The organism is Nocardioides sp. Root240 (genome assembly GCF_001428825.1).
GTDB lineage: Bacteria > Actinomycetota > Actinomycetes > Propionibacteriales > Nocardioidaceae > Nocardioides.
On record NZ_LMIT01000003.1, the window covers coordinates 37718 to 79867 of the forward strand.

The 42150-nt window shown below is 71.8% G+C and carries 37 protein-coding genes, 2 tRNA genes and 1 pseudogene; 24 read left to right on the top strand and 16 right to left on the bottom strand.

Translation table 11 applies throughout. The features are described 5' to 3' along the window. Window positions 1-329: 329 nt before the first annotated feature. From ASE20_RS07415 to ASE20_RS07435, 5 genes are read right to left on the bottom strand one after another with little or no spacing between them, the layout of a single operon-like run. The gene (locus tag ASE20_RS07415) at window positions 330-1334 is read right to left on the bottom strand and encodes a metal ABC transporter permease (protein ID WP_056893940.1); all 1005 of its coding nucleotides are present in this window, start codon (window positions 1332-1334) and stop codon (window positions 330-332) included. Continuing rightward, a complete protein-coding gene (locus ASE20_RS07420; protein ID WP_056893941.1) occupies window positions 1331-2155 on the bottom strand; it encodes a metal ABC transporter ATP-binding protein in 825 nt (274 codons plus the stop codon). Before ASE20_RS07420 ends, ASE20_RS07415 begins: the two co-directional genes overlap by 4 nt. Further along, window positions 2152-3099 (bottom strand): metal ABC transporter substrate-binding protein, encoded by a 948-nt coding sequence (locus tag ASE20_RS07425; protein WP_056893942.1) that lies wholly within the window; start codon window positions 3097-3099, stop codon window positions 2152-2154. Before ASE20_RS07425 ends, ASE20_RS07420 begins: the two co-directional genes overlap by 4 nt. A 44-nt stretch (window positions 3100-3143) precedes the next feature. After that, window positions 3144-3701 carry a TetR/AcrR family transcriptional regulator gene (locus ASE20_RS07430; RefSeq protein WP_056893943.1) on the bottom strand — a complete coding sequence of 186 codons (558 nt, stop codon included), beginning with the start codon at window positions 3699-3701 and terminating at the stop codon, window positions 3144-3146. 8 nt (window positions 3702-3709) lie between these two features. Further along, window positions 3710-5938: a molybdopterin-dependent oxidoreductase gene (locus ASE20_RS07435; protein ID WP_056893944.1), complete on the bottom strand. Its 2229-nt coding sequence runs from the start codon at window positions 5936-5938 to the stop codon at window positions 3710-3712. A gap of 90 nt (window positions 5939-6028) precedes the next feature. Between ASE20_RS07435 and ASE20_RS07440 the strand changes: the two genes are divergently transcribed. From ASE20_RS07440 to ASE20_RS07460, 5 genes are all read left to right on the top strand, one after another. After that, window positions 6029-6343: a hypothetical protein gene (locus ASE20_RS07440; protein WP_056893979.1), complete on the top strand. Its 315-nt coding sequence runs from the start codon at window positions 6029-6031 to the stop codon at window positions 6341-6343. Between the two features lie 74 nt (window positions 6344-6417). Next, window positions 6418-7815 carry a glycine--tRNA ligase gene (locus ASE20_RS07445; protein WP_082612242.1) on the top strand — a complete coding sequence of 466 codons (1398 nt, stop codon included), beginning with the start codon at window positions 6418-6420 and terminating at the stop codon, window positions 7813-7815. Next, window positions 7809-8591 carry a hypothetical protein gene (locus ASE20_RS07450; RefSeq protein ID WP_056893945.1) on the top strand — a complete coding sequence of 261 codons (783 nt, stop codon included), beginning with the start codon at window positions 7809-7811 and terminating at the stop codon, window positions 8589-8591. Before ASE20_RS07445 ends, ASE20_RS07450 begins: the two co-directional genes overlap by 7 nt. Next, window positions 8588-9730, top strand: coding sequence for a tRNA dihydrouridine synthase DusB (gene dusB / locus ASE20_RS07455; RefSeq protein WP_056893946.1), 1143 nt, complete (start codon window positions 8588-8590; stop codon window positions 9728-9730). Before ASE20_RS07450 ends, dusB begins: the two co-directional genes overlap by 4 nt. 128 nt (window positions 9731-9858) lie before the next feature. Next, window positions 9859-10710 carry a hypothetical protein gene (locus tag ASE20_RS07460; protein WP_056893947.1) on the top strand — a complete coding sequence of 284 codons (852 nt, stop codon included), beginning with the start codon at window positions 9859-9861 and terminating at the stop codon, window positions 10708-10710. 19 nt (window positions 10711-10729) lie between these two features. Here ASE20_RS07460 and ASE20_RS07465 read toward each other — a convergent pair whose 3' ends face one another. The 3 genes from ASE20_RS07465 to ASE20_RS07475 form a co-directional block, all read right to left on the bottom strand. After that, window positions 10730-11221 (bottom strand): DUF5994 family protein, encoded by a 492-nt coding sequence (locus ASE20_RS07465; RefSeq protein ID WP_056893948.1) that lies wholly within the window; start codon window positions 11219-11221, stop codon window positions 10730-10732. A gap of 66 nt (window positions 11222-11287) precedes the next feature. Next, window positions 11288-11665 carry a DUF5994 family protein gene (locus ASE20_RS07470; protein ID WP_056893949.1) on the bottom strand — a complete coding sequence of 126 codons (378 nt, stop codon included), beginning with the start codon at window positions 11663-11665 and terminating at the stop codon, window positions 11288-11290. A gap of 91 nt (window positions 11666-11756) precedes the next feature. Next, window positions 11757-11954, bottom strand: coding sequence for a hypothetical protein (locus ASE20_RS07475; RefSeq protein WP_056893950.1), 198 nt, complete (start codon window positions 11952-11954; stop codon window positions 11757-11759). A 126-nt stretch (window positions 11955-12080) separates the two neighbouring features. On the opposite strand from ASE20_RS07475, the gene ASE20_RS07480 reads away from it, so the two are divergent. Further along, window positions 12081-13322, top strand: coding sequence for a deoxyguanosinetriphosphate triphosphohydrolase (locus ASE20_RS07480; RefSeq protein WP_056893951.1), 1242 nt, complete (start codon window positions 12081-12083; stop codon window positions 13320-13322). 270 nt (window positions 13323-13592) lie between these two features. Here the strand turns inward: ASE20_RS07480 and ASE20_RS07485 are convergent, their stop codons facing one another. Both ASE20_RS07485 and ASE20_RS07490 read right to left on the bottom strand, forming a co-directional pair. Beyond that, entirely contained in the window at window positions 13593-14519 is a 927-nt protein-coding gene (locus ASE20_RS07485; RefSeq protein ID WP_056893952.1) for a choice-of-anchor P family protein, read from the bottom strand. 54 nt (window positions 14520-14573) lie between these two features. After that, entirely contained in the window at window positions 14574-15386 is an 813-nt protein-coding gene (locus ASE20_RS07490; protein ID WP_056893953.1) for a L,D-transpeptidase, read from the bottom strand. A gap of 189 nt (window positions 15387-15575) precedes the next feature. On the opposite strand from ASE20_RS07490, the pseudogene ASE20_RS26005 reads away from it, so the two are divergent. The 5 genes and pseudogenes from ASE20_RS26005 to ASE20_RS25505 all read left to right on the top strand — a co-directional run. Further along, a pseudogene (locus ASE20_RS26005) lies at window positions 15576-15761 on the top strand (CHC2 zinc finger domain-containing protein); the annotation flags it as partial. A 417-nt stretch (window positions 15762-16178) separates the two neighbouring features. Further along, the gene (gene dnaG, locus ASE20_RS07495; protein WP_225868979.1) at window positions 16179-18410 is read left to right on the top strand and encodes a DNA primase; all 2232 of its coding nucleotides are present in this window, start codon (window positions 16179-16181) and stop codon (window positions 18408-18410) included. Beyond that, on the top strand, window positions 18407-18892 hold the full coding sequence (locus tag ASE20_RS07500; RefSeq protein ID WP_157538353.1) for a hypothetical protein: 486 nt from the start codon (window positions 18407-18409) through the stop codon (window positions 18890-18892). Before dnaG ends, ASE20_RS07500 begins: the two co-directional genes overlap by 4 nt. 96 nt (window positions 18893-18988) lie before the next feature. Then, a tRNA-Asn gene (locus ASE20_RS07505) sits at window positions 18989-19064 on the top strand. A gap of 281 nt (window positions 19065-19345) precedes the next feature. Continuing rightward, window positions 19346-21739: a cytochrome P450/oxidoreductase gene (locus ASE20_RS25505; RefSeq protein ID WP_056893956.1), complete on the top strand. Its 2394-nt coding sequence runs from the start codon at window positions 19346-19348 to the stop codon at window positions 21737-21739. Window positions 21740-21788: 49 nt separating this feature from the next. Here ASE20_RS25505 and ASE20_RS07515 read toward each other — a convergent pair whose 3' ends face one another. Next, window positions 21789-22349 (bottom strand): TetR/AcrR family transcriptional regulator, encoded by a 561-nt coding sequence (locus ASE20_RS07515; protein ID WP_056893957.1) that lies wholly within the window; start codon window positions 22347-22349, stop codon window positions 21789-21791. 103 nt (window positions 22350-22452) lie between these two features. On the opposite strand from ASE20_RS07515, the gene ASE20_RS07520 reads away from it, so the two are divergent. Both ASE20_RS07520 and ASE20_RS07525 read left to right on the top strand, forming a co-directional pair. Then, window positions 22453-23313 (top strand): helix-turn-helix transcriptional regulator, encoded by an 861-nt coding sequence (locus tag ASE20_RS07520; protein ID WP_056893958.1) that lies wholly within the window; start codon window positions 22453-22455, stop codon window positions 23311-23313. A 117-nt stretch (window positions 23314-23430) separates the two neighbouring features. Continuing rightward, window positions 23431-25170 carry a sulfatase-like hydrolase/transferase gene (locus ASE20_RS07525; RefSeq protein ID WP_056917925.1) on the top strand — a complete coding sequence of 580 codons (1740 nt, stop codon included), beginning with the start codon at window positions 23431-23433 and terminating at the stop codon, window positions 25168-25170. 8 nt (window positions 25171-25178) lie between these two features. Here ASE20_RS07525 and ASE20_RS07530 read toward each other — a convergent pair whose 3' ends face one another. Continuing rightward, entirely contained in the window at window positions 25179-25559 is a 381-nt protein-coding gene (locus ASE20_RS07530) for a hypothetical protein (protein WP_056893960.1), read from the bottom strand. A 115-nt stretch (window positions 25560-25674) separates the two neighbouring features. On the opposite strand from ASE20_RS07530, the gene ASE20_RS07535 reads away from it, so the two are divergent. The 9 genes from ASE20_RS07535 (at window position 25675) to ASE20_RS07575 (ending at window position 36811) form a co-directional block, all read left to right on the top strand. Continuing rightward, window positions 25675-26391 carry a response regulator transcription factor gene (locus tag ASE20_RS07535; RefSeq protein WP_056893961.1) on the top strand — a complete coding sequence of 239 codons (717 nt, stop codon included), beginning with the start codon at window positions 25675-25677 and terminating at the stop codon, window positions 26389-26391. Between the two features lie 8 nt (window positions 26392-26399). Then, entirely contained in the window at window positions 26400-27845 is a 1446-nt protein-coding gene (locus ASE20_RS07540) for a sensor histidine kinase (RefSeq protein ID WP_225868978.1), read from the top strand. 164 nt (window positions 27846-28009) lie between these two features. Next, window positions 28010-29947 carry a hypothetical protein gene (locus tag ASE20_RS07545; RefSeq protein ID WP_157538355.1) on the top strand — a complete coding sequence of 646 codons (1938 nt, stop codon included), beginning with the start codon at window positions 28010-28012 and terminating at the stop codon, window positions 29945-29947. A gap of 138 nt (window positions 29948-30085) precedes the next feature. Further along, window positions 30086-31294 (top strand): efflux RND transporter periplasmic adaptor subunit, encoded by a 1209-nt coding sequence (locus tag ASE20_RS07550; RefSeq protein ID WP_056893964.1) that lies wholly within the window; start codon window positions 30086-30088, stop codon window positions 31292-31294. Further along, window positions 31291-31992 carry an ABC transporter ATP-binding protein gene (locus ASE20_RS07555; RefSeq protein ID WP_056893965.1) on the top strand — a complete coding sequence of 234 codons (702 nt, stop codon included), beginning with the start codon at window positions 31291-31293 and terminating at the stop codon, window positions 31990-31992. The genes ASE20_RS07550 and ASE20_RS07555 overlap by 4 nt, the downstream gene beginning before the upstream one ends. After that, window positions 31989-33215 carry an ABC transporter permease gene (locus ASE20_RS07560; RefSeq protein WP_056893966.1) on the top strand — a complete coding sequence of 409 codons (1227 nt, stop codon included), beginning with the start codon at window positions 31989-31991 and terminating at the stop codon, window positions 33213-33215. The genes ASE20_RS07555 and ASE20_RS07560 overlap by 4 nt, the downstream gene beginning before the upstream one ends. A gap of 28 nt (window positions 33216-33243) precedes the next feature. Beyond that, window positions 33244-34071: a DUF5666 domain-containing protein gene (locus tag ASE20_RS25825; protein WP_056893967.1), complete on the top strand. Its 828-nt coding sequence runs from the start codon at window positions 33244-33246 to the stop codon at window positions 34069-34071. Further along, window positions 34059-35765: an efflux RND transporter periplasmic adaptor subunit gene (locus ASE20_RS07570; protein ID WP_056893968.1), complete on the top strand. Its 1707-nt coding sequence runs from the start codon at window positions 34059-34061 to the stop codon at window positions 35763-35765. Before ASE20_RS25825 ends, ASE20_RS07570 begins: the two co-directional genes overlap by 13 nt. Before the next feature lie 47 nt (window positions 35766-35812). Further along, window positions 35813-36811 (top strand): phosphotransferase, encoded by a 999-nt coding sequence (locus ASE20_RS07575; protein WP_157538356.1) that lies wholly within the window; start codon window positions 35813-35815, stop codon window positions 36809-36811. Here the strand turns inward: ASE20_RS07575 and ASE20_RS07580 are convergent. Then, on the bottom strand, window positions 36786-37121 hold the full coding sequence (locus ASE20_RS07580) for a YnfA family protein (protein WP_056893970.1): 336 nt from the start codon (window positions 37119-37121) through the stop codon (window positions 36786-36788). The genes ASE20_RS07575 and ASE20_RS07580 overlap by 26 nt on opposite strands. A 45-nt stretch (window positions 37122-37166) precedes the next feature. On the opposite strand from ASE20_RS07580, the gene ASE20_RS07585 reads away from it, so the two are divergent. Beyond that, window positions 37167-37240: transfer RNA gene (locus ASE20_RS07585), tRNA-Ile, on the top strand. 17 nt (window positions 37241-37257) lie between these two features. On the opposite strand, the gene ASE20_RS07590 is transcribed toward ASE20_RS07585, so the two are convergent. From ASE20_RS07590 to ASE20_RS07600, 3 genes are read right to left on the bottom strand one after another with little or no spacing between them, the layout of a single operon-like run. Then, on the bottom strand, window positions 37258-38004 hold the full coding sequence (locus ASE20_RS07590; RefSeq protein WP_056893971.1) for a PIG-L deacetylase family protein: 747 nt from the start codon (window positions 38002-38004) through the stop codon (window positions 37258-37260). Window positions 38005-38043: 39 nt separating this feature from the next. Further along, window positions 38044-39018: a hypothetical protein gene (locus tag ASE20_RS07595; protein ID WP_056893972.1), complete on the bottom strand. Its 975-nt coding sequence runs from the start codon at window positions 39016-39018 to the stop codon at window positions 38044-38046. 52 nt (window positions 39019-39070) lie between these two features. Further along, window positions 39071-40381: a serine/threonine-protein kinase gene (locus ASE20_RS07600; RefSeq protein WP_056893973.1), complete on the bottom strand. Its 1311-nt coding sequence runs from the start codon at window positions 40379-40381 to the stop codon at window positions 39071-39073. Between the two features lie 114 nt (window positions 40382-40495). Between ASE20_RS07600 and tyrS the strand changes: the two genes are divergently transcribed. Beyond that, entirely contained in the window at window positions 40496-41767 is a 1272-nt protein-coding gene (gene tyrS / locus ASE20_RS07605) for a tyrosine--tRNA ligase (protein ID WP_056893974.1), read from the top strand. Window positions 41768-42150 lie beyond the last annotated feature (383 nt).

The following is a 42150-nucleotide window of genomic DNA, read 5'->3' on the forward strand; positions in this document are numbered from 1 at the left end:
GGTCGGCGCGGACTTCGTCCGCGCCACCGCTGACGCGGCCGCCCCGCGGGTGATGGTCTGTTGCGCGCGATGACCCCCTCGAGTGGGCACAAACCGCAGAAAAATCGGCCGAGAACCTGCGGTATGTGCCCACTCGAGGGGTGTGCGCGAGCGCCGGACCGCCACCCGACCGGCGGACCCAGCCACCCCCCCAGCCCGCTCGTCGCTGCCGCCTGAGAACCCCACCACCCACGCCACCGCAGCCGTGAAGGCAGCCAGCACCTACCTGACCCACGCATGTGTCAGGAGAGCCCGAAATCGTTGCTTTGGTCAGGGACTACCGCAGTGGGCTAATGCTCGTCGTAGTGGGCGCCGTGGGCGGCGTGGCGGTGGCCGTCGTGGACGTAGTCCACGTGGTCGTCGTGCGGTACGGCGAGGTGGCCGCACCCCGGGCCGTGCGCGTGCGGGTGCTCGGAGCACGCCTCGTGTTCCGGCAGCTCGCCGGCGGGGAACGGCTCGCGCAGGCGGGCCCGGTGGCGGGTCCAGATGCCGATCGGCCAGGCGACGACGTAGCAGGCCAGGGCCAGGAGCACGATCGTCGGACCGGTCGCCACCGTCGCCTTGTACGAGGCGAACGTGGCGGCCACGAGGCCGCCGACCGACGCCACGGCGCCGAGGGCCATCGCGGCGACGATCGTGGCCCGGAAGGACCGGGTCACCTGCTGGGCGGTCGCGACGGGCACCACCATCAGGGCGGAGACCAGCAGCAGGCCGACGGTCCGCATGGCGACGGTCACCGACACCGCGGCGAGGACCGCGACGAGCACGTTGTAGTAGCGGACCCGCAGGCCGGCGACGCGGGCGAACTCCTGGTCCTGGGCGACCGCGAACAGCTGCGGAGCCAGGCCGACGCACAGCCCGATCACGGCGATCGCCAGCACCATCGTGATGATCACGTCGCTGACCGAGAGCGTCGTCAGGGAGCCGAAGAGGTAGCGGTTCAGCGCGGCCGCGCTCTCGCCGCCGAGGCCGCTGAGGAAGATGCCGCCCGCCAGGCCGCCGTAGAACAGCAGCGCCAGGGCGACGTCGCCGTTGGTCTGGCCGCGCTCGCGGATCACCTCGATCAGCACCGCGCCCAGCACGGCGATCACCACGGCGGTCCACACCGGCGACGTCCCGGTCAGCAGACCGAGGGCCACACCGGTGACGGCGACGTGACCGATGCCGTCACCCATCAGGGCGAGCCGGCGCTGGACCAGGAAGGTCCCGATCGCGGGCGCGGCGAGGCCGGTCAGCAGGGCGGCGATCAGCGCGCGCTGCATGAACGGCAGGGAGAACAGCTCGACGGGGGTCATCGGCCCTCGCCCCCGATCCGGTCGGCCGGCGCGTCGACGGGCGCGACCACACCGGGCACGTGGTCGGTCGGGCCGGAGGAGTGGTGATGGTGGTGCGTGTGCGGCTCGCCGAGCCAGGGCTGGTGGACCTCGTGGTCGCGCAGCGGGGCGCCGTCGTAGACGATCCGGCCGTCGCGCATCACCAGGGCGCGGTCGACCAGCCGGGCCAGCGGGCCGAGCTCGTGGGCGACGAGCACGATCGTCGCGCCGCGCTGCTTGAGCTGGGAGAGCGTGTCGGCGAGCACCTGCTGGTTGGGCAGGTCGACGCCGGCGGTGGGCTCGTCGAGGAAGAACAGGTCCGGCTCGCCGGCGAGCGCGCGGGCGATCAGCACCCGCTGCTGCTGTCCGCCGGACAGGGTGCTGACCGCGTCGCGGCGCCGGTCCGCGAGGCCGACGACCTCGAGGGCGTCGTCGATCGCGGCACGGTCGGCGCGCGAGAGCGGGCGCAGCAGGCGGCGGCGGGTGAGCCGGCCCGCGGCCACGACCTCCCAGACGGACGCGGGTACGCCGGCGGCGGCCGTCGCGCGCTGGGGCACGAAGCCGACGCGCTGCCAGTCGTCGTACGACGCGAGGGGGGTGCCGTGGAGGCGCACCTCGCCGGAGACGAGCGGCCGCAGCCCGACCATCGCCCGCACGAGGGTGGACTTGCCGGAGCCGTTGGCGCCCATCAGCGCGACGAACTCGCCGGGCAGGACCGTCGCGTCGATGCCGCGCAGGATCGGCCGGCCGCCGAGGGCGACCGTCCCGTTGCGGACCGCGACCGCGGGTTCGACGCCGGTCATCGGCAGCCGTTGGCGGCCTGCAGCGCGACCAGGTTGTCCTTCATGAGCGAGAGGTAGTCCGCGTCCGAGTCCGCGTCGGACAGGCCCTCGATCGGGTCGAGGACGCCGTTGGTGAGGCCGAGATCGGTCGCCAGGCCATCGCCCAGCGCGGGCTCGAGCGGCTCGCTGAACACGGTGGTGATGCCCTCCTCCTTGACCAGGTCCTGCAGCTGCGCGAGAACGGCGGCCGTCGGCTCGGCGTCGGGGGAGAGCCCGACGATCGGGGCGATGTGCAGGCCGTACTTCTCGAGGTAGCCGAACGCGTCGTGCGACACCACGATCGTGTCACGGGTGCAGTCGGCCAGACCAGTCGTGTACGACGCGTCGAGCGCCTCGAGCTGCTTGCGCAGCGCGGCCGCGTTGGCCGTGTAGGTGTCGGCGTTCTTCTCGTCGATCGAGGCCAGCTCCCCGGCGACCGCGTCGCTGACCGCGGCGACGCGCAGCGGGTCCTGCCAGAAGTGCGGGTCGAGGTCGCCGTGGTCGTGGTCGTGCTCATCCTCGTCCGCGTGCTCCTCGTGCTCCGCGGCGGACTCGTCCACCGGCACCAGGTCGGCGAGCGCGGCGACGTCGAGCGTGTCGCCCGTCGCGTTCTGCGCGACGCTGTCGTCGACCGCCGGCTGGAAGCCCGCCTCGTAGACGACCAGGTCGGCGTCCGCGATCTGCGCGGTCTTGGCGACGTCGAGCTCGAGGTCGTGCGGCTCGGAGCCGGGCCTGGTCAGCAGCTCGACGTCGGTGTCGGTGCCCTCACTGACCCGCTCGGTCAGCCAGGCGAGCGGGTAGAACGCCGCCGTGACCGTCGGTCCGGAGCCGCCGCTCGACGTGCCGCCGGACTCGCTGAAGGCCGAGCAGCCGGAGGCGAGCAGGGCGGCGGTGGACAGGACGGCGACAGCGGAGGCAAAGCGCATGAGAATCATTCTCAACTGCGGTCGTCGTCCGGTCAAGTCGGCGCTCACCCCAGGAGCGAGGCCAGCTCCCGTCCGACGGCCCGCAACGGTGCATCGGTACGCCGGGCGCGGCTCACCAGCAGGGCGCCCTCGATCGCGCTGACCACCAGCGCGGCCCGGTCGGCCGCCTCCTGCGGGGGAGTGCCGCGCGAGGAGAGTGCCCCTGCCAGCAGCTCCTCCCACTCCCCGAACGCCGCCCCGGCAGCGTCCCGCGCGCCGGCCGCGTCGTCGGGCGCGAGCGCCGCGGCGGCGATGGGGCACCCGGCGGCGTAGTCGCTGCCGAGCAGCACCCCGGACCAGTGGTCGACGAGCAGGTCGACGGTCGCGACCGGGTCCGCGCTGGCGACCAGCTCGGTGATCAGCGACGAGATGAGGTCGCCGGCCCGCCGGGTGGCGTCGCGGGCCAGCTCCTCCTTGCCGCCGGGGAAGTGGTGGTAGATCGAGCCCCGCGGCGCCTTGCTGTGGGCGACCACATCGCGCAGCGAGGTGGCGGCCACGCCGCGCTCGCGGAAGAGCGCGATCGCGCTGTCGAGCATCGCGTCCCGCGGTGAGCGTCTCGCCATGGGAGCGCTCACACCCTTTCCAGGCGAGCGGGCACGTACTTGTGCCACGGCGTGCCGGCGATGTCGTCGCGGTGGTGCAGGGACGTCAGCTCGTTGGGGGCGACGCCCGGCGTGCCGTCCGGGTGGGCCACGCCGAGACCGTTCGGCAGCGAGACGTGCCCGGGCTGCAGCGTGTCCGTGACCTCGACCGTCGCGACCGCGGCGCCGGCCTCGGTGACCACCCGGACCGAGTCGCCCGACCGCACGCTCAGTGACCAGGCGTCGTCCGGGCTGATCCGCAGGGCGCCGCCGGCGTCGCGCCGCCGCCAGGAGGGGTCGCGGATGATCGTGTTGGCGGTGAACGCGCGCCGTTCGCCCGCGGACAGGACGAACGGGAACTCCTCGCTCGTCCACGAGCTCGGCTCGTCAGCGAGGCCGCGGAGCCGCTCGACCAGCTCGGGGATCTCGATCGTGAAGCGGCGGTCGGGGCGTCGTACGTAGTCCCAGGCCTGCTCGTGGTCGTCGCGGGTGAACACCACGGCCTCACCGGTCAGGATCCGCTCGAACAGCTGGTTGCCGGGCTCGAAGCCGGTGCCGGTGAAGCCGGCCCGCGCCACCGGGCCGGGCTGGTTCATCGCGCACAGCTGCGCGACGCCCCACAGGGCGGCCGTGCCGCGGGCATCGCCCAGGGTGGGCCCGAGGGTCTCGTACAGGACGTGCCCGGCCAGGCCCATCAGCCGCGGGTCCGCGCCGACGGCAGCGAAGAACGCGTCGGCGTACGACGCCAGGCCGGCCTCGGCCGCGACGCGGAGCGGCTCCAGGGAAGCCTCGTCGACGACGTTGAGCGCACGGACCACGCGTGCGTAGATCTCCGGCTCGGCCAGGGTGCCCGGCAGCGGGTCCATCAGCGGCGCCCGCAGGTGGAAGACGTTCTCCGGGAAGTCGACGTTGAAGAAGGTGCACTCCCACTTCTCGAACTGCGTCGACGCCGGCAGGACGTAGTCGGCCTCGAGGGCGGTCTCGGTCATCGCGATGTCGATGACCACGCTGAGGTCGAGCCGGCGCATCGCGCGCCGGAAGCCGGCGGAGTCGGCGAGCGAGTGCGCGGGGTTCACGCTGTCGATCCACATCGCCCGGAACCGGTCCGGGTGGTGGGTGTCGATCTCCTCGGCGATCGAGTTGCACGGCACCAGCCCGGAGATGATCCGCGCACCGGTCACCGGCGTGACCTTCGAGCCCCCGCCTCCGCCGCCTCCGGCGAGCGCCGCGAACATCGAGTGCAGGAACATCGCGCCCTGCTTCGCGAAGTTCCCCGTGAGGATCCAGAGCATCTTGTTGAGGTAGGAGCCCAGCGTGCTGTGCGGCGCCTGCTGGAGGCCGAGGTCCTCGTAGGTGCACACGCTCTGCGCGGCGGCGATCCGCCGTGCGGTGCTGCGGATCAGCTCCTCGTCGACGCCGCAGCGTTGTGCGAAGTCGGCGACGTCGATCTCCCGGTACGCCGCCAGGACCGGCTCCGCGCCGGTGGTGTGGTCGCGCACGAAGTCGTGGTCGACCAGGTCCTCCTGGACGAGCACCGCACCGAGCGCGGCGAGGCACCACGCGTCGGTGCCGGGCCGCACCTGCAGGTGGACGTCGGCCATCGCGGCGGTCTCACTGACCCGCGGGTCGATGACGACCATGGTGCGTGCCGGGTCGGCCGCCATCTCCTTCAGCACCGGGCGGGCGCGCGGGAAGGAGTGGGACTGCCACGGGTTCTTGCCGATGAAGACCACGACCTCGGCGTGCTCGAAGTCGCCCTTGGTGTGGCCGCCGTAGAGCCGGCCGTCGACGTACATCTCACCGGTCTTCTCCTGCGCCAGCGCGTTCGAGCGGTAGCGCACGCCGAGCGCGGCCTGCAGGGCCTGGCCGTAGCCGGCGCCGAGGTGGTTGCCCTGCCCTCCGCCGCCGTAGAAGAAGATCTTGTCGCCGCCGTGCTCGTCGCGGATCGCCGCCAACCGCTGCGCGATCTCGGAGATCGCGGTGTCCCAGTCGATCTCCTCGTAGCTGCCGTCCGTGCGACGCCGCAGCGGGCTGGTCAGGCGCGGCGTGCCGTTCTGGTAGCGGTCCAGCCGCAGCGGCTTCTCGCAGGTGTAGCCGGCCGAGCTCGGGTGGGACTTGTCGCCGCGGATCCGCAGGAGCTGCCGGTCCTCGACCTGCACCTCGATCCCGCAGTTGCACTCGCAGAGGATGCAGGCGGTCTTCTGCCAGGTGGTGGTCATCGAGGCTCCTGTCGGACGGCTATGACAACTGTCATAGTCCGGGGCGTGGGGTCCTGCGTCAAGGGCGTCGCGGCTGCGTAGAGTCGCCCCGTGCTCGTCGTCAACCGGTTCCGCGCGGGTGCGGACCCCGCCTCCCTGCGTGCCGAGCTCGAGCTCGTGCACGGGCTCCTCGCCGGCCAGACCGGGTACGTCGCCGGCTGGGTCGGGCGCAACCTCGACGACCCGGACCTGTGGACCCTCACCACGACGTGGGTCCACGTCGGCGCCTACCGACGCGCCCTCTCGTCCTACGACATCAAGCTCCACGGCGTCCTCGTGCTGAGCCGCGCGATCGACGAACCCGGTGCCTACGAGGTCGTGGAGCCCGGCGAAGTGCTCAATGTCGCGGAGCCTCGCGTAACCTGAGCACCTGCTCCCGCGAGTTCGCAGACACACCACGCCCGGCAGCCAGCCGGGCTCGTCCCATAAAAGGATTCCCCGTGGCCAAGCCGCCCCCGTCCACCGTCGACCACGTCGTCTCCCTCGCGAAGCGCCGAGGCTTCGTCTACCCCTGCGGGGAGATCTACGGCGGCACCCGCTCGGCCTGGGACTACGGCCCGCTCGGCGTGGAGCTCAAGGACAACATCAAGCGCCAGTGGTGGCGCGCGATGGTCCAGAGCCGCGACGACGTTGTCGGCCTCGACTCCAGCGTGATCCTGCCGCGCCAGACCTGGGAGGCGTCCGGCCACGTCGCGACGTTCAACGACCCGCTGACCGAGTGCCTCTCGTGCCACAAGCGCTTCCGCTACGACCACCTGCAGGAGCAGTACGCCGAGAAGAAGGGCATCGAGAACCCCGACGACGTCGACCTGAAGGACGTCGCCTGCTCGAACTGCGGCGCCCGTGGCTCGTGGACCGAGCCGCGTGAGTTCTCCGGCATGCTCAAGACCCACCTCGGTGTCCTCGAGGACGAGTCGGGCCTGCACTACCTGCGCCCCGAGACCGCGCAGGGCATCTTCCTCAACTTCGCCAACGTGGTGACCTCGCAGCGGATGAAGCCCCCGTTCGGCATCGCGCAGATCGGCAAGAGCTTCCGCAACGAGATCACGCCCGGCAACTTCATCTTCCGCACCCGCGAGTTCGAGCAGATGGAGATGGAGTTCTTCGTCAAGCCGGGTGAGGACGAGGAGTGGCACCGGTACTGGATCGAGGAGCGCACCCGCTGGTACGTCGACCTCGGCATCAACCCCGACAACCTGCGCCACTACGAGCACGCGAAGGAGAAGCTGAGCCACTACTCGAAGGGCACCACCGACATCGAGTACCGCTTCAACTTCGCCGGCTCCGAGTGGGGCGAGCTCGAGGGCATCGCCAACCGCACCGACTTCGACCTCTCGACGCACGCGGAGCACTCGGGCAAGGACCTGTCGTACTTCGACCAGGCCAACAACGCCCGCTACGTGCCCTACGTCATCGAGCCCGCAGCCGGCCTCTCGCGCAGCCTGATGACCTTCCTCGTCGACGCCTACGCCGAGGACGAGGCGCCCAACACCAAGGGGGGCGTCGACAAGCGCACCGTGCTGCGGCTCGACCCGCGCCTGGCGCCGGTCAAGGTCGCCGTGCTGCCGCTCTCGCGCAACGAGGACCTCACCCCGAAGGCGCGCGCCGTCGCGACCGAGCTGCGGGCGCTGTGGAACATCGAGTTCGACGACGCCGGCGCCATCGGCAAGCGCTACCGCCGCCAGGACGAGATCGGTACGCCGTACTGCGTCACGATCGACTTCGACACCCTCGACGACCAGGCGGTCACGGTCCGCGACCGCGACTCCATGGGCCAGGAGCGCGTCTCGCTCGACAAGCTCAAGGGCTTCTTCGCCGAGCGGCTCGTCGGATGCTGACGGGCCGCACCCGGCTGGCTCGGCCGGCGCTCGCCGCGGGCCTCGCCCTCTGCGTCGCCGCCGGCCTGGCCGGGTGCGGCTCGGACGACGGCAAGGACGCCAGGGACGGCAAGGAGTCGACGTCGCCCAGCCCGACGGAGTCGACGAGCGCGCCGGCGGCGTACCTCGACGTACCGGACGGCGTGACGCTGACCGAGCCCGGCACCGCGCTCGCCCTCGGTGAGGAGGGTGTGGTCGCCTTCCAGCGCCGCCAGGACCAGATCGGCGTGCTCGCCGTGACCGTCGAGCGGATCGAGCGGACCACCTTCCAGGACTCCTTCGTGGGCTGGAACGTCGACGACGCCACGGCCGCGCGCACGCCGTACTTCGTGCGGGTGAAGGTCACCAACGTCGGCGACACCGACCTCGGCGGGGCACGCCTCGACAACGTCGTCTACGCCAATGACGGCAGCACGCTCGAGGCCCCGAACTACTACACCGCCCAGCAGCAGCCCCTGTGCGTCGGCGGTGCGCTGCCGGCGGTCTTCGCCAACGGCGCGAGCGCCGAGCTGTGCCAGGTCTACTTCGTGGCGCCCGCCCAGACGCTCGTCAGCATCGACTTCCCGCCCTACGGCGGGCTCGACGACATCACGTGGACCGGCGAGCTGAGCCCGGTGACCCCGCTGAAGCCCGTCAAGCCCGGCAGGAAGGGTGGCAGGAAGGGCGCCGGGAAGGGCGCCGGCGCGACCCCGTCGGCCACCGCGACCGCCACGGCGTCGGCCACCGCGACCCCGTGACCGCCCTGCAGCTGGGCTCCCTCGAGGTGCCCGTCCCCGTGGTGCTGGCGCCGATGGCCGGCATCACGAACGCGGCCTACCGGCGGCTGTGCGCCGAGCACGGCGCCGGGCTGTACGTCTGCGAGATGATCACCAGCCGCGGCCTGGTCGAGGGCGACGACACCACGAAGCGGATGCTCGTCTTCGACGATGCCGAGAAGGTCCGCTCCGTGCAGCTCTACGGCACCGACCCGAGCTACGTCGGGCAGGCCACCAGGATCCTGTGCGAGGAGTACGGCGTCGCCCACGTCGACCTCAACTTCGGCTGCCCGGTCCCCAAGGTCACCCGCAAGGGCGGCGGCGGCGCGCTGCCGTGGAAGCGCAACCTGCTCGGGCGGATCCTCGAGGAGGCGGTGGCCGCCGCGGCGCCGTATGGCGTCCCGGTGACCATGAAGACCCGCAAGGGCCTCGACGACGACCACCTCACCTACCTCGACGCCGGCCGGATCGCGCAGGAGTCGGGCGTCGCCGCGATCGCGCTGCACGGGCGGACCGTCGCGCAGGCCTACTCCGGCGAGGCCGACTGGGACTCCATCGCCGCGCTCGTCGACCACGTGGACATCCCGGTGCTCGGCAACGGCGACATCTGGGAGGCCGCCGACGCCGTACGGATGATGGCGCAGACCGGTGCTGCCGGTGTCGTCGTCGGCCGGGGCTGCCTGGGCCGGCCGTGGCTCTTCCGCGACCTCGCGGCGGCGTTCGGCGAGGGCGGCCCTGCGGAGACCACGCTGCCGACGCTCGGCGAGGTGACCGCGATGATGCGCCGTCATGCCGAGCTGCTGTGCGAGCACATGGGGGAGGAGCGGGGCTGCAAGGAGTTCCGCAAGCACGTCACGTGGTACCTCAAGGGCTTTCGCGCGGGTGGCGAGCTGCGTCGCTCGCTCGGGCTCGTCGACTCGCTCGCAGCCCTCGACCGGATGCTCGCCGAGCTCGACCCGACCGAGCCGTTCCCCGTCTCCGAGCTCGGTGCACCCCGCGGGAGGCAGGGTGCACCCCGTCACAAGGTGGTCCTCCCGGAGGGCTGGCTCGACGACACCGACGGCCTGTGCGAGGGCGGATCCGGCCTCCTCGAGGACGTCAACGAGACCACGGGCGGGTGACCCGTCTCACCCCTCGACGCGGATTGTTGATTCGTGAACCACTGATGGGGTGTGCTCTACTCGATCGATGCCCAGGCCTCGGTCAGGGTTCTCGGACGACCTGCAAGCGAGAAGCAAAGGATCAGCGCGTGGCCACCAGCCACAAGCGGGAAACCGCGCGACGTACACCCCGAGCCGGCCTCCTGGCCGGCTCGCTGGCCGTCCTGGCGACCGGTGCGGTCGTGTCCGCCGGGGTGCTCAGCTCCCCGGCCCCGGACCCCGACCTCCTCGCCACCGACGGCAACGCTCCCGCCGGATCAGTGGCCGCCGCGACCCGCGACCTCCCGGTCCTCTCGCGTGGCGGCACCGACCGCTCGGCCGACGCCGTCGGCTCGCGCGTCGACCGCATGGTCGCGGCTGCGGCCACCGCGAAGGCGGTCGCCGGTGCCGACCGCAAGCGGTGGACCACCGCCTCCCTGAACCTCTGGACCCGTCCCGACAAGGCCGGCCGCAAGGTCGGCGAGATCGGCGACGGCGAGAAGGTCCTGATCACCGGGCGCAGCTACGCCGACCGCGTCGAGATCGTCGTCGGCGGCAAGGCCCGCTGGGTCACCACCGGTCACCTCAGCGACGAGAAGCCGCTGAGCATCGCCGCCGACTGCACCAACGGCACCACCGTCCCGGCGGCGGTGAGCCCCAACATCAAGAAGGTCCACGAGGCCGTCTGCGCGAACTTCCCCGAGATCGGCACCTACGGCACCTTCCGCGGCGACGGCGAGCACGCCCAGGGCATCGCGGTCGACATCATGGTCTCCGGCCCGCGCGGCTGGGAGGTCGCGGAGTTCGTCCGCGCCAACGCCTCTGCGCTGGGTGTGGCCTACGTGATCTTCTCGCAGAAGATCTGGTCCGTGGAGCGGTCAGGCGAGGGCTGGCGGGGCATGTCCGACCGCGGCTCGGTCACGGCCAACCACTACGACCACGTGCACGTCACGACGTACTGACTGCGCCGGTGCCACCCGGTCAGGACAGGCCGCCGTCGTCCCAGTGACCCTGGGGATCGACGGCCGGCTGGTCGGCGACCTCGTGGAGCAGGTCGGACGCCGAGTGGGCGTTGCCCGGGGTGGATCCGGCGAGCAGTGCCTCCTCGCCCTGCTCCTGGGTGAAGCCCGGCGGGATGACGACCAGGCGCAGCCGAGTGCGGTCGGAGAGGGCGAGGGTCAACAGGTGGGTGTCGTCCCGGGGGAACGAGCCCACCTTGACGTAGCCCCGGGCGACCGGGACCCGACGGACCACCGGCTCCCAGTCGGGTGGCGAGAACACGGCCCGCGCCACCCGCGGCCGGTCCGGCGGGAAGTGGTCGACCAGGTCGGCCAGCTCCACGGCGAGGTCGCGGCTCCGGGGCCACCACGCCCCGTCGACCGCGTTCCGGTCGTCGGGCGCCGCCAGCCGGAGTCGCAGCTGGCCGCCGGTCGCGGTGGGAGCAGATGAGATGGAGCTGTTCGACGTCGCCATGACGTCCGCCTCTCGGCCGGTTCTGACATCCGGACGGATGCGGGGTACCGGCACTTCACGACCAGCCTACCCTTGGCGCGAAGCCAGACCCGTCGGCCAGGCGATCCCGAGCGCGACGATGCCGGCACCGGTCACGCGCACCAGCACCAGCCCCGTGCCGCGGCTCGGCGGGAGCAGGCCGACCTTGATCCTTCCGTGCCGCGTGAAGACCTCGTTGGTCTCGAGTGCGTCCCAGTCGCGCTCGGCGTAGACCAGCCGGTCGATCTTGCCCCGGTCGGCCGGGAAGGCATCGATCAGGTGGGCGGCCTCGCGAGTCAGGTCGCGACAGTACGGCGTCCACCGGCCACCCAGCCGCCCCTCGGTGAACTCGTCCGCCAGCTCCAGGCGCAGGGCGCCGAGCGGCTGGGGGTGCCGATGGGGATAGGGGAACTCGCGGACACTCATCGTGCCGCCTCTCGTCGTGGCCGCGGGCCGGGTGCGGGCGTGCACCAGGACGTCGACCTGTCCCGATCGTAGCCCTGCACCCGCGGCGCCCTCACCAGAGCTGGAACGCCGAGGTCTCCAGCACCAGGCAGGTCGCCGCCATCCAGCAGGCGGAGATCGCGGTGCACAGGCCCAGCAACCGGTCGGTGCCCCTGTTCGTCGCTGAGGGCGCGACGACGACGCGCCAGGTACTGAGTCCGAGGGCGATCGCGAAGACCGCCGCGGCCTGTCCGAGCTCGATGACGTGCATGGGCTGCCTCCGCTCGTCGCTGCTGGTTCGTCGGTGGATCAACGAGCGAGTCGCCGTCGGGCAACGGCCGGGCGGGCCCTTTCCGGCCATGCACCCGTCGCGCCGGCACACCGATAGGGTCGCGTCGTGGACCAGGTCGAGGGGCGGTACGACGCGCACGCGCGCGAGCGGATCGTCCCGGAGCCGCCGAAGCGGGTCGAGGCGCCGGAGCGGCTGCCGTTCGAGCGGGACCGGGCGCGGGTCGTCCACGCCGCTTCCTTCCGCCGGCTGGCGGCCAAGACCCAGGTCGTGGGTCCGCAGAGCGACGACTTCGTCCGCAACCGGCTCACCCACAGCCTCGAGGTCGCCCAGATCGCGCGCGACCTGTCCCGCGCGCTCGGCACCCACCCCGACATCACCGAGACCGCCGCACTCGCGCACGACCTCGGCCACCCGCCGTTCGGGCACAACGGGGAGCGGGCCCTCCAGGAGCTCGCGACCGACTGCGGCGGCTTCGAGGGCAACGCCCAGACCCTGCGGCTGCTGACCCGGCTCGAGGCGAAGAGCGCCGACGCGGCGGGGGAGTCCGTCGGGCTCAACCTCACCCGCGCGACCCTCGACGCCTGCACGAAGTACCCGTGGAGCCTCGCCGACGCGCCTGCCTCGGCCGGCGGCAAGTTCGGGGTCTACGCCGACGACCGCCCCGCCTTCGACTGGCTGCGCCGCAGCGCGCCCTCCGGCCGCAAGTGCGTGGAGGCGCAGGTGATGGACCTCGCCGACGACGTGGCCTACTCCGTCCACGACGTGGAGGACGGCGTCGTCGCCGGCAAGGTCGACCTGACCCGCCTCGACACCGCCGCGGTCTGGGAGACCGTCCGCGACTGGTACCTCCCCGACGCCACCGACGCCGTCCTCGACGACGTCCTCGTCCGGCTGCGCGCGGTCGGCAGCTGGCCCCGGTCGTCGTACGACGGCAGCCGGGCCGGTCTCGCCGCCCTGAAGAACGTGACGAGCGACCTCATCGGCCGGTTCTGCGGCGCGGTCCAGCAGGCGACCTTCGCCGCGTCGGAGGGCCCCTTCGTCCGCTACGCCGCGGACCTCGTCGTCCCCGCGGACACGTGGGCGGAGATCACGGTGCTCAAGGGCGTGGCCGCGCACTACGTCATGGGCGACGCCTCGCGGATCGCCCAGCAGGTGCGCCAGCGTGAGCTGCTGGCGGAGCTGGTGGAGGTGCTGTTGCGCACCGAGGGGCGCGACCTCGACGGGTCGTTCGCGCTCGACTGGGCGCGCGCCGGCGACGACGCCGCGCGGATGCGCGTCGTGATCGACCAGGTCGCCTCGCTCACCGACGCCAGCGCGGTCGCCTGGCACCAGCGCCTCGTCGGCTGACGACTCCGTCGGACGAGGAGGTCGCGCAGCGTTTCCCGTCGTTGGTCGAGTAGGGCGAGCCCCTGGGCGAGCCCGTATCGAGACCACCCTCCGGGGTCTCGATACGCGCGTCGCGGCTTCGTTCCTCAGCCGCGGCGCTACTCGACGTCCCCGGCCTGTCCGCCCCGTTGCTCGTTCCTCGCAACGCGTCGGGCCGGTGAAAAACGACCGACCGGCCGCAACCGTGAGGTTGCGGCCGGTCAGCTGCCGACAAGCGGATGCCGGGGTGGGTCAGCCGGTGACCGGGACGTGCGACTCGACCGGGGTCGGGGTCGGGGCGTCCGTCGGGTCCGTGCCGCCGTCGCTGGTGACCTCGCCGCAGGTGGCGGAGGCGACCACGAGGTCGATCTGGCCCAGCAGGTTGAGGTGCAGCGCGTTGACGGTGAAGGTGCCGTCGGCGTTCTTGATCTGCTCGTTGGCGGTGATCTCGACCAGGCCCTCGATGGCGACCTTGCCGTTGGGCTCGGTCGGGATGTCGAGGTTCACGCCGAGCACGCTCGCGTCGGTGACGTCGGTCGTGCCGGTGTCACCGTTGCACTGCGCGATGACGGAGCCGAGGTCGACCAGCTGCGTGTCGCCCGCGAGGACGTCGCACAGGCCCTTGAGGCGGTCGGTCGACAGGTTGCTCAGGTCGAGCGCGCCGAGGAGGCTCAGGTCGAGCGGGGTGCCGTCGGTCGCGTCGCCGATCTGGTCGAGCGCGCCGCCGAGCTGGCCGAGGACGGTACCGAGGACGGTGTCGTCGATCGCACCCGTGATCGGGTCGAGGGCGTCGGTCAGCGTCTCGCACGCCGAGCCGAGCTGGTCGGTGACCTGTGACGGGAGCTGCGAGAGCAGCCCGTCGCCGACACCGAGGCCGGTGACGGCCGCGCGGGCCTTGCCGTTCTCGGCGCTGACCTGCACCACGCCGCCGGAGAGCAGCGGGTTGAGGGCGTCCACGTTCACGAGGTCGTCCGAGACCGGCTTTCCGTCCGTCGACACGACCTGGATCGTGTCGGCGCCGATGACGGCGTTGCCGGCGAGGCTCAGCTCGAGACCGTAGGCGGAGGACGGGTTGCCCGCGGCGGAGGCGGTGCCTCCACCGAGAACGGCGAACGACGCAGCCCCCGTCACCAGCACGACCGCGCCAGCGGCCGAGGCCAGGGTCCTTGTCTTCTTCATGGGTTTTCCCTTCATCTTCATCACTTGTCGGCAGAGCGAGTCTCGTGGTTGCGGTCAGGCCTTGTCGACCAGGACCGGCGTACCGATCGGAATGGTGCGGAGCAGTGCGAGTGCGTCATCGGGCACCCGCACACATCCGTGGCTGACGGCCTGGCCGAAGACCGCGGGGTCCGTCCAGCCGTGCAGGGCGACGGTGCCGGGCCCGCCGCCGTAGGAGTCGAGCGTGTCGCTGTGGCTGCCCAGCGGCAGGATCACCGGTGAGAACGGCTGCTTCTCGTCCGAGATCTGGCCGAGCACGAAGGTCCGCCCGGTCGGCGTCGGCGTCGCCGGCGCACCGATCGCGACGGGCCAGGTTCCGACCTGCTCGTTGTTCTCGTAGAGCTCGAGCGAGCGCGCACCCAGGTGCACCTTCACGAGGAAGCGGCTGTGCGCCTCCTGGACGTCGCTCGTGCGCAGCCAGCCGGTCGAGCCGTTCGGCTTCGACGGGAGCATCACCTGCACCCACTCGCTGTTGCGCGTGATCACCGGCAGCCAGGTCTCGCCGAACTGCTTCGGGCCGATCTTCGCGAACGCCGTGCCGTCCGGCTCGTCGTACAGCGCCAGCATCCGCTTCGGGTGCACCACGGTGCCCTTCGGCACCTTCGTGGGACGCGGGTCGCGCGGCGCGGCCTTGATGACGGTCTTGGTCGAGCTGGCCGGCAGGTGCTTGAGGTCGACCTTCTCGACGACGGGGGCGGAGGCCGGCTCCTTCTTCTTCTCGGTCTCCTCGGCGTCCCGGAACACCAGGAAGAGCGCCGCGATCACGAGCAGGGAGATCACCACGGGCACCAGCAAGGACGTGCGCGAGCGCGCAGACGTCTGCTCCATGTCCGGTCCCTCCCCGAATGCCCATTGGCGTGCTCCCACTTTCCGGCTTTCACACCGCTCCCGTGGTGTGAACGACCCAAGTGGGACTTAGGTCACGCTGAGCCTAGCGATCGACTCGACTTTTCTGGCAAACCGTCTCTGCGGTTGGACGCTGACGGCTCTCGCGACCGCGTCAGTAGGATTCCCGACATGGTGGGCCGGATCCGTGACGAGGACATCGCCGCGGTCCGTGAGCGGGTGAAGATCGACGACGTCGTCTCCGGCTACGTCACCCTCCGCAACGCCGGCGGCGGCTCGATGAAGGGCCTGTGCCCGTTCCACGACGAGAAGTCGCCGTCCTTCCACGTGACGCCGAGCCGCGGGTTCTTCCATTGCCTGGCGGGGGAGACCCGAGTGCTCACCTGGGACGGCCCGCGTGAGATCCGCGAACTGGACGGCGGCACACACCGGATCCTGGGAGCTCGTGGCGACTGGATCGACGCCCCCTTCAAGTCGTACGGCGTGCAGCGTCTTCACCGGATCACCTTGACGCGCAACCGTCAGCGCAAGGAGCTCTACGCGACCGACGGGCACCGGTGGTTCATCCGTTCGGGCAAGGCGCAGACGGGCTCTCGGGAGGTGCTGACCACCGACCTGAAGCCCGGTGCACGGTTGGTGGCCAAGTTCCCGCGCTCGCGGATCCGTCGCACGACACCCTCCCCCTTCGGGATCGCCCACGGCTTCACCTACGGCGACGGCACCCTCAATGGCACCGGCTCGATGGCCTTGGTCTGTCCTCCCAAGGACGAGGCCATGCTCAAGTGGTTCCCCAACAGCCACACGACGGAGCGCGGCGACGGCAACCTGCTCGTCCACCACCTGCCGAAGTTCTTCAAGGACCGTCCGTCACTGGACGAGTCCGTGCCCTACCTCTACGGGTGGCTGGCGGGCTACTTCGCGGCCGATGGGTGCGTCGCCGCGGACGGCACCGTGATCATGAACTCCGCCGACCGTGACGACCTCGAGTTCTTCCGCACCGTGTGCACCCGACTCGGCATCGCGACGTACGGCATCACCACGCAGACGCGGCTCGGTCTCGGCGCAGAGCCGTCCGAGCTCCATCGCGTCCACCTCGTCAACGAGGACCTGCAGGAGGACTTCTTCCTGCTCGACGCCCACCTGAGCCGCTTCGCCGCTTCGACCAAGGCCTTCGCACGACGCGGCTGGGTGGTCGAGACCGTCGAGGAGACCGACCGTGTCGAGGAGGTGTTCTGCGCCGAGGTCGAGGACGGCCACGCCTTCACGCTCGAGGACAACATCCTCACCGGCAACTGCTTCGGCTGCCAGGAAGGCGGCGACGTCTTCACCTTCCTGATGAAGATCGACGGCCTCAGCTTCGGCGAGGCGGTCGAGCGGATGGCCGACAAGTACGGCGTCCAGCTGCGCCGCGACCAGAGCGGCTTCGACGAGCGGCCCAAGGGCCCCCGGCGCCAGCGTCTGGTCGAGGCCCACGCCGTCGCGCAGCAGTTCTACGCCGAGCAGCTCGGCACGCCCGATGCGCTGCAGGCACGGCAGTTCCTCGCCGAGCGCGGCTTCGACCAGCAGGCGGCCCTGCACTTCGGCATCGGCTTCGCCCCGCGCGACGGCGAGGCCCTGTGGCGGCACCTGAGCGGGCGGAAGTTCACCTCCGAGGAGGCGATCGCAGCCGGGCTGGTCGCGATGGGCCGCTCCCACTACGACAAGTTCCGCGGCCGCCTGCTCTGGCCGATCCGGGAGACCAACGGCGACACCATCGGGTTCGGCGCGCGCCGGATCTTCGACGACGACCGGATCGAGGCCAAGTACCTCAACACCGGCGAGACCGCGATCTACAAGAAGAGCCAGGTCCTCTACGGCATCGACCTGGCCCGCAAGCCGATCGCGCTCAGCTCGCAGGCGGTCATCGTCGAGGGCTACACCGACGTCATGGCCTGCCACCTCGCCGGCGTCACGACGGCCGTCGCCACCTGTGGCACCGCCTTCGGTGACGAGCACGCGCGGGTGCTGCGCCGCTTCCTCGACGACCACGCCGAGCTGCGCAGTGAGGTGGTCTTCACCTTCGACGGCGACGAGGCCGGCCAGAAGGCCGCGCTGCGCACCTTCGAGGGTGACCAGCGCTTCGTCGCGCAGACCTACGTCGCGGTCGCGCCCGAGGGCATGGACCCGTGCGAGCTGCGGATGAAGGAGGGCGACGCCGCGGTCCGCGAGCTGGTGGCCACCCGCCGCCCGCTCTACCGCTTCGTCCTCGAGAACGTCATCGGCCGCTACGACCTCGACCGTGCCGACAGTCGCGTCGACGCCCTCCGGGCCGGCGCCCGGCTGGTCGCGAGCGTGCGCGACAAGTCGAAGGTCGATGCCTTCGCCCGTGAGCTCGCGGGCATGGTCGGCGTCGACATGGAGCAGGCCCGCGCCGAGGTACGACGGGCAGCGGCACGCGGGCCCGAGCCCGACCGGAACGCGGCCCGCGACCGTCGTACCCCTGCTTCGGCGCCGGAGGCGCCTGCCCCACGCAGCAGCCTCCCCGACCTGCGTGACCCGCGGTTCGGCATCGAGCGCGAGACGCTCAAGCTCGTGCTGCAGCAGCCGATCATCATCGGCCGCACGAGCGCCGACATCGGCGCCAACGACTTCACCCACCCGACCTACCGCGCGGTGTGGGAGCTGATCGCGGCGGCCGGCGGCGTCGCCGCGGGGCAGAACGACCCGGGCTGGGTCAGCCGGGTGCGCGAGGGGGCGACGGACGCCGCGCTCTCGTCGACCATCAGCGCGCTCGCCGTGGAGCCGATCCCGGTCAACAAGGAGATCGACGCCTCCTACGTCGCCACCCACCTCTTCCGGCTCCAGGAGCTCACCGCGCTGCGCCGGATCGACGAGGTGAAGTCGCGCCTGCAGCGCACCAACCCGATCGAGCACGAGACGGAGTTCAACCGCATGTTCGGCGAGCTCGCCGCACTCGAGCAGCACCGCCGCACGCTGCGCGAGAAGATCATCGGGTCGGGCGAGTGAGCCCGATGGGTCTGTTCGCGCGCCGTCCGCCGATCGACGTCGGCCCGGGGGAGCGCATCCTCGCCGCCTCCGGTGAGGTCGGCGGCACCCGCGACGCGCTCTACCTCCCGCACCGCCTGCCCTGGGAGCAGGTCGCCGCCGCCGACTGGGACCAGGACGAGCGCACCCTCACCGTCACCGAGGTCGGCCGCTTCGGCGAGCCCCGGCCGGTCCACGTCGTCCAGCTCGACGACGCCGGCCGGCTGCTCCAGCTCGTCCGGGAGCGGGTCACCGCCAGCATCGCGCTCCAGCGCCACGTCCCGGTCGCGGACCGCAGGTCCGTGCGGGTCCTCGCCCGGCAGGCCCCGGGCCACCGAGGAGACCTCGCCTGGTTCGTCGAGTACGACGCCGGCCTGGACCCCGCAGACCCCGAGGTCGACGCTGTGGTGCAGGCCGCGCTGGCTTCCGCGCGGGCGGACATCGGCGACGCCGGCCCGGCCTGAGCCCGAGCCGGGCGGCTCGTCGTACCCCTCGATTTCGGGCCGCCGCCGTGACCTTGCTAGTGTTTCCCCGCTCGCCCCGCAGGGGCGGCAGTGCATTCCCCCGTAGCTCAACTGGCAGAGCATGCGACTGTTAATCGCAGGGTTATTGGTTCGAGTCCAATCGGGGGAGCCAGCAAGAGCAAGACAAGAGCCTCTGACCTGTGCCAACAGGCCGGAGGCTCTTTGCGTTGGGTCCCGGTGATCGAGGCGCTGACCTCCTCGTCCGCTGCTGCCGCGCTCGGCGTCCTTCTCGGTCCGCCTCTGACCGCGCTGCGTCCTCCCGTGTCCTGACCGACGCTGCCCGAGTGGGGGGCGATCCCTCCTCGGCTGCGACAAAAACTGCCTACTTGTCGTTTACGGAGACGCATGGTTTAGTTTTGTCAGGCGACTGAACTACCAAAGGCGGTTGTAGGCATGAGCGTTGTCGGCCAGGTCATCAGCAAGGCGCAGGCAGTTGTTCCGATGGAGCGGCAGGTCCAGGGCCTGCACCTGTTCCAGAAGGCCAAGAGGCGGGTGCTGGGTGACCGGCAGCCGGTCTTCGCCGAGGACCGGATTCCTGACGTCGACCAGCTCGCGCTGACCGAGATCGACGTGAGCAACCCGTTCCTGTTCCGCCAGGGGCAGTGGCAGTCGTACTTCAAGCGACTGCGCGACGAAGCTCCGGTGCACTACCAGGCCAACAGCGCGTTCGGGCCGTTCTGGTCGGTCACGCGGTACGACGACATCGTCACCGTCGACAAGGACTGGGAGGTGTTCTCGGCCGAACCGCAGATCGTCATCGGTACGCCGCCGGAGGGCCTCGACGTCGAGATGTTCATCGCGATGGACCCGCCGCGCCACGATGAGCAGCGCGAAGCGGTCCAGGGCGTGGTGGCTCCGCAGAACCTCGAGGAGATGGAGGGACTGATCCGTTCGCGCGTGCAGGAGGTCCTCGACGACCTTCCCGTCAACGAGCCCTTCGACTGGGTCGACCGGGTCAGCGTCGAGCTGACCTCCCGGATGCTGGCCACCTTGCTCGACTTCCCCTACGAGCGGCGCCGCGACCTCGTGCGGTGGACCGAGCTGGCCGCGGCCAGTGCTTCGGCCACCGGCGGGTCCAACGACATGGACGAGACCTACCGGGGGATAGCCGACATGGCGAAGAGCTTCAGTGCTCTCTGGCATGACAAGGCGGCCCGTCGCGCGGCAGGCGAGAAGCCCGGCTACGACCTGATCACCCTCATGCAGATGTCGGAGGAGACCAAGGACCTCATCGACCGGCCGATGGAGTTCCTCGGGAACCTCATCCTCCTGGTCGTCGGTGGCAACGACACCACGCGCAACTCGATGTCGGGTGGCGTGCTGGCGCTCAACCAGTTCCCGGACGAGTTCGCGCGGCTCAAGGCGGACCACTCGCTGGTCCCCAAGCTGGTCCACGAGATCATCCGCTGGCAGACGCCGCTCGCCTACATGCGCCGGATCGCCACCCGCGACACCGTCCTGAACGGCCAGTTCATCCGCAAGGGCGACAAGGTCGTGATGTGGTACGCCTCGGCCAACCGCGACGAACGCACCTTCGAGAACCCTGACGACTTCGTCATCGACCGTCCCAACGGGCGCCGCCACCTCTCGTTCGGGATCGGTGTCCATCGCTGCATGGGCGCCCGTCTGGCCGAGATGCAGCTGCGGATCCTGTGGGAGGAGCTGCTGGCGCGGTTCGAGGACATCGAGGTCGTGGGGGAGCCGGAGTACCTCCAGTCGAACTTCGTCCGGGGCTACACCAGGCTGATGGTCACCCTCACCCCGCTCGGCCAGCAGTCACGACGCCTTCCCGTGGACGAGCCCCGGCGATCCGCCGCCGGCGAGGATCGGGCCAGGAGGTCTCCGGAGGCCGAGAGTGACCTTCGAGTGGCGGGTCGTCGCGAGGTCGCCGACGGGATCGTCGAGCTCACCCTCGTCGATCCGACTGGTGCACCGCTTCCTGCCTGGACCGCCGGCGCCCACGTCGACCTGGTCCTGGACCCGTCGCTGACGCGGCAGTACTCCCTGTGCGGGAGCGCGACCGACAGGGCTTCGTGGAAGATCGGCGTCCTCCGTGACCCGAACAGCCGCGGCGGGTCGGTGCACGTCCACGACGAGCTGGCAGAGGGTTCGACCGTTCGCGTGCGGGGACCGCGCAACCACTTCCCACTCCATCCGTCGCCGCGCTACCAGTTCATCGCCGGAGGCATCGGCATCACGCCGATCCTGGCGATGATCGAGGCGGCCGAGTCGCGCGGCGCCGAGTGGAGCCTCCTGTACGGAGGTCGATCGCGTGCCTCCATGGCGTTCCTCGACAAGCTCGAGGGCGACGACCGGGTCACGGTCTGGCCAGAGGACGAGGAAGGCCTGCTCGACCTCGCGTCGGTGCTCGACACCCCGCGGCCGGACACCCTGGTGTACTGCTGCGGCCCGGGTGCGCTCCTCGACGCGGTCGAGGAGGGATGTGCGAGCTGGCCTGATGGGAGCCTCCATGTCGAGCGCTTCGCCGCCAAGGCGGTCGAGGCGCCGGAGGATGCCCTCGACTCGTTCGACGTGGAGTGCTCGCGCTCGGGCGTGACTGTCAAGGTCACCGAGGGAGCCTCGATCTTCGACGAGCTGGAGAGCGCCGGGGTGAATGTGCTCGGGTCCTGCATGGAAGGTGTCTGCGGTACGTGTGAGGCCGACGTGCTCGAGGGCACGCCCGACCACCGTGACTCCGTGCTGTCGAGGTCCGAGCGCGAGCGAGGCGCCACGATCATGCTCTGCGTCTCGCGCTCGCTGTCGGAGAAGCTGGTGCTGGACGTGTGAACGACCCGCGCGGCGGGAGCGTGCGGAGCGTCGTGCCGACGACGGTCTCCTAGGCAGCGTCGAAGCCGCGGATGGTCCGCCTGATGCGGTGCACGGCTTCGTCGATGCTGACGGTCGGTTGCAGCAGGTGGCTGATCGTGAGCCTGACCATGGATTCCACCATCGCCTCGGAGCCGCCGTCCAGCGCGTCGTGGACAGCCTGGCAGGCCCGGTTCAACACGGTGTCCGGGCGGACGGTGATGAGCTCGAGGAGGTCCGGGGCGTGGCCGGGGCGGAGGATCGCCTTGAGGACCGCGTTCGTCTCGCCGTGCTCGAGGACGAAACGCGCCGCGGCGCCCAGGCCTTCCTCCTCCGAGGCGGGATGGTCGGCGATGCTGTCGCGGACGCCGGACAGGAAGCGCTCGAGCTCACGGTGCACGACGGCCTCCCCGAGCTCGGACTTGGTGCCGATCTCCTTGTAGAGGCTCTGCCGGGGAACGCCGGACCGTTGCGCCACCTTGGTCATGCTCAGGCGGTCCCAACCGTCCTCGGTGATGATCGCGACCGACGCGTCGAGGACGCGCTCGAGCCGCAGGGCCCTGAGCTCGTCATAGAAAGCTGGGCTGCTCACATGTCGCAGGATATGACATCAGGGCGTCTCGTGTCGCACCTGGCGACACAGGTCTGGGTCCACTCACCGGCGTTCCGCGTTGTGGACGGCTAGAGTCCGAGGCATGGGTGGCGTCTTCGGGGAGGCTCTTCGTGCGGCACTCGACGCTCGCTCGATGAGCCTCGGCTCCCTGCACCGCTCGCTCCAGGCCCGCGGAACCCGCGTCAGCCTGGCGACGCTGAGCTACTGGCGCTCGGGCCAGCGCGAGCCCGAGCAGGAGGGCTCGCTGCGCGCCCTCGCCGAGATCGAGCAGATCCTGCACCTCGACCCCGGTGCCCTGGAGGTGCTGCTGGAGAAGCGGCGTCGCCGGGTCGCGCCCAACCTGCTCGCCGACCTCAGCGAGGACCACGAGCGGATCCGCACGATGCTCGCGGACCTCGACTTCCACTCGCCCTCCGACCGGCTGATCGACCGGGAGGTGACGTTGAAGTACGAGCTCGGGCCCGATCGCGCACCGGTCCGCTCGACGTACGTCGTCGTGGTCGAGTCCATCCACGCCCACGCCGACCGGCGGGCCACCGTCCTGAGCGTGCGCCCGGGCGCGGAGGCGCCCGACATCACGCCGCTCGGCGGCTACCGGCTCGGTGAGGTCCTGCACGACCGCGAGCGCGGGATCGTCGTCGGCGAGATGCTCCTGGACCGGCCGCTGGTCGCCGGGGAGACCGCGTTGCTCGAGCAGGACGTGGTCTACCGGACGCCCGATCCCGACGACAACTGCTACTTCTACTGGGCCGTGCGGCGGATGACCTCGGTCAGTCTCTGGATCCGCTTCCACCCCGACCACGTCCCGGCGCGTTGCGAGTACTACACCGTCATCGACGGCGTGGAGCAGGTCACCGAGCTGGAGACCTTCGGAGCCAGCGTGAGCCGCACCGCGACGTCCTTCGGCCCCGGGACGCTCGGCATCCGCTGGCACTGGGACTGAGCGCAACCACCGAACGCAGGCACCGAACGCCGGCACCGAACGCAACCAAACTGCCTCCCGGAGCGTCTTCTCCACCGTAGGGTGACGGGTCGGTCCGACCCGGGAGGGAACACAAGCGTGCGCACGACGGTCCTGAAGGCATCGGGCGCGGCCATCGGAGTGGCGTTGGTGGTGAGCCTCCTCGTGGCCCTCCTCGCCTCCGGGGGCCGTACGACGAGCGCGCCCCCGCGGGAGCCACGCGCCCCCGGCCCGAGCGCCACCGCCGCGACCAGCGACGTCGTCGCCGAGTCGCCCGCGATGCCCGAGCAGCCCAATGTCGTGCTGGTCATGGCCGACGACATGCGCGTCGACGACCTCGCCTTCGCGCCCAACCTGCGCAGGCTGATCGCGCGGCACGGCGTCACGTTCGAGAACTCCTTCTCGCCGTTCCCGCTGTGCTGCCCGGCGCGGGCGTCCTTCCTGACCGGGCTGTACGCGCACAACCACAAGGTCTGGTGGCACGACCCGCCCTACGGCTACGGCGCCTTCGACGACTCACGCACCCTCGCCACGTCGCTGCGGACGGCCGGCTACCGCACCGGGTTCGTCGGCAAGTACCTCAACCGCTACGGCCTCGCGACCTCGAAGGTCACCGGCGAGCCCTCGCTGACCTACGTGCCCAACGGCTGGGACGACTGGCGCGCGGCGGTCGAGCCGCCGGCGGGCTCGTCGGTCCACGGCAACACCTACGACTACATGGACACCCCGTTCAACGTGAACGGGACCATCGACAACTCCCACCGCGGCGTCTACCAGACCGACGTCGTCGGCGACATCTCCGTCGGCATGGCCCGCCGGTTCGCGCGGCGGGCGAAGCCCTTCTTCATGTACGTCAACTACGTCGCCCCGCACCACGGCATGCCGCGGGCGCCCGACACCCCGACGGACGTGCGGGACGACAACGGCGAGCTGCTCCACTTCATGACGCCCGCCGTACCGGACTGGGTGCGGGGGCGCTTCGACCGGCGGATCACCCGCGGCTCCGGCATCGCGCGCACCGGCGAGCAGGTCGAGACCGACGTCCGCGACAAGCCGGAGGCGCTGCGGGTGCGCTACCAGCCCGAGGGCGACGAGGCGAAGGCCGCGTTGCTGTACGCCACCCGGCGCCGGGCCGAGGCGGTCTACGTGATGGACCGCAACATCGCCCGCCTGGTCGCGGAGTTGAAGCGCTCGGGGGAGTGGGACCGCACGGTGTTCGCCTTCACCTCCGACAACGGCATGATCATCGGCGAGCACGGCCTGGGCATGACCAAGGTCCGCGCGCACGAGCCGTCGCTGCGGGTGCCGCTGCTCATGACCGGTCCGGGCCTGCGGACGGCCGGCCGGCGCTACGACCCGATCTCGACCGTCGACCTGACCGCGACCCTGCTCGACCTCGCCGACGCGCGGCCGCCCCACCGACCCGACGGCACCAGCCGGCTCACGACACTCCTCGACGGCGACCAGGGCTGGCGCACGCCGGTCGTGACCGAGGCGATCCACACCGCGCTCGGCGGCGAGGACCCGCTGTTCAAGGACCGGCGCTCGACGATCGGCATCCGCGTGAGCAGGTACTCCTACACCCGCTACCGCGGCGGCGGCACCGAGCTCTACGACCTGGTCGTCGATCCTCGTGAGGACACCAATGTCGCCGACGACCCGGCCTACGCCGACGTACGCCGGGCGCTCGACGCGCTCTGGCCACGGATCAAGGACTGCCGGGGCCGGGACTGCGTTCCCCAGCTGCCCGACGTCCTCGCCGCGGACCCGGCGCAGAACGCGGCCGACACGGCGTCGTACTGGAAGCAGATCGACGCCGCGTACGGCTGGGGCCGCTAGGACATGTCCTAGCTCGTCGGGGGCTGCTGCTCGGACTGGTCCTGCTGCTGATCCTGCTGCCCGGGCGCGTCCTGACGGCCCGGGAAGCCGTCACCGGGCCGCCCCGGGAAGCCGCCGCGCCCAGGGCCGTCGGCGGGCCAGTGCCGCCCGGGACCGTCGGGGCGGTCGCCATGGTCGTCGTCGGCGACGAGCGCCGTCCCGACTCCCGCGCCGGCCCCCAGGATCACCCCGGCCAGGCCGACCGCGACCACGGAGCGGAGGGTGAACGCACGCTCGCGCCACCGCACCTTCGTCGGCACCGGGCCGGCGGCCGGCTCCGGGGCCGGGGGTGGCTCGACCGGCGGGACGGGTGCCGGCTGCTCCGGGGCTGGATTCTCGTTGTCGCTCATGCGGCCAGCGTCCGCCCCCTGCCTGTGGAGAGCCTGTGGCCGGGCGATGGAAGTCCTTTCCGCCCGCACAAGTGATCCACAGCAACGGCACAGGTTGGTGGCACAGTCTGTAGCCATGACCGAGACCGCCACCCGTCCCGACGGGACCCCGCTGCGCGCCCTCGTCGTCGACGACGAGGTCAACATCGCCGAGCTGGTCGCGATGGCCCTGCGCTACGAGGGATGGGCCGTCGAGACCGCGCACACGGGCGGCGACGCCGTCTCCGCCGTCCGCGGCCAGCGGCCCGACGTGATCGTCCTCGACATGATGCTCCCCGACTACGACGGCATGGAGGTGCTGCGCCGGGTCCGGGCCGACGACCCGACGGTGCCGGTCCTCTTCCTCACCGCGCGCGACGCCGTCGAGGACCGCGTCGCGGGGCTGCACGCCGGTGGCGACGACTACGTCACCAAGCCGTTCTCCCTCGAGGAGCTCGTCGCCCGCCTCCGGGCCCTGGTACGACGCGCCGGATCGGCCGTGGAGCAGAGCCGGTCGACCCTGGTCGTCGGTGACCTGGTGCTCGACGAGGACAGCCACGAGGTCACCCGGGCCGGCGAGGAGATCAGCCTGACCCACACCGAGTTCGAGCTGTTGCGGTACCTGATGCGCAACCCGCGCCGGGTGCTGAGCAAGGCGCAGATCCTCGACCGGGTCTGGAACTACGACTTCGGCGGCCAGGCCAATGTCGTCGAGCTCTACATCTCCTACCTCCGCAAGAAGATCGACGCCGGCCGGGAGCCGATGATCCACACCATGCGCGGCGCGGGCTACGTGCTGAAGCCGGCGGCCTGATGGGGCGGATGGAGCGCTTCGTCCCGCGCTCGCTCGCCTCGCGCCTGGTCGTCACGGCCGTCGCGCTGGTCGCGGTCGTCTCCCTGCTCGTCGGGACGGTGACCACGATCGGCATGCGGGCCTGGCTGACGGACCGGCTCGACGGCGACGTGGCCGACAGCCTGCACCGCATCACCAGACCCCGGGACGCCGACGACCTGCCCGTCGTACCGCCCCCCAACGGCTCGGGGAACGGCCGGCCGTTCTTCGGCGAGGTCGGCAGCATCACGCTCGTCTACACCGACGACCAGGCACTGGGCGAGGTCATCAAGGACTCGGCCACGGGGACCGCCCCGGTGTCCCTCTCCGCCGACGTGGTCGCCGAGCTGAAGGAGCATGCCACCTCGACGCCGACCACCGTCGACCTCCCGGGGCTCGGCAGCTACCGCATCGTCGCCGGCGAGACTCGTCTCGGGCTGCACGCCGTGGCCGGGCTCCCGACGGAGGACGTCGACGATGCGACGGCGTCCCTCGTTCGGTGGGAGATCGCGCTCGCCCTCCTCGGCATCGCCGCCGCCGCCCTCGCCGGCACCGCCGTCGTACGACGCCAGCTGCGCCCGTTGACCGAGGTCGCCGCGACCGCTCACGCCGTCGCCGAGCTGCCGCTGGCCTCCGGTGACATCGGCGTCACCGAGCGCGTCCCGGAGCGTCTCACCGACCCGCGCACCGAGGCCGGCCAGGTCGGCCTCGCCCTCAACCAGCTGCTCGCGCACGTCGAGTCCTCGCTCTCCGCGCGTCACCGCAGCGAGCAGCAGGTGCGGCAGTTCGTCGCTGACGCCTCGCACGAGCTGCGCACTCCGCTCACGACCATCGCCGGCTACACCGAGCTGGCCCGCCGGCAGGGGGACGCCGGCACGGCTGCGGTCGCGCTGGCCAAGGTGCAGGAGGAGGCCGGCCGGATGACCGCCCTCGTCGAGGACCTGCTGCTGCTCGCCCGGCTCGACGCCGGGCGCCCGCTCGCCGACGAGTCGGTGGACCTGACCCGCCTGCTGCTCGAGGCCGTGGACGACGCCCGCGTGGTCTCGCCGGAGCACCGCTGGCGGATCGTGCTGCCGGACGACGGCGAGCCGATCGAGGTCCGCGGCGACGGGAACCGGCTGCACCAGGTCGTCACCAACCTGCTGGGCAACGCCCGCAAGTACACGCCGCCCGGCACCGTCGTCACGGTCACCGCCCGCCCCGACGGCTTCGACGTCCACGACGACGGCCCGGGCTTCCCGGCCGACCTCGTCGGCACCGCCTTCGAGAGGTTCACCCGGGGCGACAGCTCGCGGCACCGCTCGGACGGCGTCGGCCTCGGGCTGGCGCTGGTGCAGGCGATCGTCGCCGCCCACGGCGGCTCCGTCTCGCTGACCAGTGTGCCCGGGGACACGGTGGTCCGGGTCCGGCTCGGGAGTGCGCCCCAGGGCTCGTAGAGCAAGGTTCAACGATGCTTCGCCACACCGCGTCACGGGTGGGGAGGGTGTGAATTCATGTGCCTGCTGAGCACTTCTCAGCCGGGTGTGACGTGCATCATGCTGGCCGCGCCAGAAGGCAACTTCACCCGGCCTCGGGGCCACTTGCTCCCAAGGAGAAGTGCATGCCCAAGCATCGCGGACGCCCACGGTTGGCGCCCACCCCTCACCAGAAGCGCCGTCTCGGCGCCATGCTGCTGGTCACCACGCTCGTCTCGGCCGGTTCGGCACTCCTGCCGGCCCAGGCCCAGACGACCCTGTCCCCGACGGAGGCCGCCGGTCCCGGCAACCCGCCCGTCGTCCGAGGCGACTCGATCTCGATCAGCGTCGATCGAGCCGCCCTCGCCTTCACCCGCAGCCTGACGAGCCAGAACTTCGCCCCCGCGTCGAGCGTGGCGATGGCACTCGGTGGCTGCCGGGGCGACAACCCGGCCGGCACCAATGCGTCCGCGCGGACCGAGGTCACGGTGACCGCCCCTGACGGCAGCGCCGTGCTGACCCAGGTCTCGCCGGTGCGCAACCTGACGACCGCAGGGTTCTTCACGACCCCGCCCAACCAGCCGCTCAACCCCCAGCCGGCCCCGGGCAACACGAACTACCGCGGCGACTTCACGAGCAACACCTACCACGGCATGAGTGCCACGCTCTCGCTCGCCGGCCGGCCCGCTGGCATCTACACGGTCACGACCAGCGACTTCAACACCGTCCGCACCGGCAGCGGCGCCTGCGCCTTCGGTACGCCGGACACGGTGGGCACCGGCTACGGCAAGGTCGTCACGCCCGGACCGGTCGTGACGACGAAGACCTTCGAGTACCGCCCGTGGGCGGTCACGTTCAAGGACGTCTTCGGCAAGGGCGGCGTCCGCGCGAACGTCGTCCCCTCGGAGTACCAGTACTCCGTCGACACCGAGGACTCGCCGATCATCGCCGGCGACCAGACGTCCAGCGGGACCGGCCACAACCAGCAGTTCTACGCGCTCCCCGGCAGCTTCGCGCTGCCGAGCGACCCGCAGGCCTGTGTCGACGACCCGTCGAGCTGCCTGCCGTCGAACGCGGTGCCGTGCACGCCGTCGGCCGGCTGCACGCCGCGCGTGATGTTCATCGAGGACCCGGTCTCGGACGTCGACAAGCAGGGACTGGTGGGTGTCTTCGACCTCGACACCAAGGCCTTCGTCGCCTACGCGACCCTCAACGGCACCACCCGCACCCTGATGTCCCTCGGTACGGCGAACGACGCGTACTACCACGACCTGCTCGCCCAGCTCTCCGCCGGCGCCGCGGCGCAGGGCATCGACCTGGCCACCATCCTCGCCACCGAGGTACGGGTCGGGACCCAGGACAAGCGGCTGACGCTGAGCCTGCTCAACGGACTGCAGATCGACCCGTCGACCTCGCCCGGCGGAGTGCAGATCGCCTCCGACGCCACGGTCCAGGCGGGCATCGTGCTCGACATCTACAGCTCGCTCCGGCTGACCGGCGGCGCGTGCGTCGCCAACAGCGCGAGCTCGACGACGGAGCCCGACCGGTACACCCCGAAGGAGAACAACGGCTACACCGTGACCAAGTCGGACCTGCTGCCCGAGGTCCCCGCGGTCGGGCCGCTGGGGGCGATCGTGGGCGGTCCGCTCTACCACGTCACGGGCAAGTTCAACTCCGATGCCCTCGTCAACACCGCCTCCACGGTGATCGGTGTCGACACGGCGGCTGACGAGCCGAACGGCTACCCGGTCTGGGTCGCTCCGTTCCTCAGCGGGATCCACACCGCGCACCCGCGCACGATGGACTTCCTCGGGACGGGCACTTGGTCGGCCAGCGAGACGCCGGTCCTCGCCGGTTGCCTGGTCGTCGACTTCCTGCTCGGGACGGGCGTCGCCGTCTACAACAACCCACTGCCCGTGGGCATCGGCACGGTGTTCGACCCGCTGGCGAAGCCGACCCCGGCGGCCGAGCAGCTGACCGACGCCATCAACACGGCGGTCGACGACGTGGTCTCCCAGGTGAGCGCGAACCCGACCGTGAGCTCCCTGCTCAACCAGGTGACGGCGCTGCTGCCGCTCTCCTGATCCGACACACGACCGGCCCCGGGCCGGGTGGGGACCTGTTCCCACCCGGCCCGGTGCCACGTCCGGACCCGTCTCACAGGTCGCTCACAGGACGACCAGACGACCGCCACAGTCGCCGCCGACAGGGTCGGTCGGGTGATGAGAGAGCTGCTCCACCGGGTGCGCCCGCCGTGGCGACGTCCCCGACGACTGGTCCTGGTCCTGTCCGCACTCGTGGTCACCTCCGGCGTCGCCGGCGGCTGGTTGCTGCTGCGCGGCGACGAGCCCGCCGCCGCGGCCGCCACGACGGCCACCGTCTCCACGCAGACCCTCGAGCAGACCGTCACCGCCACCGGCACGGTCGCCGCGCAGACGACCGAGGACCTGTCCTTCGACGTGAGCGGCACCGTCACCAGGGTGTACGTCGAGCCGGGCGACACCGTGAAGAAGGGCCAGCGGCTCGCCCGGGTCGACGACGACGTGCTCCAGGCCGAGCTCGACGCCGCACGGAGCGCGCTCGACGCCGCCGAGACCGCGCAGTCGCAGGACGTCTCCGACGGCGCGTCCGACGAGCAGCTCGCCGCCGACGAGGCCTCGGTGCTCGCCGCCGAGTCCAGCCTCACCGAGGCGCAGGACGCCGTCGACGACGCCGTCCTTCGCTCGACCATCGCCGGCACGGTCACCGACGTCGGCATCGAGATCGGCGACAGCGCGGGCTCGGGCTCGAGTGGCCAGCCGAGCGCCGGCTCCACCTCGACGTCCGGCGACACGACGACGGGCACCATCACCGTCGTCTCGACCGGTCACTTCGTGGTCGATGCGACCGTGTCGAGCAGCGACGTCGAGAAGGTCGAGAAGGGGCTGCAGGCACAGATCACGGTCAGCGGCATCGACGACACCGTCTACGGCACGGTCGCCGAGGTCGGCCTCGTCGCCGAGACCGACTCCACCGGCGCCGCGGCCTTCCCGGTCACGATCGCCGTGACGGGGGAGCGCGACGACCTCTTCGCCGGTACGTCGGCCGACCTCGCCATCGTCATCAGCCGGCGCACCGACGTGCTCACCGTCGACAGCCGCGCCCTGCGCACCGACGGCGACACGACGTACGTCGAGAAGGTCACCGACAGCACGACCGGCGCCACCGAGCGCGTCGACGTCGAGACCGGCGAGGCGTCCGGCATGGTCACGGAGGTGACCTCCGGCCTGGCCGAGGGCGACGTCGTGCAGGTGCCCGGCTTCTCCGGACCCGGCGGCAGCGGCGGCGACGAGGAGATGCAGCAGTTCCAGCAGCAGATGCAGGAGCGGATGCAGAACGGCGGGGGCTTCCCCGGCGGCGGCCAGGGCGGCTTCCCGGGCGGCGGCCAGTGAGCACGATCATCGAGCTCGCCGGCGTCCGGAAGACGTACCGTTCCGGCAGCGTGGAGTTCGAGGCCCTCCGCGGCATCGACACCTCCGTCCGGGCGGGGGAGTACGTCGCCGTGATCGGCCCGTCCGGGTCGGGCAAGTCGACGCTCATGAACCTCCTCGGCTGCCTCGACGTCCCGACCGAGGGCTGCTACGTCCTCGCCGGCGACGACACCTCGAGCCTCGACGAGGCCGCGCTCGCCGCGATCCGCAACCGCCGCATCGGCTTCGTCTTCCAGCAGTTCCACCTGCTGGCGTCGATGACCGCGCTGCGCAACGTCGAGCTCCCGCTGGTGTACGCCGGCGTGTCCCGTGCCGAGCGTCGCGACCGGGCCGCCGCGGCCCTGGCGAAGGTGGGCCTCGCGGACCGGCTGGACCACCGGCCGGGCGAGCTGTCCGGCGGCCAGCAGCAGCGCGTCGCGGTGGCGCGTGCGCTGGTCACCGAGCCGGCACTGCTGCTCGCCGACGAGCCGACCGGCAACCTGGACTCGCGCTCGACCCACGACGTGCTCGGCCTCTTCGACGAGCTGCACGCCGCTGGTCGCACGATCGTGCTGATCACCCACGAGCCGGATGTCGCGGCCCGCGCCGAACGCAACCTGGTCATCGACGACGGCCTGATCACCGAGGACCGCCTCACCACGGGAGTGGGACCCCGATGAGCTGGTGGGAGACCGTCCGCTCCGGACTCGCGGCGATCAGGTCGCACCGGCTGCGGTCCTCGCTGACCGTGCTCGGGATCGTCATCGGCATCTCGTCGGTGATCCTCACCGTCGGCCTCGGCCAGGGCGCGCAGAAGGAGGTCGAGGACCAGATCGACGCCCTCGGCTCGAACCTGCTCATCGTCTCGCCGGGCAGCACGACCGACAGCTCGGGCGTCCGCGGCGGCTTCGGGTCGGCCTCGACGCTGACCTTCGCCGACGCGACGGCCATCGCCGACCCCGACGTCGTCCCCGACGCCGCTGCCGTCGCGCCCACGACGTCCAGCTCGGTCTCGCTCGTCAACGGCGACACGAACTGGACCACCTCCCTCGTCGGTACGACGACCGCGTGGCTCGACGTCCGCAGCCGCGAGCTGTCGGCCGGCCGGTTCTACACGGCCGAGGAGGCCGCGCAGGGCGCACCGGTCGTGGTCGTCGGCGCCGACACGGCCTCCGAGCTGTTCGGCCGCCGGAGCCCGGTCGGCCAGCAGGTGACGGTCGACGGCACCCGGCTCACCGTGATCGGTGTGCTGACCTCGTCGGGTGCCTCGTCCAGCGGCACGAGCGAGGACGACCTCGGCGTCGTACCCGTGGGGACGGCCAGCCGGCTCACCGGCAGCACCGCCGACACGGTCTCGACGATCTACGTCGAGGCCGCCAGCGAGGATGCCCTCGCGGCGGCGTACCAGGAGGTGCAGGCGCTGCTCGCCAACCGGCACGGCGTGACGAGCGCCGACGCAGACTTCTCGATCGCGACACAGGACTCCCTGGTCGAGACCGCCAACGAGACCAACCGGACCTTCACCGTGCTGCTCGGCGGCGTTGCAGGGATCTCCCTGCTCGTCGGCGGCATCGGCGTCATGAACATCATGCTCGTCTCGGTCACCGAGCGGATCCGCGAGATCGGCTTGCGCAAGGCGCTCGGCGCCGCCCCCCGCGTGATCCGGCGGCAGTTCCTCGTCGAGGCCTCGCTGCTCGGACTGACCGGCGGTGTCGTCGGCGTGCTGGTCGGTGTCCTCGGCGCCCAGGTGCTGCCGCACTTCATCGACCAGACCGTGGCGATCTCGGCGCTCGCGACCACCGCGGCGCTGGCCACCGCGCTCGCCCTCGGCGTCGGCTTCGGGGTCTACCCCGCCAGCCGAGCCGCCCGCCTCACCCCGATCGACGCACTCCGCAGCGAGTGACCCACCCGTGACGACCCCCAGGAGAACCATGTCCCTCCCGTACCTCACCCGCGCCGCCCGTCCCGTCGGCACGATCACCTGCAGCCTCGCGCTCGCCGCCCTCCTCGTCGGTTGCGGCTCGGACGACACCACCACGGCGGGTGACGAGGCGTCGGCAGCCTCCGGTGCTCCCTCCGGTGCACCCGCCGGCGGCCCCGGCGGGGGCGGCGCGATGCCGGGTGCTTTCGGCGAGATCGCCGCGATCGACGGCAAGGTGCTGCAGGTCCGGAGCCAGCTGACGGGCCAGGTCGCGGTCACCTGGACCGACGACACGACCATCACCAGCCAGGCGGCGGCGAAGCTCGCCGACGTCACCGCGGGTGTGTGCGTCGTCGTCCGCACCGCCGACACGGGCACGGACGCGGGCAGCGACACCGAGGCCCCGACGGAGGTGACCGCGGCGTCGGTCGCGCTCTCCACCTCCGGCGACGACGGCTGCAGCGCCGGGCTCGGCGGCGGCCCGGGTGGCGGGGGTCCTGGAGGAAACGGCGAGCGCCCGACCGACCTGCCCTCCGACTTCCCGACCGACCTGCCCTCGGGCGCTCCGGGTGGCGGCCGTGGCGGGTTCGGCGGCTTCGGCACCATCGGCACGGTGGCGTCGGTGTCCGCGACCGGCTTCGTCGTCGAGGGCCGGGACGGCGACGTCACGGTCACCGTCGGCGCCGACACGACGTACAGCAAGCAGGTCGCCGCCGACGCCACCGCCTTGACCGTGGGCCGGTGCGTGCAGGCCCAGGGTGACGCCGACGACACCGGTGCCGTGACCGCCTCGACCATCCGGGTCAGCGACAAGGTGGACGACCAGTGCGGTCGCTGATCCGCTCACGCCGCGTCGCGCTGCCGCTGGCTGCGTTGGCCCTCACCGGGACCGGGGTGGCGGCGTACGGCGCCGTGGCCGACGACGGCGTCGACTACCGCACCGTCGCGGCCACCACCGGCTCGGTCGAGCAGGAGCTCAGTCTCTCCGGCGTGATCTCGCCCAGCGGCCGCTCGGACCTGGCCTTCGGCACCGACGGGACCGTTGCCCGCGTCCGCGTCGCGCAGGGCGACCGGGTGGAGGAGGGCGACGTGATCGCCGTGCTCGACCGGGCCTCGCTGCGCGCCGCCGTCGACCGGGCGAGGTCCGACGTCGCCACCGCCACGGCACGGCTGGCCGACGACCGGGCCGCACAGACCGCTGCCGTCACCACCACCGCATCCTCGTCCTCGGGGTCCGGCTCGTCCGGCCGCTCGACCAGCGGTACGCCGAGCACCGGTGGCACCGGTTCCACCTCCGGTGCCACCGCGGCCCTGGTCCGGACGCTGCACGCCCAGCAGGACGCGGTCGTCGCCGCGCAGTCGGCCGCCGGCGACGCACTCGCGACGGCCGGTACGGCGCTCTCCGCCCAACAGGCGGCGTGCGCGGACCCGGTCACCAGCACGACCGAGACCCCCACCGGCAGCCCCACCGGCAGCCCGACCGACGGCCCGACCGACGGCGCCGAGCCGACCGCGACGACGAGCACGACCGCCGTCCTCAGCGAGGCCTGCGCCACGGCGCTCACCACCGTGCAGTCCGCCCAGGCCGCGGCGTCCGAAGCGCAGATCGCCCTCCAGGCGGCGTTGGAGACGCTCGGCGGCACGCTGGCTGAGGCCCTCGGCTCCGTGCAGTCCGGCTCGTCGACTCCGTCCGCCCAGCCCACGGCGGCCGCCCCGGCTGCATCGGCTGCATCGTCGGCCGGGTCGTCGTCGACGCCCAGCAGCGGTGGAGCGGGGCAGACCGTGACGGCCGCGACCCTCGCCCAGGACCAGGCCTCCATCGACCGTGCCGAGGCGGACCTGGCGGCCGCGAAGGCGGACCTCGCCGGCGCCGTCGTCAGGGCCCCCGCGGACGGAACGGTCGTCTCCCTCGCGGTCGCGACGAACGCCGACGTCGCCGCCGGCGACACGGTCGCCACCGTGGTCGCGCCGGGCCTGACGACCGTGGCGGTCGACGTCGGCGCCACGCAGGCGGCGCAGCTCGAGCAGGGCACGGACGTCGCGGTGACCCCCGCGGGGGCGACCGAGGCCCTGGCGGGCTCGATCAGCCGGGTCGAGCACGTCGCCTCCAGCGACGCGACGACCGGCTCGGACCCGACGTACGCCGTGGAGATCGTCCTCGACGAGCGCGATCTCCAGCTCGCCGACGGCATGCCCGCCTCGGTGACGGTCGTCGTCGGTTCGGCGGACGACGTGGTCGTCGTCCCCGCGTCGGCGGTCGACGACGGCTCCGTAACGGTCCTCGACGACGAGGGCCGGGCGCAGCGCGTCCGGGTCACGACCGGCATCGTCGGCGCGACGCAGATCGAGGTCACCGACGGACTCGAGGACGGCGACGTCGTCGTGCTGGCCGACCTCGACGCCGAGCTCCCGACCGGGGACAGCGACCAGCAGACCGGTTTCGGTGGCGGTTTCGGTGGTGGTTTCGGTGGTGGCGGAGGAGGTTTCCCGGCCGGCGGCCCGCCCAGCGGCGCGGGCTTCCCCGGGCGGTGACGCGAAACCCGCTGGCGTCCGGCCCCGCGGTGGGTCACGCTGCGAGGGTGAGCACGTGGACGAGCGCGGTGTGGTCCGACGAGGACTTCCTCGCCGGGCTGCGCGCGTTCGTCGCCGACGCCGTCGGTGAGCCGACCGCGATCGAGGCGGTCAGCCGGCAGCCGTGGTCCGCGGTGTGGCGAGTACGTACGGGCGGCCGCACGTCCTACCTCAAGCAGAACTGTCCCGGCCAGTCCCACGAGGCCCGCTTGGTCGCCGACCTCGCGCAGCTCGCCCCCGACCAGGTCGTGCCGGTGCTGGTCGCCGACCCCGTGCGCGACCTCCTGCTCACCGAGGACCTCGGCCCGACGCTCCAGGACCTCGGCCGCGGCGGCGACGTCGCGACCTGGTGCAGCGTCGTCGCCGAGTCCGCGGCCCTCCAGCGCCGCGTCGCCGACAGCGGCTTCGACCCGCGCCTCACCGTCATGGAGCCCTCCGCCGCCTCGACGTACGTCGCCGACGCGGTCGGCCGGCTCGCCGCCCTCGCGCCCGAGGACCCCCGCCGGCTCGCCCCCGCGGTCGCGCACCGGCTCGAGCGGTTGCTGCCGACCGTGGACCGCTGGTCCGACCGGGTGGAGGAGCTGGACCTGCCGCTCACGCTGGTCCACAACGACCTGCACGCCGCCAACGTCGTACCCGTGGCGGGGACGCTGCGCTTCTTCGACTTCGGCGACGCCGTCGTCGGCGAGCCCCTCGGCAACCTGCTGGTGCCGCTCTACATCGCGCAGGGCGCCCTCGGCGCGACCCACGACGACCCGCGGCTGTGGCGGATCGCCGACGCCGGGCTCGAGGTCTGGAGCGACCTCGCGCCCCTGCCCGCGCTCCGCGCCGCGCTCCCGGCCGCGCTCCAGCTCGCCCGGCTCGCCCGCGTCGAGTCGTGGCGCCGCTGCGTCGCGACCATGACGCCCGCCGAGCAGGCCGCGTGGGGCTACGTCCCCGCGCGCTGGCTCGGGCTGCTGCTGGAGGCGCCGCCCGTCGAGGTCAGGCCGACCGCGGCGCGTACATGATCACCGCGACGCCCACGAGGCAGACGAGCGCACCGATCACGTCGTACCGGTCCGGCTCGAACCCGTCCGCCACCATGCCCCACACCAGCGAGCCGGCGACGAACACGCCGCCGTACGCCGCCAGGATCCGTCCGAAGTTCGCATCCGGCTGCAGGGTCGCGACGAACCCGTAGAGCCCCAGCGCGACCACACCCGCGCCGATCCACATCCACCCCCGGTGCTCGCGGACGCCCTGCCACACCAGCCAGGCGCCGCCGATCTCGGCGACCGCGGCAGCCAGGAACAGGGCGATCGAGCGCAGCGTGTCCATGGCCGGCATCCTCCCACCGCCGGAGTGGATAGGGTCTGCACGTTGGGGCCGGTAGCTCAGTCGGTCAGAGCAGAGGACTCATAATCCTTGGGTCGTGGGTTCGAGCCCCACCCGGCCTACTCCGACGACGTCGGCGTCACTCACCCCAGCCCATCGGGAACACCTCGAACGGCGCCGCGAACGGTACGCCGAGACGCGTCCCCGTCGCCCGCGCCATCCCCTCGAGGAACTCCCGCGGGTCCCAGTTCTCCCAGCCCAGCCCGTCGATGTACGCCGCGTGGGCCTTCAGCGACTCGACCCCGGCATCGAAGGTCGCGGTCGTGTCGACGGCGTGGGTGGACTCCGGGGACCCGAAGGCCCAGACCTCCCGCACGCCGCCCCACGGTTCGAGGTCGCCGGCCAGCTGCTCGTCGAAGACCCACCGGTTGCCCGCGTCGCGTACGGCGTCGAGCACCGCACGCCCGACCGCGATGTGGTCGGCTTGGTTGAGGTTCCGCCCGCCCCACGTGTCGCGGAAGTTGCCGGTCACCACGATCTCGGGCCGGTGCCGCCGGACCACCTCGGCGAGCGTGCGCCGCAGCGGCACGCCGTACTCCACGACGCCGTCGGGGAGACCGAGGAACTCCACGACGTCGACGCCGACGACCTCAGCGGACGCGACCTGCTCGGCCTCGCGCACCGTCCGGCACTCGTCGGGTGCCAGCCCGTCGATGCCGGCCTCGCCGCTGGTGACCATGCAGTAGACGACGCTCTTGCCCTGGCCGGTCCAGCGAGCGACGGCCGCGGCCGCACCGAACTCCATGTCGTCCGGATGGGCGACGATGCACAGTGCCCGCGTCCAGTCCTCGTCGATCGGCTGCAGGGTGGTGGGGGTGTCGGCCATGCATCGAGCATGGCAGCCGGGCGGCTGGGCCGCGACGGGTCAGCGCGCCGACGCGCCGGAGATGAGCAGCCGCCCGTCACGCTGGACCAGGCGCAGCGTGATGTCCTCGGTCCGTCGTACGCCGCCGGGCAGTGCGTAGCGATAGGTGTAGCTCACCGTCATCGCCTGCGGGTCCGGCGTGATCGAGAGGATCACCGGGCTGTCGATCGCCGCCCACACCTCGCGGTACCGGGGGCTCGCTGCCTGGTAGTCCGGCGTGAGCAGCCGGAGGCCCCGCTGCGGGTCGCGACTCGCCGTCGCGACGTAGCTGCGCGCGAAGTCCTCCAGTTCGCGCGCGCTCACCGTGTCCGCCGACGCCGTCGCGGCCGGGTCGTCGACGGGCTCCTCGGAGCCTCGTGGCCCGTCGGACGTGCGCCGCGAGGGGGTGTCGGGTTTCGCCGCCGGGTCCGGGTCGTCGTCCGAGCCCGTGAACAACAGCGCCGCGCCGACCAGCCCGAGCACCACGATCACAGCGGCGCCGACCACGCCCAGCACCACGGGAGAGGGACGTCGCGCCGGCTCGGGTGCCGGCACCTGGGCCTGCAGGTAGGCCGCCATGTCCGCCATCGTCGGTCGCTGCCGCGGGTCGACGACCAGCGCGAGCTCGGTCAGTGGCGCCAGCCAGCCGGTGTCGCGCACGCCGCCGCTGCCGGGCTCGCCGCCCGTCGTCACGAACTCCAGGACCGCCGCGAGGGCCCAGACGTCGTCGGCACACGGGTCCGCCCGCAGGCCCGCGCTCGGGTCGGGCGCGACGTACGCCGGGTCCGGCCGCACGTCCGAGGCGTCGACGAGCGACGCGGACCCGTCCGAGGCGATGCGGACGGCGGCGGGGGAGACCGCTCCGTGCGCCGTACCGGCGGCATGGAGGTCGGCGAGCGACTGCGCGACCGGCAGCAGCAGCCGCGCGGCGTCGTCCGGGCCGAGGACGCCGCGCGTGCGGACGCGGTCCGTCAGCCGGGCGTCGTACTCGCTCACCTCGCCGACCCTACCCAGAGCGGACGCTCCTGAGCGGGGAAATGGAGAGGGTTCACACGGCGCCGGCGATGAGCAGGCGGCCGTCCTCCTGCACCAGCTCGAGGGTCACCGTCTCGGTCCGCCTGCCGCCCCGCGAGAGCTGGTAGCGGTAGGTGTACGTCACGGTCATCGCCGATGGGTCGGCACTGACGTCGAGGATCTCGGGGTGCTTCATCGGCCCCCAGAAGGCGGCGTAGCGCGGGCTGTCGTCCTGGTACGCCGGCGTGAGCATCGCGTAGCCCCGGGCCGGGTCCGTCGACGCGGTCCGCACGTAGTCCCGCGCGAACTCCTCCATCTCGTCCGCGCTCGGCGCCCGGGGCCCGGCCGCCGGGGTGGTCGACGACGTCTGCGGTCCGGCGGTGGGGCCGCCGGTGTCCTGGTCGTTGGTCTGGAGTGCGAGGGCAGCGATCACCGCGAGCGCCGCGACGGCACCGACGGCGGCGGCGCCCGCTCGTGCGCCGGGTCGCCGTCCGCGACCCTGCACCGGTACGGCCGGGAGCTGCACCGTCTGCTCGGCGGACCACGCGCGGCCGCGGAGCGCGTCGCGCACCTCGGCCATCGACGGCCGCTCGGCGGGGTCGCGCGCCATCGTCCGCGCGAGCAGCGGAGCGAGCCAGCCGGCCTCCGGCACGACGGGAGGATCCTCGTTGACGATCCGGAGGACGACGGCGAGCGGAGCATTGTCGGCGTCGTCGCGGTGGTACGGCGGCCGCCCGGTCAGCACGTGGACGAGCGTCGCGCCGACCGCCCAGACGTCGCTGGCCGGCGTGGCCGCACCTCCCACCGCGACCTCGGGTGCGAGGTAGGCCGGGGAGCCGGTCACCAGCCCGGTCCGGGTGAGCGTCGCGTCGCCGGTGCTGCGGGCGATGCCGAAGTCCGACAGCTTCGTCCCGCCGTCGCCGGGTACGAGGATGTTCGACGGCTTCACGTCGCGGTGCACGATCCCGTGCTGGTGCGCCTGCACCAGGGCGTCGGCCACCGGCGCGAGTGCGCGAGCGGCTTCGTCGGGGGAGAGGGGGCCCGCCTCCTGCACCACCTTCGAGAGCGGCGGCCCGTCGACGTGCTCCATGACGAGCCACGCGGCGTCGTCGTCGGTGACCAGGTCGAAGACCGCCACGACGTGCGGGTGCGAGAGCTGGGCGGCCAGCCGGGCCTCGCGCTCGGCGCGGGCGGCAGCCGTGTCGGGGTCGGTCAGCGAGCCGGTGCGCTTGACGGCCACCGGCCGGTCGAGGACCTCGTCGTGTGCGAGCCACACCGAGCCGTTGGCGCCGTGGCCGATCGCACGCTGAAGCGTGTACCTGCCTGCTACCCGTCGCGCACCCATGGTTCATCCACGGTACCCACGGCTCCCCACCGTGAACCCATTCGATCCGCTGGTCGCCGATGCGGCACTCTTGGATGCGGGAAAGTCCCGGCTCCACCTACGGAAAGGTACGACGTGTCCGTCGACCCCACCCTCCTCGACGACCTCGCGTGGCGCGGCCTGCTGGCCGAGTCCACCGACCGCGACGCGCTGCGCACAGCGCTCACGGAGGGAAGCGTCCGGTACTACGTCGGATTCGACCCGACCGCGCCGAGCCTCCACATGGGCAACCTGGTCCAGATCGTCACCGCCATGCGCCTCCAACGGGCCGGCCACACGCCGTACGCCCTCGTCGGCGGTGCGACGGGAATGATCGGCGACCCGCGCGACTCGGGGGAGCGGACGCTCAACTCCCTCGACACCGTCCAGGAGTGGACCGCCCGCGTGCGCGGCCAGATCGAGCCCTTCTTGTCCTTCGAGGGCGAGAACGCTGCCACGATGGTCAACAACCACGACTGGACCGAGGGCCTGTCGGTCATCGACTTCCTGCGCGACATCGGCAAGCACTTCCCGGTCAACCGGATGCTCGCCCGCGAGACCGTGAAGCGCCGGCTCGAGTCCGGCATCAGCTACACCGAGTTCTCCTACGTCCTCCTGCAGTCCATGGACTTCCTGACCCTGCACCGGACCTACGGCGTCACCCTCCAGTTCGGTGGCTCCGACCAGTGGGGCAACCTCACCGGCGGTGTCGACCTGATCCGCCGCGCCGAGGGCGCCACGGCCCACGCGTTCGCGACGCCGTTGATCACCAAGGCCGACGGCACCAAGTACGGCAAGACCGAGGGCGGCGCGCTCTGGCTCGACCCGGTGCTGATGCCGCCGTACGCCTTCCACCAGTTCTGGCTCAACGTCGAGGACGAGAAGGTCGGCGAGCTGTTGCGCGTCTTCACCTTCCTCTCCCGGGAGGACATCGAGGCGATCGAGGCCCGGCACGCGGAGAAGCCCTTCCTGCGCGAGGCGCAGAAGGTCCTCGCCGACGAGGTGACGACCCTGGTCCACGGAGCCCAGGAGACGGAGAACGCCAAGGCGGCCGCCCAGGCACTGTTCGGCACCGGCGACATCACTGCTCTCTCCGGCCCGACCCTCGAGGCCGCGCTCGGGGAGGCCGGCGCTGTGGACGTCGACGGCTCGGCCGGCATCCCCGACATCGTCGAGCTGCTGGCCCTCACCGGCCTGGCGTCCTCGAGGAGCGAGGCCCGGCGCACCGTGTCCGAGGGCGGCGCCTACGTCAACAACGTGCGCATCGACGACCCCGAGCACGTCCCTGCCGCGGGCGACCTCATCGCCGCCGCGTGGCTGGTCCTGCGCCGCGGCAAGAAGCGGTTCGCAGGCGTGCGCGTGCACTGAACGAAGCGCTCCCGGGAGGCCTCTGCAGGCCTCCCGGGAGCACTCCAGACGCCCTGTCGGAGCGGTGTGGCCCGGGTCACGTCGTTCCGATTTGTGCTTTCCGCAGGGGATGCGTAATGTTCTCTGTGTCGCCGGGTGCGGCGGGAAACAAGACGGCGGTCAGCCGGAGGGTTTCCGGCCCCGCGACCACTTGCCTCGAGCTACAGCCCGAGTGCTGGTCAGAAAAGCAAGCCTTGTGGGTTTGGTACAGACCAGGACGAAGGACTAAGGTTCCGAGGCGCGCATCAGCACGAAGACGATCCGGCAACGGTGAACTTCGAAGCGTGTGATGTTTGAGAACTCAACAGTGTGTCATGCATAGATTGTTTGTGACGTTTGTGTGC

Excerpts from the sequence above, each read along its gene's own strand:
- ASE20_RS07540 (WP_225868978.1), top strand. The coding sequence starts at position 26,400 with ATGGAGCGCTTCGTCCCGCGCTCGCTCGCCTCGCGCCTGGTCGTCACG.
- ASE20_RS07530 (WP_056893960.1), bottom strand. The coding sequence starts at position 25,559 with ATGAGCGACAACGAGAATCCAGCCCCGGAGCAGCCGGCACCCGTCCCG.
- ASE20_RS07450 (WP_056893945.1), top strand. The coding sequence starts at position 7,809 with ATGCTGACGGGCCGCACCCGGCTGGCTCGGCCGGCGCTCGCCGCGGGC.
- ASE20_RS07435 (WP_056893944.1), bottom strand. The coding sequence starts at position 5,938 with ATGACCACCACCTGGCAGAAGACCGCCTGCATCCTCTGCGAGTGCAAC.
- ASE20_RS25505 (WP_056893956.1), top strand. The coding sequence starts at position 19,346 with ATGAGCGTTGTCGGCCAGGTCATCAGCAAGGCGCAGGCAGTTGTTCCG.
- ASE20_RS07560 (WP_056893966.1), top strand. The coding sequence starts at position 31,989 with ATGAGCTGGTGGGAGACCGTCCGCTCCGGACTCGCGGCGATCAGGTCG.
- ASE20_RS07490 (WP_056893953.1), bottom strand. The coding sequence starts at position 15,386 with ATGGAGCAGACGTCTGCGCGCTCGCGCACGTCCTTGCTGGTGCCCGTG.
- ASE20_RS07520 (WP_056893958.1), top strand. The coding sequence starts at position 22,453 with ATGGGTGGCGTCTTCGGGGAGGCTCTTCGTGCGGCACTCGACGCTCGC.
- ASE20_RS07470 (WP_056893949.1), bottom strand. The coding sequence starts at position 11,665 with ATGAGTGTCCGCGAGTTCCCCTATCCCCATCGGCACCCCCAGCCGCTC.
- ASE20_RS07550 (WP_056893964.1), top strand. The coding sequence starts at position 30,086 with ATGAGAGAGCTGCTCCACCGGGTGCGCCCGCCGTGGCGACGTCCCCGA.
- ASE20_RS07425 (WP_056893942.1), bottom strand. The coding sequence starts at position 3,099 with ATGCGCTTTGCCTCCGCTGTCGCCGTCCTGTCCACCGCCGCCCTGCTC.
- ASE20_RS07580 (WP_056893970.1), bottom strand. The coding sequence starts at position 37,121 with ATGGACACGCTGCGCTCGATCGCCCTGTTCCTGGCTGCCGCGGTCGCC.
- ASE20_RS07465 (WP_056893948.1), bottom strand. The coding sequence starts at position 11,221 with ATGGCGACGTCGAACAGCTCCATCTCATCTGCTCCCACCGCGACCGGC.
- ASE20_RS25825 (WP_056893967.1), top strand. The coding sequence starts at position 33,244 with ATGTCCCTCCCGTACCTCACCCGCGCCGCCCGTCCCGTCGGCACGATC.
- ASE20_RS07590 (WP_056893971.1), bottom strand. The coding sequence starts at position 38,004 with ATGGCCGACACCCCCACCACCCTGCAGCCGATCGACGAGGACTGGACG.
- ASE20_RS07420 (WP_056893941.1), bottom strand. The coding sequence starts at position 2,155 with ATGACCGGCGTCGAACCCGCGGTCGCGGTCCGCAACGGGACGGTCGCC.
- ASE20_RS07600 (WP_056893973.1), bottom strand. The coding sequence starts at position 40,381 with ATGGGTGCGCGACGGGTAGCAGGCAGGTACACGCTTCAGCGTGCGATC.
- ASE20_RS07485 (WP_056893952.1), bottom strand. The coding sequence starts at position 14,519 with ATGAAGAAGACAAGGACCCTGGCCTCGGCCGCTGGCGCGGTCGTGCTG.
- ASE20_RS07415 (WP_056893940.1), bottom strand. The coding sequence starts at position 1,334 with ATGACCCCCGTCGAGCTGTTCTCCCTGCCGTTCATGCAGCGCGCGCTG.
- ASE20_RS07545 (WP_157538355.1), top strand. The coding sequence starts at position 28,010 with ATGCCCAAGCATCGCGGACGCCCACGGTTGGCGCCCACCCCTCACCAG.
- dnaG (WP_225868979.1), top strand. The coding sequence starts at position 16,179 with ATGCTCAAGTGGTTCCCCAACAGCCACACGACGGAGCGCGGCGACGGC.
- ASE20_RS07475 (WP_056893950.1), bottom strand. The coding sequence starts at position 11,954 with ATGCACGTCATCGAGCTCGGACAGGCCGCGGCGGTCTTCGCGATCGCC.
- ASE20_RS07535 (WP_056893961.1), top strand. The coding sequence starts at position 25,675 with ATGACCGAGACCGCCACCCGTCCCGACGGGACCCCGCTGCGCGCCCTC.
- ASE20_RS07430 (WP_056893943.1), bottom strand. The coding sequence starts at position 3,701 with ATGGCGAGACGCTCACCGCGGGACGCGATGCTCGACAGCGCGATCGCG.